This is a genomic window from Pseudomonas sp. SWRI68, from assembly GCF_014269165.1.
Classification (GTDB): Bacteria; Pseudomonadota; Gammaproteobacteria; order Pseudomonadales; family Pseudomonadaceae; genus Aquipseudomonas; species Aquipseudomonas capeferrum.
The window spans coordinates 55,196-112,132 of the sequence record NZ_JABWRU010000017.1 but is presented as its reverse complement, the minus strand read 5'-3'; the positions used below and the strand labels follow the sequence as shown (position 1 = coordinate 112,132).

Here is a 56,937-nt window from a genome sequence, read left to right as displayed (position 1 = left end):
TTGATGCCGCTACGCACCACCTACTCGCGGCGTACCGAAAATGGCGACCTGCGCGCCCAGCAAGATGTGTTCGTCATGGCCCCGCCGCCGCCTGCGACCGTCACCCTGACCAGCCAGACCCCAAACCTGAGCCTGACCGAAGCCAACGGCACCGGTGCCTGGTATGCCCAGTCGGTTCTCAACCCAGCGCTGCCAACAACGCTGGTGCTGACCGCCGACAACAGTGTGGCCATCCCGACCAGCAGCCTGACCACGGCCAACCTGCCACTGACCGACCTGGTGACCATCACCCAGGCCGAATACCGCCTGTCCACCGGCCAGCTGACGCTGGTCGCCAGCACCAGCGATGAAACCAGCCCGCCTGTGCTGACCGCCCACACCGCCAACGGCACGTTGATCGGCAACCTCAGTGGCAACGGCGCCGTGAAAACATTGAGCACAACCCTCTCGCCCATCCCCCCGGCCAAGGTGCAAGTCACCAGCGCCAATGGTGGTAGCGACAGCGAAGACGTGGTGCTGGTGCCATGAACAGACAAAGGCTCAGCCTTCAAGGAGGCAGCATGAACACTTGGCCACGCCGTGCGCTGTTCGCCGCCGGTTTTTCCCTCACCGTCACCAGCGCCGCCTTTGCCGCGTTGTCCGATGTCGACCCAGGCCCGTACACCTTTGCCACTGGTGGTTATCCCATGTGGTACAAGGACGCCAACGACCTGTCGCTGGAGTTGTGCCAGTCGCGGGCCACCAGCACCCGAGCACCTGGTGGCCCCGGCGCCCCTGCCTACATGTGCACCCTGCTGCCCGAACCTGGCATCTATGACGATACCCTGCCGCTGGTATTCCCCGACAACTGGCCGCCAGAGATGTTCTGGTTCCTGGCCGAGACCGAGATACCACAGGTAGGCAACAGTGGCTACGAGCTGGAAGTATACGTCGCCGGCCTGGAAGCGGCGTTTGCCGCCGAGAACCCGGTGGACGGCGACCAGCAGAGCTTTGCCCGCATCCGAATCCGCGCCTCGGTGCCGCGCACAGGCGTCTACACCATCACCCACCCTTATGGGGTAGAGACGGTCAACGTCACCACGGCCGGCCGGCGGGCGATCAACATCACCCGCGACATCGGTATCGGCGCGCCAGGCAACTTCCGCGGGCCACTCAACGGTAACCTCGGGCCTTGGCTACGCGGCGTCGGCGGCCCCTATACCGCGGTCAACCCGGACACCGGCTCGACCGAAACCTTTATCGGCGACCCGAACATCACCGAAGCGGTGGTCGGCAGCCCCTTCAACACCAACTTCGTGCGCATCGAAGGCCCACCTGGCGCCATCCAGACCAACGCCTTCACGGTGTCCGGCAAAGTGCTCGATCAACGCGCGCAAACGCCCGTCACCCTGGAACGTGCCACCTACTCGCGTAACGGCGCCGGGACCCGTGTCGAGGTCTTTGCCAAAGCGCCCAACAATGCCAGCGTGTGCATGCGCAATGGCTTGGCATTGATTGGCTCACCGCCTTCGCCTTGCCAGTTCAGCCTACTGCCGGACAACAACGGGCTGTTCTTCAGCCAGCAACTGAGCCAGGCCGCGCCGCCACCGGTGGTGGTGGTTACCGGCAGCAGCGCCACCGGCACCACACAGCCAACGGCGTTGTCGAGCAAGCTCAGCGATGTGGTCAAGGTAAGCACCGCACGCTACGACTGGGCCAACAAACGCCTGTTCATCGAAGCCCGCTCCAGCGACGAAGTGGCGATCCCTGACCTGGTGGCCCAAGGCTACGGACGGCTGTCCAAGTCCGGCACGCTGCAAAGCCTGACGGTCAACGATATTGCCCAGCCGCCTGCGACCGTCACGGTCAAATCTGGCCATGGCGGCAGCGATGTCGAGCCTGTAGTGGTGGTCGGCAATGCACCTGTCGAAGCCGCCAACCAGCCACCGCTGGCCCAGGCCGATATTGGCAGCACCAGTGTCGGGGTGCCGCTGAGCCTGAACCTGCTGATGAACGACAGCGACCCGGATGGCAACGTACCGCTGACCATCAGCGACCTGACCCAACCGGGTACCGGCCTGGGCGGCGTGGTACTCAACGGCAGCACGTCGGTGACCTACACCCCACCAGTCGGGGCCACGCAACCGCTGGTGGCCACCTTCAGCTATCGGGCCGTGGATGCCAAAGGCCTGAAGTCGGAACCGGCAACGGTTACGGTCAATGTCGCACCCAACCAGGCGCCGACCGCAGCCGCTCAAACCGTCGCCACGCTCGGTGTAGCGCTCACCATCAACGCGCTGGCCGGCGCTACCGATCCAGAAGGCAATCTGCCCCTGGTGGTTGCCAGTGTGACCCAGCCGGCGGCAGGCAGAGGGACCGTCAGCACTGACGGCACCACTGTCACCTACACACCACCGGCGACCGTCACGACGGCCTTCACCACCACCTTCACCTACCAGGTGCGTGACGCGCTGGGGGCGCTGTCCAACAGCGCCACCGTCACCGTCAACGTGTCGCCACGCCCCGCCGCCGAGACCTTCGCGGTCACCACAGCCACGGTCACGGCACGCTCCAACAACCGTTACAACTGGGACATCAGCGGCACCTCATCGGTGACCACCGGCAACGTCGTTACCGTGCGGGTCACCACCACCACTGGCGTGCAGACATTGGGCACCACCACGGTACCGGTCACCGGCCGCTGGCGCCTGGCCGTCAGCAACAGCACCACGGTGATCCCGACCGCCGCGCCGACGGCGACCATCACCACCAGCCCAGGCACCACCCGCACCGTCAACGTAGTCGTGCAGTGAAAGGCCGGAGAACGCCATGAAATGCCTGTATCCACTGCTGCTCTGCCTGGCCCTGACGGGCCAGGCCAGGGGGGCCGAAGACCTGATGGACAACGCCGACCTTGCGCCCGGCAGTGACCTCGGCGACCCCGTGATCATCCGCCTGTTACCGGTCGGCGCCGGCCAGGCCGCGGTGATCGAACAGCAAGGCAACGGCAACCGCGCCGCCCTCGACCAGAACGGCCAGGCCCTGCTGGGCCGCATCGTCCAGGCCGGGGGCGCACAGGAGGCGTACATCCTGCAAGAAGGCAGTGACCTGATGGCCAGCATCAGCCAGCAGGGTAATGGCAACAGCGCGTCGATCCGCCAGAGCGGCAGCAGCAACAGCGCTGCCATCGACCAGATCGGCAACGACAACAGCGCCAGCATCGTGCAGTCCGGCACGGGCCTCAACAGCTCCGTGACCCAAGCCGGCAATGGCCAGCATGTTCAGATCACCCAATACCGATAGACCTGGAGGCACCACCATGTTCAAGCTCGCTCCCCTAAGTGCCGCTATCGTCCTGGCCCTTGCAGGTCAGGTCATGGCTGCCGACAGCACTTCGACGCAGACTCAGGACGGCAAGGAAAACATTGCCGAAGTGACCCAGACCCTCGCACCGTTCGCCTCGGCCACCCAGACCCAGACCGGCAAGGGCCACAACCACCTGGCAGTGCAGGCCGACAGCACCAGTGATATCCAGCAGAGCGCTACCGGCTCGTACAACGCAGGGTACGCCGAGCAACTGTTCGAAAACGGCAGCCAGATCACCCAGCAGTCCGGGGGCAGCTACAACGATGCCTTCGCCAGCCAGTCACTGGGCGAAAACAACCAGGTCCTGCAGACCCAGCAAGGCAGCGAGAACCACTCGACCGTGTGGCAGGACACCCAGCTAGGCAGCCAAGTCACCACCCTGCAATCGGGCCAGCGCAACGAAGCCTTCGCCGAGCAGATGTTCGGCGGCAGCAACAACCAGAGCCTGATCATGCAGGCCGGCGCCGACAACTATGCCGCTGCCGAGCACCTGACCCACAACGACGGCAACATCCAGATCTACCAGGACGGCAAGGAGAACTGGGCCTACGGTGACCAGCGCGACGGCCAAGGCGGCACCATCGGCCTCAACCAGACCGGCACTGGCAACTCGGTAGAGGTATGGCAGGACACCCAGGTGGGCAGCCAGGCCAACGTCACTCAGACCGGCCAGCTCAACGAAGGCTACATCGACCAAAGTTTCGGCGAAGCCAACAAGGCCAGCCTGACGCAAAATGGCAAGGCCAACGCCAGCTGGTCGGATCAGTTCGAGAGCAACAACTCGACCACTACCATTTCGCAGAAGGGTAGCAACAACCTGCACTACACCTACCAGAACGGTGAAAACCTCAACCTGACCGTGACCACCCAAGGCAACGGCAACAAAATCACCGCCAGCAACTGGAAAGGCGACAAGATGGGCGGCCAGTTTGGTATCAACCAGACCGCCGTTATCAACCAGTACGGCAACGGCAACGGCGTCAACCTGACGCAGAATGGTGACAACCAGCTGGCCACGCTGAACCAGACCGGCAACAACAACGCGATGCAGACCAAGCAGGCCGACAGCAACAACGAGCTGTTCTTCGAGCAGAACGGCAGCGACAACATCCTCATCGCCGACCAGCGTGGCACTGACAACTATGCCTTCGGCAGCAGCGAAGGTACCGGCAACTCCATCACCTTGGACCAGTCCGGCTACAGCAACCAGAGCCACACCAATCAGCTCTACGGTAGCGGCAACGAGGTCACCATCAAACAGACCGACAGCGTCAACGCCGCCTACGTGACCCAGGGCGGCCAGGGCAACAAGGCATTCGTCGACCAGAGCGGTATCGCGCAAACCGCCACCATCAGCCAGCTGGGCAGCGCGAACACGGCCACTGTGACTCAAAAGTAAGCCCTTCCCCCTTGGACCGCGGTGCTCACTCTCCCGAGTGCCGCGGTTCCTTTTTGTTGCAGCGGGCTTGGCGCGAATAGGCCATGCACGCCAACAGCATTACAATGGTCAGCACCCCATTCGGTGCGCCCGTCATGATCCAGTCCGACCTCGACCTGTTCGGCCCCCAGCCGCAACGCCTGGCCAGCCACACCGTGCTGCTGCCCGGTTTCGCCCTGGCCGAGCTCGAGGCCCTGCTCGACGCCCTGCGCCCAGTGCTGCGCGCCGCGCCGTTCCGGCACATGCAGACGCCAGGCGGCCTGCACATGGCCGTAGCGCTGACCAATTGCGGTGCGCTGGGTTGGGTCAGTGATGCGCACGGCTACCGCTACACCTCCACCGACCCGCACAGCGGCATGCCCTGGCCTGCGCTACCGCCCGTTCTGCTCAGCCTGGCAGGTCGCGCAGCCGCCATCGCAGGCTTTGACGATTTTGTCGCCGACGCCTGCCTAGTCAACCACTACCTGCCTGGTACCCGCCTGAGCTTGCACCAAGACCGCAACGAACAGGACTACGACCAGCCGATCGTGTCGATTTCACTGGGTTTGCCTGCGGTGTTCCTGTTGGGCGGGTTACAACGCGCGGACAAGACCCAGCGTGTACCGCTGAACCATGGCGATGTGCTGGTCTGGGGCGGTGAGGACCGCTTGCGCTTTCATGGGGTGTTGCCAATCAAACCCGGCGTGCATCCGCGCATGGGTGAACGGCGCATCAACCTGACCCTGCGCAAGGCGGGGTAATGGCGTAAAAACTTGAACATCTTCGCCGGTAAGGCTTCTAAAGATGAGCAGCGTCAGTCTTTTCGAGGAGCCCGACATGACCTACACGCCCTGCCATGGAGCTGCGCACCGATGAAAATGCCCGGCCGCTCTCCCAACGCCTCGCTGCAGCTCGATTACGTACGCGATACGTTATTCGGCCCTGTAGCGCAGAGCGTTGAATGCCAATGCCAGCTCGCCGCCATCAACCTGCAGGGCCGCCCTGCGCTGCGTTTGCACATCTGCCCGCCACTGCCCGACAAAGTCGACCGTGCTCACAGCGTGGCGTTCGTCTGGGACGGCCGCAGTTACCGCGGCGTGGTGCGCGACCAAGGCAAGTGCGGCGACGGGGGGCTCAACCTGTTGCTGGAGTTGCAATAAGCCGATCAACGGCGGCCAAGTGGGCTGAACCTGCCGGCAACACCACGTCTCCATAGCACAAGAGCCCATGCCTTCTGGAGATCGCCATGAACAGTCCGTTGCTCAAGCTCTTCACCCACCCATCCGATGCCTGGATAGAGATCCGCCGGGCGGAAGAAGACCACCCGCAGCAATACCTGCCGCGCCTGCTGGCGTTGGCGTTGATCCCTGCCGTGTGCCTATTCGTCGGCACTACCACCTTTGGCTGGAGCCTTGCCGGCGAAGAACGCGTGCGCCTGAGCCTCGCCAGCGCGGCGCAGCTGGCGTGTCTGCTGTATGCCGTCACGGTGGTCGGGGTGATGATCATGGGGGTGATGATCCGCTGGATGTCACGCGGCTTTGATGCACAACCCAGCCTGCAGCAATGCATCGGCTTTGCCGCCTACTGCGCGACGCCGTGGTTTTTTGCCGGAGTGGTCGGGTTGCTGCCGATTCGCTGGCTGGCCCTGGTGGCGCTGTTGGCCGCCTCGGCGTATGCCAGCGTGCTGCTGTTCGGCGGTTTGCAGACGTTTTTACGCTTGCGCAAAGAACAGGCCATGCTGTTCGCCGCCTGTGTCTGGGGGGTGGGCCTATTGGTGCTGGTGACCATCCTGGTGTCGATGATCCTGTTCTGGTTCAACGGCCTGATGCCGGAGTATGTGCGCCCGGCCAGCCTGGGCTGACCGGGCTCTACGGGCAGGCTCAGGCAATCGCCCTGAGCGGCGTGGTGGGTTTATCACGCAGCGCGTGCAATTGCGTAAGCAGGTTCACCACGTCGCGGCAACTGTTGAGGCCCTGCAGGTCTACCCCGCTCAGGGTCACCCCCTCTTCCAGGCTTTTCCCCTGGCCCAGGCGAATGGTCAGGTGAGCCCCATCCGCGCAACTGACTTCGCAGCGATCAGGCAGGCAGGCTTGCTCAATCATCTGCCGCATTTCCAGCATTGAAACGCCTATCAACGACATTGTACGACCCTCTCTGTACCGGATGGCCTATTGGTTAGGTACGCCTTTGCCAGGCAAGGTGCCAATTGATATTGCGCATCCTCCGGCGGCCGTCCATGCGCCGGAGCAATGATCGTGCGGGGAATCATCTAGCACCTTAGTGGAAGATCGCTGGTGGGCCTGTACTGTTCGATCGGCTGCTGGCAGTTAACGACGAGCGGTCTCGGCCGGCATCTGCCCGAACCGTCCGGCATGGAAATCATCGAACGATTCTGCGATTTCTGCCTCGCTGTTCATCACGAACGGCCCGTAGCCAACGATCGGCTCATCGATCGGTTCACCGCTGAGCAACAGCACGCTGGCGTCTTCCAGCGCCTCGATGGCAATGCCCTCACCGCTACGCTCGAACAGCACCAGGCTGGCCGGCCCGGCTTCGCGTTCACCGTTGACCCGCACGCTGCCGCGCAACACCACCAGGGCTGCATTACGCCCCGTCGCGACGGGCAGTTGCACGCTCGACTGGGCGTTCAAACGCATGTCCCAGACATCCATGGCGGTAAAGGTTCGCGCAGGGCCTGGCTGCCCTTGGTACTCACCCGCGATCACCCGCAGGCTGCCACCGTTGCCGTCCAGCGCCACCACAGGGATGTCCGTGGCCAGCAGCGTCTGGTACCCCGCCGCAGCGCGCTTGTCACGCGCAGGCAGGTTGACCCACAGCTGCACCATCTCCAGCGTACCGCCACTGCGGGCAAACGCCGGGGCGTGGAACTCTTCATGGAGGATGCCATTGGCAGCTGTCATCCATTGCACGTCGCCTGGGCCGATCAGGCCACCCGCCCCCGTCGAGTCACGGTGCTCCAGTTCGCCCTGGTAGACGATGGTCACGGTCTCGAAACCACGGTGCGGATGTTGCCCGACGCCGCGCCGGGCGCTGGTCGGGGTAAAGGTGTGCGGGCCGGCATAGTCCAGCAACAGGAACGGGCTGATCTGGCTGGCCAGGTTGTCATAGGTGAACAGGCTGCGCACCGGGAAGCCATCGCCTACCCAGTGGGGGTGAGGGCTGCGGTGAATACCCAGAATCTTTTTCATGAGAAGTCTCCTCTCTTGGCTGGGATCACCTTACCAATGATACCAATCAGGCGGTAGACAGCTGAAATGGCATGCATCGTTCCATCAATAGGACAAACTTCAGTTTAGAAAGCTGAGCACGGACGCTGCTGTCATCGCTGGGTCCTCCTGCATGAAACAGTGCCCACCCGCGACCTGCTGGGCAGTCACGTTCGGGTTCAGCGCCACCAGGCGCTTCACCGAATGTGGCACGAAGGGGTAGGTCTGTTCGCCATACAGCACCCGCGTCGGTGTCTGGATCGCTGCCAGGTTCGCCCACATGCGTTTGGGGAACGAACTGAAAATCTCCACCTCGCGGCTGGGCCGACACTTGAGTACCACCGCCTCGCCGCAATCGCCAATGGCATGCTCGACATAGGCTTGCAGCGCCGCATCGCTCCAGCCTTTGAAGATACCGCGGCCCTGCAGCGAGGCCAGCGCCGTTTCACGATCGGGCCAATGGCTGCGGCGGCTGGCAGCCTTGCGCGCCAAAGCGTGGCGCTGGTGCAGGCCAACCAGCGCGGCGGCGCCCATCACGCCGATCATGCTGCGGCTGAACAACACCGGGTCGAGCAGCACGGCGCGCTCGAACAACTGCGGCTCGCTGGCCAGGATCAGCCCCGAGAGCACGCCACCAAAACTGTGCCCGAGGGCAACACGCGGCACCTCGCCATATTCGCCACGCCCGCGCTCGAACGCCTCTACTGCCAGTTCAGCTGTGCGGTTCCAGCCGCGAAACGCACCGCCATGGTCGCTGTCGCCGTGGCCTTGCACATCGCATAGCCACAGGTCGAAGTGCTCGCCCAGGCGCATCAGCAACGGCTGGTAGGCCAGGCAGCAGAAGCCGTTGCCATGCAGAAAATGCAGCAAAGGCTTGCCACTGGCCGGCGTACGCCAGCCGCGCAGGGTAAAGCCTTCGGAGCAATGGTGGGACCACGGGATCAACTGCATGGGCTTGCTGTACTCATCGGTCTATGAAAACGCCGATTCTACAAACAGCAGCGGGTATAGCGAAATCACCAGTAGCACGGCCATCAGGACATTGAACAGCATCAGCCAACGCGGATTCTGCAACAGGTTGCGCAAGGCGCTGCCGAACATGACCCAGACCCCGACGCTGGGCAGGTTGACCAGGGCGAACAGCGCGGCGATGACGACCACGTTCATCACGTATCCCTGGGCCGGTGTGTAGGTGGTGATTGCCCCCACTGCCATTACCCAGGCCTTGGGGTTGACCCACTGAAATGCTGCAGCGCCCCAGAAGCCCAACGGTTTGCGGGCGCTGCCCGAGGCTGTACCGATCGGCCCCGAGGTGGCGATCTTCCAGGCCAGGTACAGCAGGTAGGCGGCGCCTGTGTAGCGCAGGATGGTGTACAGCGCCGGCCATGCCTTGAACACCTCGCCCAGCCCTAAACCGACTGCCAGCACCATGACCATGAAGCCGACACTGATGCCGATGGCATGCGGGATCGAACGGCGCACGCCGAAGTTCACGCCGGAGGCCAGCAGCATGGTGTTGTTCGGCCCCGGGGTGATGGAGGATACGAAGGCAAACAGCACAAAGGCTGTCAGCAGGTCGGCAGAGGCAAGCATGGCAGGCATTCCACAATCATTATTGGTGCTGTCACACTAACGGAGTCGCCCTGCCTTGCGACCGGTACAATTTCGCTAAATTAAATAGATACAAATACTGTACCTATCTCGTTCAGTTCAAGGAAGCCTGCCCCATGAGCCTCACCATTCGCCCCGCCGTGCGTACCGATGCCGCGCAGATTCTGGCATTCATCACCGAGCTTGCCGACTACGAACGTGCCCGGCACGAGGTCGTTGCGTCTGTCGACGACATCCAGCGCAGCCTGTTTGACGAAGGCAGTACCGTACACAGCCTGATTTGCGAGCGTGATGGCCTGGCGATTGGTTTTGCCGTGTACTTCTACAGCTACTCGACCTGGCTCGGGCGCAATGGCATCTACCTCGAAGACCTGTACGTGACGCCCGAGCAGCGCGGCGATGGCGCTGGGCGCAAACTGCTGCGCCATATTGCCAGCGAGGCCGTGCAGAACAATTGCGGGCGCCTGGAATGGAGCGTGCTGGACTGGAACGCGCCGGCAATCGGGTTTTACCAGTCGTTGGGCGCCGAGGCGCAGAGTGAGTGGCTTCGGTATCGGCTCGATGGCGAGAAGCTGCTGGCGTTTGCGCGGGGTTGACCTTCGAGCCCCGACTCACCCTTTTCAGTTTCCTTATGTCACTTCTAAAGAAATATTCGTATTTCCTTGTTTTATATTATCTTTTTAGTGCAATTTCTTACCCATTGAGCCACCACCACAGAGGGTGACACGACTCGGCCACCGCCAATGACGGTGCCCCGTCGGGCACCTTGCGCCTGGGCGTGCCGCAGCCCCTGGGCGGATTTATGGCTGTTCCATCTGCGTTAGCTGGGCAACCTGCAAGAGCCGGTGGAACTGTTCGGCGAGCTGGCTACTACTTCGGCCGGGTCACCTACAACTTCTGAAATACTTTTCGCGCGCGAACCGCTGTGCAATTGACGCAAAACTTGCCTCGTGGTCTCCTAATGCCTCGCGTTCAGGTGCCCCCTCAGGGGTGAAACGGGAAACCGGTGCGTCACAGGCCCTCGACCAAGGCCGGACAAACCCGGTGCTGCCCCCGCAACGGTAAGCGAGCGAAGCGTCTAGACCACTGTGCCGCATCATCTGGCATGGGAAGGGGCGCTTTTCAGGAGCGCTGCTCCTCCTCGTTAGCCCGGAGACCGGCCTGGCGTTCATGAACAACACCCCGCGGTGGGCGGGCGCTGTCGCATTCCCCTGGGCGGATCACGTTCGGGGCTGCCGCGCTTGCCCGTTGCCCACAAAAGCAGAGGAACGCGTCATGCCCGTCACCAGCGCCAAACACAGCATTGCCACCCCCGTTACCCTCAGTCAGCGTGTCGTCATCGCCGTCGGCGCCAGCCTGCTCGGCCTGTGCCTGGTCTACTTTGCCGGTTTCTCGCACATCGAGGCCGTCCACAACGCGGCCCACGACACCCGTCACAGCGCTGCCTTCCCCTGCCACTGAGTACGCCCCATGATCACGCGCATCGCCCGTACCGCGGGCTTCAGCGGGCTGCTTGCTGCCTTGCTGCTGACCCTGCTGCAAAGCTTCTGGGTTGCTCCTTTGATTCTTGAGGCGGAAACCTACGAGTCTGCAGCCCCTGCTGCCGAGCATCACGCACACGGCGCCGAAGGGGCTGCGGCGCATGAACACAGCGACGAAGCCTGGTCGCCCGAAGATGGCTGGCAGCGCATCCTGTCCACCACCGGCGGCAACCTGGTGGTCGCGGTCGGCTTCGCCTTGATACTCGCCGCCTTGTACAGCCTGCGTGAGCCCAAGCGCGCGGCAACAGGGGCGCTGTGGGGCCTGGCAGGCTTCGCCGTGTTCTGCCTGGCCCCTACCCTGGGCCTGCCACCGGAGCTGCCGGGCACCGCCGCCGCTGACCTGGGGCAACGTCAGGCCTGGTGGATCGGCACCGCAAGTGCCACCGCGTTGGGCCTGGCCCTGCTGGTGTTCGCCCGCCACTGGCTGGTGAAGGCGCTGGGCGCCGTGTTGCTGGTGCTGCCGCATGTCATCGGCGCACCGCAACCTGAAGTTCATCAGAGCCTCGCACCCGAGGCCCTGGAAGCGCAGTTCAAGATCGCCTCCTGGCTGACCAACGCGGCCTTCTGGGTGGCCCTGGGGCTGCTCAGCGCGTGGCTGTTCCGCCGCTCCAGCCAGGCCTGATGGCGGTCGACACCTCGGTGCCGACACTGTACGCCGGCTTCGGCTGCCGCCGGGGCTGCCCGGCGGACACCCTCGAAACCCTGCTGCGCCAGGCCCTGGACCACCACGGTCTGGCACTGCCAGCGCTGCGCGGTATCGCCAGCATCGCCTTGAAGGCCGACGAACCCGCCTTGCAGCAACTCGCCACGCGCCTCGGCGTGCCGTTGCTGCTGTACGATGCCAGGCAACTTGCCCCCTACGAACCGCTGCTCAGCCATCGCTCGGTCATTGCCCACGCACACAGCGGTTGCTGGGGTGTGGCAGAGAGCGCGGCGCTGGCCATGGCCAGCCAGCACCTCGGCGCTGCCAGGCTGCTGGTTACCCGCCAGGTGTACGGGCCGGCTACCCTCGCCCTGGCCTGCGGGCGATAATTGCGCCAACCATTCATTGCAAGGATTTTCCATGACGGTCTACTTCATCGGCGCCGGCCCCGGCGACCCGGAACTGATCACGGTCAAGGGCCAGCGCCTGATCCGCCAGTGCCCGGTGATCATCTATGCCGGCTCGCTGGTGCCCGCTGCCGTACTCGATGGCCACCAGGCCGAGACCGTGATCAACAGCGCCGAGCTGCACCTGGAGCAGATCATCAGCGCCATGCGCACGGCACACGCACAAGGCCAGGACGTGGCCCGGGTGCACAGCGGCGACCCGAGCCTGTATGGCGCGATCGGCGAGCAGATCCGCCACTTGCGTGAGCTGGGCATCGACTACCAGATCATTCCGGGTGTCACCGCCACCGCCGCCAGCGCGGCGTTGCTGGGCTGCGAGCTGACCTTGCCGCAGGTGTCGCAAACGGTGATTCTGACCCGCTTCGGCGACAGCTCGCCGATGCCGCCAGGCGAGCAACTGGCCGATCTGGCGCGCCACGGCAGCACCCTGGCGATCCACCTGGGCGTGAAACACCTGCCGCGTATCGTCAGCGAGCTGTTACCCCACTATGGCCAACAGTGCCCGGTTGCCGTGGTCCATCGCGCCACCTGGCCGGACCAGGACTGGGTGCGTGGCACCCTGGAAGACATCGTCGAACGCGTTGCACTCAAGGATTTTCGCCGTACCGCGCTGATCCTCGTCGGCCATGTGCTGGGCGATACGCCGTTCGCCGAATCGGCCCTGTACCGGGCCGGGCACGCACACCTCTATCGCCCCGGCGACTGAGCATTGCCAGCCTTGGCACTGGCGTAGCAGACTCAAGGCTCCCGCCTGCAAACAGGAGCCATGCCAATGCTGGAACTTCGACCCAACTGCGAGTGTTGCAACGCCGACCTGCCGGGGGATAGCCCGGACGCGTTGATCTGCTCGTTCGAATGCACGTTCTGCCGTACCTGTGCCGACACTCGCCTGCACGGCCGCTGCCCCAACTGCGCCGGCCAGTTGCTGGCACGCCCGACACGGGTCGGCCAAGCGCTGGCCAACAACCCTGCCTCGCCCCTGCGCGTAGTCAAACCCCACCCCGCTTGCGCCTGACAGCCCTGCGCAAATAGGCATCGTCACGCCACGCTGGCGGTGCTTATCCCCGTTTTTTTGTAGGACTTTTCAACAATTCCTACTGGGTTAATCAACAGTCCTATACTCGGCATTACCAAACTTCGGGAATGGTCGTATCTTGCAGCGCTTCTGATAACCCCACTTGCAGACGTATTCCTGAGTGTTCCAGGAAGCGGACCACATCCCTACAGGAGTTTTCTTGATGACAACCGTCCTGATCGTCGACGACCACCCTATCGTCCGGCTGTCCCTGCGCCTATTGCTCGAACGGGAGCGCTTTAACGTCGTCGGCGAAGTCGCCAATGGCAGCGAAGTCGCCCAGGTGGCGCGTGAACTGCGGCCGGACGTGGTGCTTCTGGACATCGGCCTGCCCGGCCTGGACGGCATGGAGGTGATCAAGCGGCTTCAGTGCCTCGAGCCGGTGCCCAAGATCATGGTGCTGACCGGCCAGGCCACCGACCTTTATGTACGGCGCTGCCTGGATGCCGGCATCGGCGCCTTCGTCACCAAGGACGAAGACCACGAAGCCTTGCTGTTTGCACTCAAGGCCCTGGTCAAAGGCTATTCGACCTTCCCGCAGATGTCGGTCAACAGCAATTCGCTGGAGAGCGAGTCGATACGCCTGGGCAGCCTGTCCAACCGCGAAATGGAAGTGTTGCGGCGCCTTGCGCGCGGCGAAAACAACAAGAATATCGGCACCTGCATGAACCTCAGTGCCAAGACCATCAGCACCTATCGCGGCCGCATCATGGACAAGCTCAAGACCGAATCGCTGGTGGAAATGGTCGACCTGGCCAAGCGCAACAGCGTTAACTGAGCCCAGCTGCCATGAAGCGCCTGCTGGCGAGCGTTCTACTGGTCATCGGCCTGGCCGGCTCCACCGGCCTGTTTGCCGACAGCGAACCGAGGCAATTGTTGGCGCGCTCGATCAGCGCCGCAGCGCCCTTGCAACTGGGCGACCAAGACCGCCAATGGCTGCAGCAGCGCGGCCGCCTGGTGCTGGGCAGTTCGCGGCCTGATTACCCGCCGTTCGAAATCAACATCAGCCAGCATGATTACGAGGGCCTGAGCGCCGATTATGCAGGCATCATCGCCGAGCAACTGGGCGTCCCGATCGAAGTCCGGCGTTTCGACAACCGCCACCAAGCGATTGCCGCGCTGCGCGACGGCCGCATCGACCTGCTGGGTAGCTCCAACGCATTCGAGGCGGCGGATGCCCAGCTCGGCCTTAGCGAGCCTTACGCCGACGACCTGCCGGTGATCGTTACGCGCGAAGGCCGCACCTTGAAAAACACCCCAGACCTCAATGGCCTGCGCCTTGCGATGGTCGACCACTACCTACCCGCCAATACCGTGCGCGCGCTCTACCCCAAAGCGCAATTGAGCCTGTACCGCTCAACCCTGGCGGGCCTTGCCGCAGTGGAATTGGGCGAGGCCGATGCCTACCTGGGTGATGCCATCAGCACGGATTTTCTCATCGGCAAGAGTTACCAGGGCACGGTAAAGATCGACCACTTCTGCAAGGTGCCGCCCGGCACCTTCGCGTTTGCCCTGGCCAACGACAACCAACGCCTGCGCAGCCTGATCGACAAGGCCTTGGGCAGAATCACCGAAAGCGAGCGCCTGACCATCCTGCGCCGCTGGACCAGCGGCAACACCAGCCTGCTGCTGGAGCGCCACCTGGCGGCCCTGACCGCTGAAGAAACCGACTGGATCGCCCGCAACCCCACCGTCAAGGTGCTGGTCAACACGTCGCTCGCGCCGCTGACCTTCAACGACGCACAGCACCGCGCCAGCGGCATCACCCTGGAACTGCTCAAGCAGATATCCCTGCGCACCGGGCTGCAGTTCAAGCCGCTGGAAAGCCAGTCGGCGCAGGCGATGCTCGAGCGCCTGGGGCGCGGCGAGGCGCACATGATCGGCGCCCTGGGTTACGGCACGGAGCGCGCCAGGCAATTGCGTTTTACCCGCCCCTACCTGGTCAGTCCACGGGTATTGGTCACCCGCAACGACGCGTCATCGCCTGCCCAGGCCAAGGCCCTCGATGGCCAGCGCATAGCCTTGGTACGCGGTTCGCCGCAACGGGCAGAACTCAAGCGTCGCTACCCACGCGCCAAGGTGGTCGAAGTGGACAACCCCCTCGGGCTGATGGAAGCAGTGGCCAACGGCGCCGCCGACGTGGCCTTGAGCAACCACATCAACGCCACCTACTACATCAACCACGTGTTCAAGAACCAGCTGCGCATCGCCAGTGTGCTGGACGACAGCCCGGCCATCGCGGCATTTGCGGTGGCCTCGGACCAACCGCAACTGCAGGCCATTCTCGACAAGGCACTGCTGAGCATCCCGCCAGAAGAGCTGGACCAACTGATCAACCGCTGGCGCACCAGCACACTGGTCAGTGACAGCCCATGGCGCGATTACCGCACGCTGGCGCTGCAAGTGCTGGTGCTGTCGGCGCTATTGCTGGCCGGGGTGGTGTTCTGGAACAGCTACCTGCGCAAACTGATCCACCAGCGCACCGACGCCCAGCATGCCCTGCAGGCCCAGCTGGCATTGAGCCGCGGCCTGCTCGAACAGCTGCGCCAGGCCAAGGACGACGCCGAACAGGCCAGCCAGACCAAGAGCACCTTCCTGGCCACCATGAGCCATGAAATCCGCACACCCATGAACGCGGTGATCGGCCTGCTCGAACTGGCGCTGGAAGACAGTCGCGCCGGCCGCTGCGATACCCAGACCTTGCAGACTGCCCACGATTCGGCCATCGGTCTGCTGGAGCTGATCGGCGACATCCTCGACATTTCGCGTATCGAGTCTGGGCACATGACCTTGCAACCGGTCCCCTGCAACCTGGTCGAACTGGTACGCAACACGCTGCGGGTATTCGAAGGCAATGCGCGAATCAAAGGCCTGCACCTGCACAGTGCGCTGCCACCTTCAGCGGGTTGGGTCATGGCAGACCCGCTGCGGCTCAAGCAGGTGCTCTCCAACCTGATCAGCAACGCCATCAAGTTCACCGAGCGCGGTGAAGTGCATGCCAGCCTGACCCTGTCGACCCAAGCCAGCAGCGGCGAGATGCAAGTTGAGCTGTGCGTGCGTGACACCGGCATTGGTATCAGCCCTGAAGACCAGGCACGTCTGTTCAATGCCTTCGCCCAGGCCGACGGCCCACGGGCACGCCAGGGCGCCGGCCTGGGGCTGGTCATCAGCCGCACCCTGGCCGAACTGATGGGCGGTACGCTCAGCCTGCACAGCGTCGAAGGCGTGGGCACCAAGGTGCAGGTCAGCCTGCAACTGCCGGCCAGCCAGGCGCCCGCGCCTGCCGAAGCGCTTGCCCCTGTCCTTGAAAGCAGCAGCGGCCCGCTGAACATTCTGGTGGTCGACGACTACCCTGCCAATTTGCTGTTGCTGGAGCGGCAACTGAACACGCTGGGGCATCGCGTGACCCTGGCTGAGAACGGCGAAGCGGCGCTGACGCGCTGGCAGGCGGCCCGGTTCGATCTGGTGATCACCGACTGCAGCATGCCGATCATGGACGGCCACGAACTGACTCGGCGCATCCGCAGCCTCGAAAGCGAAGGCGCGCTGGCGCCTTGCCGGATTCTCGGCGTCACCGCCAACGCACAGGCTGAAGAGCGTGCACGCTGCCTGGCCAGTGGCATGGATGAATGCCTGTTCAAGCCCATTGGCCTGCAAACCCTCAAAACCCACCTGCCGCACGCCAGCGCGCATGCGCAGCCTGTGCCAGCCCAAGGCAGTGGTTTCAACCTGAACGAATTGCGCCACCTGACTCAGGACGATGAACAACTGACGCGGCACCTGCTGGAACAATTGTCGCAGAGCGCCAGCGAAGACCTGGCCGCGCTGCGCGCGCTCGGCCCCGACGCAAGTGGCGATGCGGTGCGTGCCTTGGCCCATCGCATCAAGGGCGGGGCAAAAATGCTCAAGGTACGCACACTGGTCAAGGACTGCGAAGCCATCGAGCATGCGCAAGCCCAAGGGCTGCCTACGGCTGAACTAAGGCAACAACTGCAGACCAGCATGCAGAGCTTGCTGCACGAACTGGCCGACGCCCTCAGTGCAATTGCAGCGTCGAACTGATCTGGCTGATCGCATCGACCACGTGGCGTGAGCCCTGCTGGATTTCCATGATCACCGTGCCGGCTTCGTTGGCCAGGGCGACGCCATGGCCGGTGCGGGTCAGGCTCGACTGCATGCTGGCCACCGCCAACAGCGACAGGTCGTGGTTCTGGCGCACCACATCGACGATCTCCAAGGTTGCCTTGCTGGTACGCGCCGCCAGGTTGCGCACTTCATCAGCGACCACGGCAAACCCGCGCCCATGCTCGCCGGCGCGTGCCGCTTCGATGGCGGCGTTCAGTGCCAGCAAATTGGTCTGGTCGGCAATACCGCGAATGGTCAGGACAATCTGGCCGATCACATCCGACTGTTTGCTCACCGCATCGATGCTGCGCGCCGCGTCATTGAGCTCTTGGGAAATCTGTTCGATCACCTGCACCGCCTGTTGCACCACCTCGGTACCCTTGCGCGCGCAGGCATCGGTCTGCATGGAGCTGGCGTGGGCGGCATCGGCGGCGCTTTGCTGGGTGCAGACCTGGCTGGTGATATCGCTGGCGAACTTGACCACCTTGTACAGCCGGCCCTTGCTGTCGAAGATCGGGTTGTAAGAGGCTTCAAGAAAGACCGTCTGGCCTTGCTTGTTGATCCGCTCGAAGCGGTGCGAGTGGTATTCCCCGCGGTTGAGCGATGCCCAGAACTCCCGGTACGCCGACGACTCCCGCTCCTGCGGCAGGCAGAACAGCCCGTGGTGGCGCCCCACCACCTCTTCCAGGCGATAGCCCATGGTGGTGAGGAAATTCGGGTTGGCCTTGATGACCCGGCCGTCCGGGGTGAACTCGATCACTGCCATGGAGCGGCCGATGGCCTTGAGCAGGCTTTCACTCTCGTGCTCCTGCATGACCCGCTGGCTGATGTCCGACGCCACCTTGATCACGCTGGTGACTTGCCGCTGCTCATCCAGCACCGGCATATAGCTGGCTTCAAGCCAGACCTCACGCCCTGCCTTGTCGACCCGCTCGAAGGTGCCGCTGATAGCCTTGCCCTGCCCCAGTTCGCGCCAGAGCTGCTGGTATTCGGCTGTCTTGACGTAGGCCGAGTCGCAGAACAGCCGATGATGCTTGCCGCGTAATTCTTCGACGCTGTAACCCATGGCTTGGCAGAAGCGCTCGTTGGCGTCGAGAATGGTCCCATCGGGCGCGAACTCGATCATCGCCATCGAACGGCTGATTGCCGCGAGCTTTGCTTGCGCACTGGCCAGTGCCTGGTGACTACGCTGGATCTCGACGAGGTCGGACTTGCGATGGAAATCGAACATGACGCCGGGCTCCTTTATGCGCGGGGTTTCCTGAGCATAGATGGGCAACAGCGCCGTGCAAGCACATTGATATCACTTTGTAATTAGTCCCCGAGGCCTTCAAGCACAAGGCGCTGAGCCTGAAGAACTCTAAGTCTCAAGAACTCTCGCGCACCATCAGTTCGAACCCAAGGTCCTGCTGCTCGTTAGCCACCCGCTTGCCGTCAAGCAACGTCAGCAGCGCCAGTGCGGCCCCCCGCCCTACGGCTGCCCTAGGTGTGCGAATCGAGGTCAACCGCGGCACCATGTGCGCCGAGGCGGGCAAATCGTTGAACCCCACCATCGCCACCTGCCGCGGTACCTCAACCCCTTGGCGCAGCGCCTGCAGCACAGCGCCCTGGGCCAGGTCGTCGTTGCAGAAAAAGATGCCGTCGACATCCGGCGCCTGCTGCATCAGCTGGCTGAACAACGCACTGCCCAACGCGATGGAGGAAGGCTCGGGCGCCAGGATTTCCAGCTCAGTCGCTTGCAGCCCCGCTTCGGTCAGGGCCTGGCGGAACCCCTCGGCGCGCTGCATTACCCGCGGGTCGAGCTGCGCGGCAATGAACGCCAAGCGCCGCCGTCCGCGTTCGATCAGGTGCTTGGCAGCCGCACGCCCGGCCTGTTGCTGCGAAAAGCCCACCGACAATGCACCCGCCTCGCCACCCAACTCCATCATGTGCACGCAGGGCACGCCACTGGCCGCCAGCATCTGTCGCGATACGTCACTGCGCTCGAAACCGGTCAGCAGCATGCCGCAAGGCTGGTAGGCCAGGTAGTTGCGGATCAGGTTCTCTTCTTCGGCAATATCGTAGTGATAGTTGCCGATCAAAACCTCAAGCCCGCGCGGGCGCATCACCTCGTGAATGGCTTCGAGGGTGTCGATGAACAACTGGTTAGACAATGACGGGATCAGCACCACCACCGACTGGCTGCGGGCCGAGGCGAGTGCGCGGGCGGCCGGGTTGGCGACATAGCCCAGGCTCGCCGCAGCAGCGGCAACCTTTTCGGCCAGCGCCGGGGCAACCGTGCTGACACCGCGCAAGGCGCGGGATGCGGTGATCGGGGAAACCCCGGAAAGTCTGGCGACTTCTGCCAGGGTGGGACGACCGGTGGTGCGGGAGCCTGTTCGGGACATGAATGTTGTAATTTTACTACTTGCCAAGGGAGGGGAACGGCCACTAAGGTAGCGCTGTCTCAGGACGCAGGCAATGTAATCTTTGGTAGCCGTTCCGCGTGCTCGCTGCCAAGCGTCCATACTGCGTAAGGACAAGACCAATAACACCGGGGAGGTGGCGGTTCGTCAGCGACGAGACAGCGCTACCTCACCCCGCAGGAGGTACTGATGAATTCTCCCCTGTCCGCCATTGTGGTGATGGGCGTGGCTGGCTGCGGCAAAAGCTGCGTCGGTGCCGCCATTGCCGCCAGAAGCGGCGGCCGCCTGATCGAAGGCGACGCTTTTCACCCTGCCGAAAACATCCGCAAGATGAGTGCTGGCATCCCGCTGGACGACAACGACCGTGCCGGCTGGCTGGTGCACCTGGGCCAGGAGCTGCAAGCCACGGTCAACGCGGGCGAGCGCCCGATCCTCACCTGTTCTGCCCTCAAGCGCCGCTACCGCGATACCTTGCGCGCCTCCATGCCGGGCTTGGTGTTCGTGTTCCTCGAACTCACCCCTGCCGAGGCAGAAAAACGCGTACTGGCCCGCCCTGGGCATTTCATGCCGGCAAGCCTCATCGACAGCCAGTTTGCAGCCCTCGAAGCCCCGCATGGCGAGCCGCTGACCCTGCCATTGGACGCCACCCAGCCCATCAATGTGCTTGCCGAGACGGTAGACAGCTGGCTAAAGCCCTGCGGTGAGCGGGACCTGGCGCAAACTGCCTGAACCAGGCGGTTTTTCCGGCTCACCAAAGACAGCGCTGTCTCAACCAATGAAAGCGCCTGAAGTTCAATAAAGCAACGCCCAAAACAACGATAAGACCGAGGCATAAAAACCATGTTCGGACTGGCTACTGATACCTTCCTGCTGCTCGACGCCCTGGTAACCATCATCGGGCTGATCCTGCTGATCACCCATTTCAAAGTTCACCCCTTCGTCGCCCTCACCCTCGCGGCCGGCTTCCTCGGCCTTACCTCCGGCATGCCGGTGGCCAAAGTGATGAAATCGTTCCAGGACGGTTTTGGCGGCGTGCTGGGCTTCGTCGGCATCGTGCTCGCCTTGGGCACCATGCTTGGCAAGCTGATGGCCGATTCCGGCGGCGCCGACCAGATCGCGCAGACGCTGATCCGCGCCTTCGGCAAGAAGAACGTGCACTGGGCCATGATGTTCGCCGCCTTCCTGGTCGGCATCCCGCTGTTCTTCGAGATCGGCTTCGTACTGCTGATCCCGCTGGTATTCATCGTCGCCCGGCGTTCCGGGGTCTCGTTGGTGAAAATCGGCATCCCGCTGCTGGCCGGCCTGTCCGTGGTTCACGGCCTGGTGCCGCCACACCCGGGGCCGCTGTTGGCGATCGGCATCTTCAATGCCGACATCGGCAAGACCATCTTCTATGGCCTGATCGTGGCGCTGCCTACCGCGATCATCGCTGGCCCGCTGTTCGGCAACTTCATCTCGCGTTACATCCCCGGTAACCCGTCCCAGGAGCTGATGGACCAGATCGCCAAGGAGTCCGACCAGGGCAACCTGCCGAGCTTCGCCGTCACCCTGCTCACGGTGCTGCTGCCGGTGGCGCTCATGCTGCTCAAGACCTTCGCCGACGTGGTGCTGCCCGCCGAGCATATCGTGCGGCAGTGGATGGACCTGATCGGCCACCCCATCACCGCCCTGCTCGCCGCCTTGCTGCTGGCCTTCTATACCTTCGGCGCGGCGCGGGGTTTCAACCGCCAGCAGATCATGAAGATGCTCGACCAGAGCCTGGCACCGACCGCTGCCATCGTGCTGATCGTAGGGGCTGGCGGCGGCTTCAAGCAGATGCTGGTGGATACCGGGGTCGGCAACGTGATCGGGCAGATGGCGGTGCAGGCGGAAATCTCGCCGATCATGCTGGCCTGGCTGGTGGCGGCGGTGATCCGCATCGCCACCGGCTCGGCGACGGTCGCCACCATCACCGGCGCAGGGATCGTCGCACCCGTGATCGACATGGTACCGGGGGTCAACCGTGAGCTGCTGGTACTGGCCACTGGCGCGGGCTCGCTGATCCTGTCGCACGTCAACGATGCCGGGTTCTGGCTGGTGAAACAGTACTTCAACATGACCGTGGCCGAGACCTTCAAGACCTGGAGCATGATGGAGACCATCCTTTCGGTGGTGGGCATCATCTTCATCATGTTGTTGTCGATGGTGGTGTGACCGTTGATCGGGATGGGGGCACCCGGCGTCAGCTCGGGGGCCCAATCGAGGTAGAAGCCCTCATCCCGATGCAAAGGAGCTTGCACCATGATTCGCACCTTCCTGCTCGCAGCCGTGTTTGTTTCGCCGCTGGCCCTCGCGGTCGGCACCGGGCCGACCTACCCAGACGACCCGCACAACCCAGCGCCCCAGCCGGGTGTCGACAGCACCCTCAACCCGATTGAAAAACCGATGCCACGGGATACCGACCCGCGCTTGCAGGGCAATGACCCCGACAGCCCGCCTGCCACGCAGAATGATGAACATGATTTGCCCGGCATGGAGGGTAGCGGTTCGCAAGACAGCAACAAGGCAGGCGCCAGCAAGCCCTGACGTCGCTGCGCGCTGAGGGGTTACCACTGCCGCTTGTCTGGCCTGGTTAACCCCAGCTTCTCGATCCGGTAACGCAGCATATCCCGCGACAACCCCAGCATCCGCGCCGACTTGGTCACGTTCCAGTCGGTCCGGTCCAGGGTCTTGCACACCAGGTCCCGCTCCATGTCCGGCAGGCTGGTGCCGGGTTCGGGCTCATGCCGTGGCATCTCGAACACCATAGGCGCCTGTTGCTGAATCAACGGTTCGTCGATCAAGCTCATGCACAAGTTCAGCTGATGGGTCTGGATCACCTCGTTGGGCGCCAGCAGCACTGTCTGCTCCAACATGTTGCGCAGCTCCCGCACGTTGCCTGGCCAGCTGTAGCCCAGCATCAAGGCCTCGGCCTCGGCGGAAAAACGCAGGTTAGGCTTGCCATAACGGCGGCCATGGTGCGCCAGGAAATGCCGAGCCAATAGCAGAATGTCCTGCCCACGCGCATACAACCGCGGCACCTTGAGCGCGATGATGCGCAGCCGGAAGAACAGGTCGCGGCGGAACTTGCCCTGCTGCACCATCTGTTCGAGGTTGCAGTTGGTGGCACTGATTACCCGCAAGTCGACCTTGCGCTCCTTCACCGCACCAATGCGGCGGATGCTGCGGTCTTCGAGCAGCTTCAGCAGCTTGGCTTGCAGCACCAGGTCCATCTCGCCGATTTCATCGAGGAACAGCGTGCCCCCATCAGCGGCCTCGACCAGGCCCACCCTGCGCTCCTTGGCATCGGTGAAAGCACCTTTCTCATGACCGAACAACTCCGCTTCGAGCAAATTGGCCGGGATCGACGCGCAATTGAACTCGATGAACGGCCCCTTGCTGCGCAACCCATCGAAATGCAGGGCCCGGGCCACCAGCTCCTTGCCTGTGCCGGTCTCGCCTTCGACCAGTACCGGGGGCAGGTCGTCGCTGGCCATGCGTCGCTCGGCATCCAGCACCTGGTGTAACGTGTGCTTGAGGCTGAGCATCACCGGCGAGTCGCCGATCAGTGCCTGCAACCCGGACTTCTGCGCCTCGCGCTCCTGGTAGAACGACAGGGTGCGCTCCATCCGCTCTGCCGCCAGGGCCTTGTCCAGGGTCAGCTTGAGCTCGGCCAGCACCACCGGCTTGGTCAGGTAATGGAACGCGCCCTCCTTCATCGCCTGCACGGCGTCTTCGACGTTGCCGTAGCCGGTCATCATGATGACTTTCAGCGCCGGCACCTGTGCCACCAGGGCGCGCAACAGGTCGTGCCCGCTCATGCCGGGCAACGAGTTGTCGGTCAGCACGGCGTCGGGCTGGGCCTGCTTGACCTGCTCCAGTGCAAGCTCGGCACTGTGGCAGACCGTCACCTCATAGCCCTTGAGGCTCAGGTAGGTGCGAATGTTGTCAGCAAGGATTTCATCATCCTCGACTACCAGGATGCTCTGTTCCATGGTCCACTCCCGCTGCGATATTGAAAGTAAGGCTGACGCGGGTTCCTTCCTCTTCGCGGCTGCTCAGGCTGACCGAGCCGCCAAAACGCTCCATGATGCGTTGAACCAGGGCCAGGCCTACGCCGAGGCCGCCCTGTTTGGTGGTAAAGAATGGTTTGAACACCATCCTTTCCTGCTGTTGGCTCATGCCCTTGCCGGTGTCGCTGAGCAGCATGACCGCACGCTGGCCGTCCGCCACGCTGACCTGGGCGCGCAACACACCGCCTGCGGGCATGGCCTCGATGGCATTGGAAAACAGACTGTTGAGAATCTGCGTGAGCTGCAGCGGCTGGCTGGCCACGTACTGCAGCTCGGGGCCTTCGTAGCAGAACTTCACACCGTTGCGCGCGATCTGTTGGGCGAAGGCCAGGTGGGTATCCTCGATGGCCGCGACCAGGTCTACCGCCTCGGGCTCGTCACTGGCCGGGCGCAGCGACACTAAGAGGTCGCGCACCCAGCGTGACATGCGGTCCACCTGGCCGATGATGTCGTTGATATTCTTCTGCGCGGTGGGGTTGGCGATTTCCTGGGCCAGCTCGGCGCTGGAGCGGATGTTGGCCAACGGATTGCGCAGGCTGTGGGCCACCGCCGAGGACATTTCGCCCAGTGCCCCGTAGGTTTCGCTGGCCACCAGCCGGTCTTGCTGCTGGTCGAGCATGAGCGCCGCCCGCCGCACGATCCAGAACAGGCCGAAATAGATCAGCGCCCCGCCCACCAGGGTCGAGGCCCAGATCAGCACATAGCCCCGCTGGATACGCCGGATCAGGTCCTGCGGCTCTTTGTAGATCTCGACCATCGACAGCACCTGTTCAGCCTGGCTGTCGAACAGCGGGATGTAGTTCTCGATGAACAGGTACTCGGGTTCACGCAGGAATTTCTGTTCTTCACGGTCTTCCTCAGCCTTGTGGTAGCTGGCAGATACCGCCTTGCGCGAACGGAAGGCGTGCTCCAGGTCGCCATCCTCCTCGATGCGCTTGCCAATCAACTGAGGGTTGGTGGACCAGACGATGGTCCGGTCACGGGCATAGACGTTGGCCAGCAGGGTGTCGGGCAGGTGTTCGACGTGGTCGAGGAATTCGACGCGGGTCGACTCGGCCAGCGCCGGGGTGACTTGCAGGTGCTGTAGGTCCAGGCGGGGGTCGAGCAGTTCACCCATGGTGGTGCCCGGCGGCAACTGCGAATGGCGGACTTCGGCCTGGGCCATGGCCTGGATGAACTGCGCGGTGAGCATGGCGTCGCGCTCGACGCTGTCACGTACCACGAAGCGCGTCGATACGTAACCCAGGCCACCGGCTACCGAGGCGATGATCAACAGGCTGATCAGGGAAAACCAACGCAGCAGGTTGAACTCGCGCAGCGGTGCCGCGAAACCACTGGAGGCCGCAGAGGCTTTGTCGGGCATTTCGTTGTCCAGCATCTGCATAGAGTGGTTCCCGCGCAGGGAGTCCGTTCTGAAGCGCAGCCTTGCTACGGTTGGTAGCAATTCAATAGCACTCCACCTGGGCCGCCGAAGCTGCCATCTGTTGCTATCGGTCTTTGCAAAAACTCAGCCAGCAAATCTTGAAATTAATAAAACTATATTTTTCAATTACTTGATTTAGCTTTTTAATCTTTTTTCAAGATCTAACCCCCATAATTGGGTGAAAATCACCCAAAAACAAATAAATAAATATAAATCATATAGTTATTCAATATTTTTAAAGCCAATTATGCAGAACTGACCAACCTGAAGTTCAGCGAAACCCGAGTGCCGTGCCCTTCGCTGCTGCTCAACCTCACCGCCCCCCCAAAGCGCTCCATGATGCGTTTGACCAGCACCAGGCCAACACCCAGCCCGCCCTGCTTGGTGGTGAAAAACGGCCTGAATGCCATGCGCACCTGCTGCTCGGTCATCCCCTTGCCGGTATCGGACAGGCGCAGGGTGAGACTGCGCCGGTCCTTGCGCACCACTTCGACACGCAAGGTGCCGCCCTGCTCCATCGACTCCATCGACTCCAGCGCGTTGGCGATCAGGCTGCTGAAGATCTGCCTGAGCAATGCCGGGTGCCCCAGGACCTGAACCGCCGGTAACGGCTGTAGGTCAAGCCTCACTGCACAGCGCGTCAGCGGTACCGCAAAGGTCTGCAGGCTTTCCTGCAGTGCCTGCGCCAGGTCCACCGCCACCGCTTCGTCATTGAGCGGGCGCAGTGACTGCAACAGTTGGCGAATCCACTGCGACATGCGATCGACCTGGTTGATGATGTCGTTGATATTCCGATGTGCCGGGCCGTCATCGAACGCTTGTGCAAGCTCGGCACTCGAGCGGATGCTCGCCAGCGGGTTGCGCAAGCTGTGCGCCACCGCCGAAGACACCTCGCCCAGCGCCACGTAGGTTTCGTTGTTGATCAGCCGCTTCTGCTGCACCGCCAGCAGCTTGGCGGCGCGGCGCATGATGCCGTACAGGCCGATATAGACCAGTGCCGCGCCAACGGTGATCGCCGCCCAGATAAGGATCAGGCCGTGCTCGATGCGCACAATCAGGTCATGGGGTTCCTTGTAGATTTCCACCATGGCCGTGACATGCTCGCCATCGGCGTCGAACAGCGGGATGTAGTTCTCGATGAACAGCTGTACGGGCGGAGTCACGAACTTCTGCTCTTCGCGTGCCTGTTCAAAATCATGGTAGCTGGCGGAGACCTGCATCTTGTATTCGAAGGCGCGATCAAGGTCGTCATCGCCCTCGATCAGCTTGCCGATCAATGCGGGGTTGCTGGACCAGATCACGGTGCGGTCCGGCGCGTAGATATTGGCCAACAGCATGTCAGGCAGGTGCGCGATATGGTCGAGGAACTCGCCACGGGCCTTGCGCCGGGCTTCGGGGTCGACATCCGGCAGCGCCGTGCGATCGGTGCGCGGGTCAAGCAGCTCGCCCATGGTGCGCAAATTGGGGATCGACACGTGGCGCACTTCGGCGTCGGCAATCGAGGTAATGAACTGGGCAGAAAGCAGCGCATCGCGCTCGACGCTTTCGTCGATGATAAAGCGGCTGGAAATCAGCCCCAGGCCGACAGCCACCGAAAAGATGATGGCCAGGCTGACCCAGGCGTACCAGCGCAACAGGTTGAACGGCTTGCGTGGGGTTGCCGCCTCACTGCCGGCAGGCACTTCGAGGGCGTCGGAACGAGGGGCGATGTCCATGGCGGACTCCACGGCTGGGCACCTTTGAAGGTTATAGCCCAGAGTTGGGGGAACCATGGTTGTAAATTGATGGCATCCGCCGAAGGGTGGCTGCGCCTATAACGGCGAATCGTCCGCCAACCCTTGCAGCTTGCGGTACTCGCGCAGCACGTTGGGCACGTAGCGGCGGGTTTCGGCGAACGGCGGCACCGCACCCCGGCGCAGCACTGCATCGGGGCCAGCGTTGTAGGCGGCCACGGCCAGGGTGATGTCGTTGTCGAACAGGGTCAGCATGCGTTTGAGGTAGCGTGCGCCGCCCTGCACGTTGTCTTCAGGGTCCAAGACGTTCTCCACGCCCATTTCACGGGCGGTATCGGGCATCAGTTGCATCAGCCCCACCGCGCCCGCTGGCGAGCGGGCCTTGGGGTTATAGCCGGACTCGGCCTTGATCAGCGCATGCAGCAACGCCTGCGGTACGTTGTGGGCGAGCGCCGCGGCCGCCACCAGCTCGGCATAGGGGCGCCCGGTGATCAACTGCGCACCGGCCGGGCCCGCCTGGGCCAGCGGTTCACTGATCACCCGCTGGTAATGACGCCCGGGTCGATGGACGTTGGTCAGTACGTAGCCGCCCTTGGCATCGATGGAGATGTACACATCGGCCTGGGCGGCACCCGCCGCCAGCCAGATCAAACCCAGGATGAGTCCACGCATGTCGGCTGCCTCTTCGTCGTGGCCCCCGATGTGGGGGAAATGCCCCGGAAAACCCGAGGTCGATGTCGACGACGCAAGCACTGTGCCGCTTCCTGTACCGCATGGTGCAAGGCCCCGAGGCAGACGTGCACGGCTGTTGCATGGTGCCTGACACAGCCTGTTTCCATGCAGCGGAGGCCTTCACCATGCAGCGCAGATCCAACCCCCAACGTGGTTTCACCCTGCTCGAACTCCTCGTGGTGCTGGTGGTGCTCGGCCTGCTGGCCGGCATCGTCGCGCCCAAGTACTTCAGCCAGCTAGGCCGCTCGGAGGTCAAGGTGGCACGGGCACAGATCGAGGGCTTGAGCAAGGCCCTTGACCTCTATCGCCTGGAAGTCGGCCATTACCCCAACAGTGAACAGGGCCTGCAGGCGCTGGTCACCGCTCCCAGTGGCGAAGCCCGCTGGACGGGCCCCTACCTGCAGAAGGCGGTACCGCAAGACCCGTGGGGGCATGCCTACATCTACCGGCAACCCGGCGAGAACGGCGGCGAATACGACCTGCTGTCGATGGGCAAGGACGGCCAGCCCGGTGGTGACGGGGAAAACGCCGAAATCACCAGCTGGCAATGAGGAGATCGGCCATGCGCTACAGCCTCAAGGCCCTGGGCAGACAGGGCGTGGTGCAGTTGCAGATCGACGCCGAAGATGCCGACCAGGCGCGTCGCCAGGTCGAGGCGCAAGGTTTGCGGGTGGTCAGCGTGAAGGGCCAGGGCGGCGCATTGCGTGGCATGGCCTGGCGCCGCGAAGCACACTTTGACCTGGTGCTGTTCAGCCAGGAGCTGTCGACCCTGCTGAATGCCGGGCTGCCGTTGATCGACGCCTTGGAAAGCCTGGCGGAAAAAGCCCCGACCCCGGCCACGCGCAAAACGCTGGGTGACCTGGTGCGCCAACTGTACGAAGGGCATTCGCTGTCCCAGGCGCTGGCCCGTCAGCCGCGCATATTCCCAGCGCTGTACGTGGCCTTGGTGCAGTCCAGCGAACGCACCGGCGCCCTGGGCGACGCCCTGGGCCGCTATATCGCCTACCGCCAACGCCTGGACCTGGTCCGGCAGAAGCTGGTGGGGGCGTCGGTCTACCCGCTGCTGCTGTTGCTGGTGGGCGGTGGCGTGGTGCTGTTTCTGCTCGGCTACGTGGTGCCGCGCTTCAGCCAAGTGTTCGAGGGCATGGGTACCGAGCTGCCCTGGCTGTCACGCATGCTGATGCAGATCGGCTTGTTCCTGCATGCCCAGCAACTGCCGTTGGCACTGGGCAGTGTGGCGGGGATAACCGCCCTGGTGCTGCTGCGCCGTCATCCGCGCGTGCGGCGCTGGGCATCCCGCCAGCTAAGGCGCATGCCCGCACTGCACCAGCGGTTGATGATGTACGAGCTGGCGCGCTTCTACCGCTCGCTGGGCATCCTTTTACAAGGTGGCATTTCCATCCTCACGGCAATGGGCATGGCCCGCGGGCTGCTGGGCAGTGCCGCAGCCCAAGGCCTTGAACAAGCCAGCCAACGCGTGGCCGAAGGGCTGCCGTTGTCCGATGCGCTGGAGGCCGGGCAACTGGTGACGCCGGTGTCTTTGCGGCTGCTGCGGGCGGGTGAACAGTCGGGCAACCTCGGCGAGATGCTGGAGCGTTGCGCCGACTTTCACGACCAGGAGATCGGCCGCTGGGTGGAATGGTTCGTCAAGCTGTTCGAGCCGCTGCTGATGACCTTCATCGGCTTGCTGATCGGCTTCATCGTGATCTTGATGTACATGCCGATCTTCGAACTGGCCTCAAGCATCCACTGAAACGGCTAGGCCCAGGCCATTAATGACGCACAAGGTAGGCGCCGGCAGGAATGTGTTTTTTTAGCTTTTTGCACTTGCCGGGCGGGGGTTGATGCCCGGGTGAGCGATCGGGGAACCAGATTCGGCATTTGCCCGGTGGCGGCCTGTGGCCTGGCGGCACCTCAAAAGCAGCATCGGCCATGCGGTGTTCAGCAAGACCGATTCGCTGCTGACCGGCAATGCCCTGCATCTGTTCGGCAGCAGCAAGCGTGACTGATCGTGCGTGCGCCGAGCTCGTCTGTGCTTGTGTTGCTTGAACAGCCGACGCGTTTACAGCACCAGGAGCAGTACCTGAAGTCCGGGCTTTGTTCGCTGCCTGAATCAATTGCAGATTACGATTGCGCAATGCCACGTTGTGCCCGACGCGCAGGTTGGAGCGCGCCGCCAACACTCCCGCCTGATCGTATTGCCCCTGCTGCAAGCGCAGCACACCCAGATAGTGCAGTGTAGCGGGATTGTTCGGCTGAATTTGCAGCGCCCGCTCCAGTGTGGCCGCGGCCTGATCAAGTTTGCCGTCTGCATATTGCCTAGAAGCGGTGTCGATCAACAGGGTCGAGGCCGTATTACTGTGTGCAGTCGCCGTGCGCTCGCCGGCGACGGTGAAATGGCTCGCAGCGACGCTGAACAACAGGGTAAGGGTCGACAGCATACGCTTGCTTGGCATGAGGAAAGCACTCGACTGGTCCAGGTGGGCCTGGCTCGAAAGAAGAGCCTATCGACCTGAGCATGGCATTGAAGTTCCCGATTGATCGCTCAGATGCTCATCTGCCCGCGATGCCGCTTATCGATGAAAGATCCCGACATATCATTCAGCGTGATAATAACCTTCGCCCCGTTCGATTCGTGCGCCGCGCGCAAGGCACTCACACTCCGCCCACTACTAATACTCTGGCGGAGTTCTCCATGGACCACTCACTCAAACCCTTGCGCTTTCCACTCGCTGCCCTGGCAGTCGTAGTGCTCAGCGCTTGCGGTCGAACCCCCGACGCCGTGCAGGCGCCCGCCGCGCCCAAAGTCACCGTTGCCAAGGTGATCGAACAGCCGATCAATGAATGGGACGAGTTCACCGGCCGTCTCGAAGCCCCGGAAACCGTCGAAGTGCGGCCACGGGTCTCGGGCCAGATCGACCTCGTCGGTTTCACCGAAGGCGCCCAAGTCAAGAAAGGCGACCTGCTGTTCCAGATCGACCCGCGCCCGTTCCAGGCTGAAGTCCGCCGCCTCGAAGCGCAATTGCAACAGGCCAAGGCCACCGCTATCCGCAGCGCCAACGAAGCCCGCCGTGGCGAGCGCCTGCGTGACAGCAACGCCATCTCCGCCGAGCTTGCCGAATCGCGCAGCAGTGCCGCCGCCGAAGCCCGCGCCGGGGTCGATGCAATCCAGGCCCAGCTCGACCTGGCCCGCCTGAACTTGAGCTTCACCCGTGTCAGCGCGCCCATCAGCGGCCGTGTCAGCCGTGCCCAGTTCACGGCCGGCAACATCGTCACCGCCGATGTCACCCCGCTGACCAGCGTGGTGTCCACCGACAAGGTCTACGCCTACTTCGACGCCGACGAGCGCGTGTACCTCAAGTACACCCAGCTGGCACGTGAAGGCCAGCGCGGCCAGACCACCCCGGTGTACCTGGGCCTGACCAACGAAACCGGCAACCCGCACCTGGGCCAGATGAACTTCGTCGACAACCAGGTCAACCCGCGCACCGGCACCATCCGTGGCCGCGCCGTGTTCGACAACCGTGACGGCCAGTTCACCCCTGGCCTGTATGCACGCCTGAAGCTGGTCGGCAGCGCCCAGTACGACGCCATGCTGATCAACGACGAAGCCGTGGGCACCGACCTTGGCAAGAAGTTCGTGCTGGTCATGGACAAGGACAACAAAGCTACCTACCGCGCTGTAGAGCTGGGGCCCAAGCTCGAAGGCCTGCGCATCGTGCGCAGCGGCCTGGCCAAGGATGACCGCATCGTAGTCAGAGGCCTGCAGCGGGTACGCCCAGGTTCGGCGGTTACCCCAGAAGAAACGGCAATGGCCAGCGAACAGACCCTCGCCGCCCTCGCCCAGCAGCGCCAGGCCCTCGAGGCCAGCAACACCACGCCGAAGGTAGCGGGCACCACTGAGAAAGTCGCCAGCGTCCAGGCGCCACGCGGTTAAGGGATCACACCGATGAACTTTTCAAAATTCTTCATTACCCGGCCGATCTTCGCCGCGGTGCTGTCGCTGGTGCTGCTGATTGCGGGTTCGATCTCGCTGTTCCAGCTGCCGATCAGCGAATACCCGGAAGTGGTGCCGCCCACCGTGGTGGTGCGCGCCAACTTCCCCGGTGCCAACCCCAAAGTGATCGGCGAAACCGTCGCCGCGCCGCTGGAGCAGGCCATCACAGGTGTCGAGAACATGCTGTACATGTCCTCGCAATCCACCGCCGATGGCAAGCTGACCCTGACCATCACCTTCGCCCTGGGCACCGACCTGGACAACGCGCAGGTGCAGGTACAGAACCGCGTCACCCGCACCCAGCCCAAGCTGCCGGAAGAAGTGACGCGCATCGGTATCACCGTCGACAAGGCCTCGCCCGACCTGACCATGGTCGTGCACCTGACCTCGCCGGACAACCGCTACGACATGCTCTACCTGTCCAACTACGCCATCCTCAACATCAAGGATGAGCTGGCACGCCTGGGCGGCGTGGGTGACGTGCAACTGTTCGGCATGGGCGACTACTCGCTGCGCGTGTGGCTCGACCCGAACAAGACCGCCTCGCGCAACCTGACGGCCAGTGACGTTGTCGCGGCCATCCGCGAGCAGAACCGCCAGGTCGCTGCCGGCCAGCTGGGCGCCCCGCCCGCCCCTGGTTCCACCAGTTTCCAGCTGTCGATCAACACCCAAGGCCGCCTGGTCAATGAGGAAGAGTTCGAGAACATCATCATCCGTGCCGGTGCCGATGGCGAAATCACTCGCCTGAAAGACATCGCCCGGGTCGAACTCGGCTCCAGCCAATATGCCCTGCGCTCGCTGCTGAACAACCAGCCGGCAGTGGCCATCCCGATCTTCCAGCGCCCAGGCTCCAACGCCATCGAGATCTCCGATGAAGTACGGGCCAAGATGGCCGAGCTGAAGAAAGACTTCCCCGAGGGCATGGACTACAGCATCGTCTACGACCCGACCATCTTCGTACGCGGCTCCATCGAGGCAGTGGTACACACCCTGTTCGAAGCGCTGATACTGGTGGTGCTGGTAGTGATCCTGTTCCTGCAGACCTGGCGCGCCTCGATCATCCCGTTGCTGGCGGTGCCGGTGTCGCTGATCGGTACCTTCGCGGTGATGCACCTGTTCGGCTTCTCGCTCAATGCCTTGTCGCTGTTCGGGCTGGTGTTGGCCATCGGCATCGTGGTGGACGACGCCATCGTTGTGGTGGAGAACGTCGAACGTAATATCGGGCTGGGCCTGAAACCGCTTGAAGCCACGCAAAAGGCCATGAGCGAAGTGACCGGGCCGATCATTGCCACTGCCCTGGTGCTGTGCGCCGTGTTCGTGCCTGCCGCGTTCATTTCCGGCCTTACCGGGCAGTTCTACAAGCAGTTCGCCCTGACCATCGCCATCTCCACGGTCATCTCGGCGTTCAACTCGCTTACCCTGTCGCCGGCCCTGGCCGCCGTGCTGCTCAAGGACCACCACGCACCCAAGGACCGCTTCTCGCGCTTCCTTGACAAACTGCTGGGCAGCTGGCTGTTCTCGCCGTTCAACCGCTTTTTCGACCGTGCCAGCCACAATTACGTCGGCGGCGTGCGCCGGGTCATCCGCTCCAGCGGCATCGCCCTGTTCGTGTATGCCGGCCTGATGGGCCTGACCTACCTCGGTTTCTCGTCCACCCCGACCGGTTTCGTGCCGGCCCAGGACAAGCAATACCTGGTGGCTTTTGCCCAATTGCCAGATGCTGCCAGCCTCGACCGCACCGAGGCGGTGATCAAGCGCATGAGCGAGATCGCCCTGAAGCAACCTGGGGTTGCCGATTCGGTAGCCTTCCCGGGCCTGTCGATCAACGGTTTCACCAACAGCCCGAACAGCGGCATCGTGTTCACCCCGCTCAAGCCGTTCGACGAGCGCAAAGACCCGAGCCAGTCGGCAGCGGCCATCGCCGCCGCCCTGAACGCCCAGTTCGCCGACATCCAGGACGCCTACATCGCGATCTTCCCACCGCCGCCGGTACAGGGCCTGGGCACCATTGGCGGCTTCCGCCTGCAGATCGAGGACCGCGGTAACCTGGGTTACGAAGCGCTGTACAAGGAAACCCAGAACATCATCGCCAAAAGCCACAACGTGCCGGAACTGGCGGGCCTGTTCACCAGCTACCAGGTCAACGTGCCGCAGGTCGATGCCGCCATCGACCGGGAAAAGGCCAAGACCCATGGCGTGGCGATCAACGACATCTTCGACACCCTGCAGGTTTACCTGGGCTCGCTGTACACCAACGACTTCAACCGCTTTGGCCGTACCTACCAGGTCAACGTCCAGGCCGAACAGCAGTTCCGCCTCGATGCCGAGCAGATCGGCCAGTTGAAGGTGCGCAACAACTTGGGCGAGATGATCCCGCTGGCGACCTTCCTCAAGGTCAGCGACACCTCCGGGCCTGATCGCGTGATGCACTACAACGGCTTCATCACCGCAGAAATCAACGGTGCTGCTGCCCCGGGCTACAGCTCTGGCCAAGCCGAGGCTGCCATCGAGAAACTGCTCAAAGAGGAACTGCCCAACGGCATGACCTTCGAGTGGACCGACCTGACCTATCAGCAGATTCTCTCTGGCAATACCGCGCTGCTGGTGTTCCCGCTCTGCGTACTGCTGGCGTTCCTGGTGCTGGCGGCCCAATACGAAAGCTGGAGCCTGCCGCTGGCGGTGATCCTGATCGTGCCGATGACCCTGCTGTCGGCCATTACCGGGGTGATTGTCTCGGGCGGTGACAACAACATATTCACCCAGATCGGCTTGATCGTACTGGTGGGCCTTGCGTGCAAGAACGCGATCCTGATCGTCGAATTCGCCAAGGATGAACAGGCCAAGGGCCTCGACCCGCTGGCCGCAGTGCTGGAAGCCTGCCGCTTGCGTCTGCGGCCGATCCTGATGACCTCGATCGCCTTCATCATGGGCGTGGTACCGCTGGTGTTCTCCTCCGGTGCCGGTTCGGAAATGCGCCACGCCATGGGTGTCGCGGTGTTCTCGGGGATGATCGGCGTGACGGTGTTCGGGCTGTTCCTGACCCCAGTGTTCTTCTTCCTGATCCGCCGTTTCGTCGAACGCCGCCAAGCCCGCAAGGCCGAACGCGTGCAATCGCTGGAGAACCCCGCATGAACCTGCTCAAACCCCTGACCCCGAGCCTGCTGGCGTTGGCCCTGGCGGCCTGCGCGGTGGGCCCGGAATACAAGACGCCGAACACCGAGCCTGCCCGTTTTGACGCGCAGATGCAGGCCAAGGCCTACGACCGTAGCCGCTTCGAAAGCATCTGGTGGAAGCAGTTCGACGACCCGGTGCTGAACCAGCTGGTGCAGGCCTCGCTCGACGGTAACCGTGACCTGCGGGTAGCCTTTGCCCGCTTGAAGTCGGCCCGTGCTATCCGTGAGGACGCCGCCAACGACCAACTGCCGGTAGTCACCAGCCGTGCCAGCAGCGAAATCGGCAAGGGCCAGGTCCCCGGCCAGACCGAGCAGCGGGTCAACAGCGAACGCTATGACCTGGGCCTGGACATGGCCTGGGAACTCGACCTGTTCGGCCGTATCCAGCGCCAGATCGAAGCCAGCGAAGCCCAGGAGGCCGCCGCCGCGGCCGACCTGCAGCAGTTGCAAGTCAGCTTGATCGCCGAACTGGTCGACGCCTATGGCCAACTGCGCGGTGCCCAGTTGCGCGAGAACATCGCCCTGGCCAACCTCAAGACCCAGCAGGAATCGCGCACCATCACCGAAACCCTGCGCGATGCTGGCGTGGGCAACGACCTTGATGTGGTGCGTGCCGATGCGCGCCTGGCAGGTGTCGAAGCCACTGTGCCGCAACTGCAGGCCGAACAGGCGCGAGCCCGTCACCGCATCGCCACCCTGCTTGGCCAGCGCCCGGACGCGCTAAGCGTAGACCTGTCGCCCAAGGCCCTGCCAGCCATCGCCAAAGCACTGCCGGTGGGCGACCCCGGCGAGCTGCTGCGTCGTCGCCCGGATATTCGCAGTGCCGAACGCCAACTGGCCGCCGCCACGGCCAACGTCGGTGTGGCCACTGCCGACCTGTTCCCACGGGTCAGCCTCAGCGGCTTCCTCGGCTTTACGGCTGCGCGCGGCTCGCAGATCGGCTCCTCGGCAGCCAACGCCTGGGGCCTGGGCCCGAGCATCACCTGGGCGGCCTTCGACCTGGGCAGCGTGCGCGCCCGTCTGCGCGGTGCCAAGGCAGACGCCGAAGGCGCCCTGGCCAACTATGAGCAGCAAGTGTTGCTGGCCCTTGAAGAGTCGGCCAACGCCTTCAGCGATTACGACAAGACCCAGCAGCGCCTGTTGTCGCTGATGCGTCAGAGCGACGCTAGCCGCAAGGCGGCAGCGCTGGCCTCGATCCGCTATCGCGAAGGCACGGTGGACTACCTGGTGCTGCTCGACGCCGAGCGTGAGCGCCTCAGCGCAGAAGATGCCCAGGCCCAGGGAGAGGTCGAGCTGTACCGTGGCATCGTCTCGATCTACAAGGCCCTGGGTGGCGGCTGGCAACCGGATACGGTGGCCAGCGCGCGCTGATTCAACCCCTTTCAACGACTCCTTTGGTTGGTTACTCCCCCAACCGTTTGCCCCGCGGGCCTTGGCCTGCGGGGCTTTTTTTGCGCCTTGCGGGGCCTATGACGGCCTTGGCGCGGCCATGCCTTCAGCGGTTGCATTTGACCCGTTGCTGGCCCAAGCTCTGCCCTTCCTGCCGCCACGGACCGTCCGATGCCCAGACGCAACCGCTACCTGATCGCCTTGCTGCTGATTCTGCTGGTCACCATGATCGGCTACCTGCAGCGAGACGACCAGCCGGCACCGCCCACGCTGCCCGCGCACAGTTACGCCAAGGCCCTGCGCCAGGCCCATGAAGGCTTGCCAGGCGCTGCGCGGGTGCTGTACCAGCAATTGCAACGTAACGACCTGGCCCCCATTCGCCGCGCGGCTCTGTACGCCGAGCTGCCCAACTACCCCTCCCCCCAGGCCCTGAAACTCGCACGCATGGACCTGGAACACGCGGACCCGCTGGTACGCCAAGCAGCCATTGCCGGCATTCGCCGCTTGCTGCCGGCCGCACAACGCAGCCTGGTACTCGGCCCCTTGCTCGATGACGACGAGCAAAGTGTACGCTTCGCGGCCGTAGACGCTCTGCTGGGCCTGGACCCGGACGCTATCGGCCTGTACTTCGGCCCCTTGCAGGCAGCCCTGGAGCAGTACCAGCAGGCACTGGAGGAACAACCCGACGACGCCGATGCTCAGGTGCATCTGGCGCGCCTGTACCTGCACGAAAACGACTACACCCAGGCCGCTGCTGCCTTGCAACAGGCCCTGACGGTGGCCCCAGGCAACGTCGACGCGTTGGCAACCCAGGTTCGCCTGCTGGAGCGCCAAGGCCATCACGACGCTTCTCGCCAGGTGCTGGCCAAAGCCTTGCTCCTGAGCCCCGACTCTGCCTTTTTGCAGTATGAGCTTGGGCTCTGGCTCAATCGGCACGAACAGCGCGAATATGCCCTGCTTGCCCTGTCCCGTGCGGTGGAGCTGGAGCCGGACAACGCCGAGTACCGCACTACCCTGGCGGTGACCCTGCATGAACTCGAGCAGGTCGATGCTGCCCAGAAGCAGTTGGAAACCGTGCTCAGTCGCGAGCCAGCCAATCGCCGGGCGCGGCTGTTGCTTATCCAGTACTGGAAAGAGACCGGCCAACTGCAGAACGTTCAGGTGCTGCTCGCCGAACTCGAACGGCAAAATCCCGACGATCCGGTGCTGCAACAGGGGCTTTAGCCCCTCCACAAGATTCGTTGAACCCCACGCGACAGCCTGAGGTCCAGTGAGTATCGGACTACTGGCGGCATGGCCAAGCCTCGGCCCTGCCTATTACTACAGGAGCGTCACTTTGGCCAGTTCGTTGGCGTTGGACGAACGTGCCTTGATCCTGGCACCCCCAGAGCTTGCTGCGGAAACCGCTCGCCTACTTGCAACCGCCGGCATCGAGAGCCTGTGTACCCATGACATCGCCAACCTGCACGACTGCCTGATCGAAGGCGCAGCCCTGGCGATTATCACGGAGCAGACGTTCAGCAACGGGCCCAGCCCGCCGTTGCAAGGTTTTATCGACCAGCAGCCCAGCTGGTCAGACCTGCCCATTCTGCTGATCATGGATTTCAGCTCATCCACCACTGCCTCCAGCCACCCGCCTACAGGCAACTTGATGCAGTTGCTCTTCCCACTCGAGGAGGGGCAAGTGTTGCAACTGATCCGCATCGCGCAGCGTAACCGCCGCCATCAGTACCACGCACGTGATCAGCTCTCAGCTCAGCAACAGCGGCTGGACGCACGCTTCCAGGAACAGCACAGCACAGAGCTCGCCCGCACGCAGATCCGCAAAATGGAAGCCATCGGCCAACTGGCCGGTGGCATCGCTCATGATTTCAACAACCTGTTGACCAGTATCGGTGGCAGTCTCGAACTGATCGAGCGTCGTTTCAAGCAGGGCCGCAGCGACAGCCTGGAGGGCATCTTGCGCATGGGCCAGGAGGCCGTGTCGCGCGCAGGTCAGTTGACCCACCGTCTGCTGGCGTTTTCCTGCAGACAATCCCTGCACACTCAGCGCGTCGAGCTGCACACGCTGCTTGAACCTAAGCGCCTGAATGCTGGGCTCAGCCATTCAGTGACCCTGCAACTGCATGTGCCCGCCGACCTCTGGCCAGTTGAGGCCGACGACGGGCAACTGCAAGAGGCCGTGGACAATCTGCTGCTCAATGCGTGTGAAGCCATGCCCACCGGCGGGCTGCTACGCATTGAGGCGAGCAACCAGCGGGTCGAGCACGAGCAGTTCGCGGGGGGCGCCCTGAACAGTGGTGAATACCTGCGCCTGAGCATCATCGATGACGGCCAGGGTATGTCGCAGAGCACACTGGAACACGCCTTCGAACCGTTTTTCAGCACCAAACCCGTTGGCCAGGGCATCGGCCTGGGCCTGTCCATGGTCTACGGCTTCAGCAAGCAGTCCCATGGGCATGTGACTCTGCAGAGCAAGATCGGCCATGGCACCCAAGTCGACCTGTACTTGCCGCGGCACGTTGGCGAGGCAAAGCCCGAGCGCCCGTCCCCAAGGCCTGTGCCCGGCAGCAAGGGCCATGACGTGCTGGTGGTCGAAGACGACCCTCATGTGCGTCAGTTGCTCTGTCATGCACTTTGCGAAGACGGCTTCCCTTGTCAAACCGCCGCCAACGCCAATGAAGCGCTGCACATACTGCGTTCATCGCAAAGGATCGACCTGCTGGTCAGCGATGTCGGCCTGCCCGGCATGAATGGGCGGCAACTGGCGGAAATCGCCCGCACCCTGCGCCCAGACCTGCCGGTGCTGTTCATCACCGGTTACGCAGAAACGGCCATGGCCAGGGAGGGGTTTCTTGGCGCGGGCATGCACCTGATCTGCAAGCCATTCGGACTCGAACAGCTGCAGGCGCAGGTGACGCAGATACTCGGTGAGCCCTGAACCGGCTCAATCGGCAAGCATGTGCTGGGCCTGGTTGGCCAATTGCTCCAGCGGGAACGGCTTGAGCATCAGCGCGGTGCCAGGCTGCTCGAGCAGTTGGGCTTCGATCGGCTGATCTGTATACCCGGTGATGAAGAGGATTTTCTGCGTCGGTTTGAGCATGCGCATGGCCTTGGCCACTTGCCGGCCGCTGAAACCACCCGGCAAGCCGATGTCAGTGATGACCAGGTCGAAAGCCCCGTCATGACGAAAGCGGTCCAGTGCAGAATTGGCGTCGGAAACTTCAATGACGGCAAAACCACGCTCGCAGAGAAACTCACGCATCAGTGCGCGCAGGTTGACCTCGTCATCGATCAGCAGCAGCCGCCCGCCCTGGGCCCGCTCGATGACCGGCAGGCATGCCGGTGCCTCTGCCGGAATCGACGCACGGCTGCGCGGAAACAATAAGGAGACTCTCGTCCCCTCGTTCAGGTTCGACTCGATCCAGACATAACCACCCGACTGGCCGACAAAGCCGTAGACCATCGGCAGGCCGAGCCCCGACCCACGCCCCATGGGCTTGGTGGTGAAAAAGGGCTCGAAAGCTTTGGCGACATCGGCCGCCGACATGCCGTGGCCGTTGTCTTCGACATGCAATGCCACGTAGTCGCCTGGCGGCAGCCCCTGCTCATCCGGGAAATGCGCAGTCAACCGTTCATTGACAGTACGGATAGTGACGCTGCCGCGCTCAAGGCAGGCTTCACGGGCATTCACACAGAGGTTGATCAAGGCATTTTCAAACTGGGTAACGTCAACGCAGACCGTCCACGGGGTCACATCCAGTTGCCAATGCAGGCTCATTTCCGCACCCAGGGCCTGTAGCAGCAGCGGCTCGATCAAGGACAGTCGCCGATTGAGATTCAGTGGCCTCGGATCAAGCGGCTGATGGCTGGAAAACGCCAGCAGCCGGTGGGTCAGGTTCATGGCGCGCTGCACCGAGTCGCGCGCCAGCTCCACATAGGACTCCATGCGCTCCAGGCGCCCCTGCAGCATGCGCCGTTGCAACAGTTCCAGGCTGCCCCCGATACCCGACAGCAGGTTGTTCATTTCATGTGCCATCCCGCCCGCCAATTGGCCAATGACTTCCAGGCGTTCACTGTTGCGCAACAAGGCCTCGGACTGGCGGGCGGCCTCTTCGCGGTCGGCAGTGATGTCACGGCCCACGGCGGTCAGCAAGTTGCCATCGAATTTGGCGGCCCAGCGAAACCAGCGATAGTGGCCATCCTGGTGACGCAGGCGGATATCAATCTGCTCGAGCGCCTTGTCCTGCACGAAGCCGGATACCGCCACCTGCACTTCTGCGCGATCCGCCGGGTGGATCAGCTCCAGTATCGGCATGCCCTGCGCCGCGTCCTTACCCCAACCCAGGATACGGTGCCAGGCTGGGTTGGTAGCGTGTAGCGTCAGTTCACGGGTGACGATCATCATGGCATCACGCGACAGTTGCCAGATCTGTTCACGATCGGCCATGTAGCTCCCGAGCTGTTTTTCAAAGGCCTCGGCCTGCTCACGCCAATGGTGATACGCCTCGACATTTGCCGTGGTTTCGATGAGTGTGTGAAGAAAACCCGCAACGCTGCCCTGCTCGTCACGAATCGGTGAGTAGCCGAAGGCACACCACACGGGGTCGCCGTTCTGGCCGCAGGCGATACGCATGGGCGGGTCCTCGACAAAACTCGAGCGCCCTTCGAGTGCCTTGAACACCCAAGGCCCCATGGTCTGCCAGGCATCGCTCCAGACCGCGTCGAACGCTTTGCCCAGTACATCCTGGCCGCCGAGGCGCAGCGCTCGATAGGCGTCGTTATGGATCACGCTGAGGTCAGGCCCCCACACCACCGCGCAGGCAAATGGCGACAACAGCATCATGTCGACGGCAATACGCAGCGAGGCCTGCCAGCGTGGCAATGGCCCAAGCGCGGTGCGCCCCCAATCGAATTGGGCGATGCGCTCGCCCATGGGATCGACCGTTGCCGTGTTGGGCGCCAGCAGGATGGCCTGTGACGCAGCTTCGCGGGGCGTGCCGTTAGCGACCAAATGTGTGACTCCATGGTGTTCTGGGTGGCGAATGCTGTTCAAGGTAGCACAGCGCGCGCTGCTTTAATGGCGTACCGGCATGTGGCAGCTATGCTCATTAGGTTTTCCACTGAGCCATGGAATAACGGTCCCTTACAGGCTGCCGACGGGAGTGTGGTCATGAGCAAGAAAGTGCTGGTAGTGCTGACCAATACGGCCAAGTACCCGAACCTCAAGCGGGCAACCGGGCTGTGGTTGGGCGAGGCCGTGCATTTTGTCGAGAAAGTCGAGAAGGCCGGTTACGAAGTTGACTATGTCAGCCCTCAGGGTGGCTACGTACCGGTCGACCCGCACAGCCTGCAGATGGCCCCCGACCTGGACTGGCAGTGGTATGACGACAAGCGGTTCATGAGCCGCCTGGGCGCCACCCTGAGCCCAGGTCTGGTCAAGGCTGACGACTACAGCGCCATCTATTACACCGGCGGGCATGGCGTGATGTACGACTTTGTCGAGTGCAAACCGGTTCAAGACCTCGCACGCAAGATCTATGAGAACAAAGGCATCATCGCGGCTGTTTGCCACGGCGTCGTCGGCCTGTTGAACATCAAGCTCAGTGACAACAGCCTGCTGGTGAAAGACCGACAGGTCACGGGCTTTTCCAACATCGAAGAGCAACTGGTTGAACTGGACAAGGTAGTGCCTTTTCTCACCGAAAACGAACTGGTTGCCCGTGGCGGTATTTACAGCAAGCACGATGACCCATGGAAACCCTTCGTGGTCGGCGATGATCGCCTTATTACCGGGCAAAACCCCGCATCCACGGCTGACCTGGCTGAAAAGGTGCTCGCGAGACTCAAGGCAAAGTGACAACTTACGCCTGATTACCCGATTTCCCGGCGTTCATGCCGCACCCGGACTACATCCGACATACCGTTGAATACATAGGCTTTCAGCTCATCTGTCCAACACGGGCAGCATCAGACTGGAGAGCAATGGCCTATGTCGAAAATCATGCATGCCGGGCGCAGTTTGCTGGAGTTGCTGCTAATCATGGCGATCGGCCTGGTACCGGTGGTTTCCGGGTTGCTGGTGATGGTGTTTCAACTGGAAAAGAAGCTTGAGGAAAACGCACAGATCTCGGTTCAGGAAGCGGTGTTTACCATCGACAAGGTGCTGGAGCGCATGCATAGCACCGCGTTGCTTGCCCAGCCTCTGGCTGGCAAGGCATGCGCTGATGTCATCAGTACATTGCAGGACCAGGTGGCCCGCGATCCCTTGCTACGCTCATTGACGCTGACGCAAGACCAGCAAGCATACTGCAGCACCCACACCGAGTCGCTGGAGCATCTGTCAGCTTTCGCCCAATCCGGGCAGGGGGTTGAGCTGGCGATCGACTCACCCGTGTTGCCCACCACGCTGGTGACTCACTTTCAAGTGCCGGGGCAAAACCCCAGTGTGATCGTCACAGGCAATGCCTCGGAACTGCGCAACGAATTGCGTGCATTCCAGGATGGCCTGACGCTGCTTCTGGAGTTCGGCGACCAGTACATCTGGAGCCATGGAGACAGCCGCGACCCGAATCGGCCTTCACAGTCCGAGTACACGGTACGGGCAGTTTCTGCCAAGTATGGATATGCCGTCACGGGGGGGTACGCCCAAGGGTACAGCGCCCAGGAACTCCGCCAGTCGATGCTGCAGATTCTTCCTTCTTTGGTGCTGGTAGGCATAGTGACCGGCTCGATCATCTATTGGGGCCTGTTCCGGGCGCGGGGCAACAGGCGTGGTACCGCCGCCGTAAAACCCTGACGGCGGCACCCGGTTGGATCAGTCGGTGCTCAATACGCCCCGACGAACCTGGTCCCGTTCGATGGATTCGAACAGCGCCTTGAAGTTACCTTCGCCAAAGCCATCATCGCCCTTGCGCTGGATGAACTCGAAGAACACCGGCCCAAGCAACGTTTCCGAGAAGATCTGCAGCAGCAGGCGCTTGTCACCCGACTCTGCGGCGCCATCAAGGAGGATGCCGCGCGCTTGCAGTTGATCCACCGGTTCACCGTGGCCTGGCAGGCGCTCTTCGAGCATTTCGTAGTAGGTTTGCGGCGGTGGGGTCATGAAGCGCATGCCAATGCCCTTCAGCGCATCCCAGGTCTTGAGCAGGTCATCGGTGAGGAAGGCCACGTGCTGGATGCCTTCACCGTTGAACTGCATCAGGAACTCTTCGATCTGCCCGGCGCCCTTGGACGACTCTTCGTTGAGCGGGATGCGGATCATACCGTCGGGTGCGGTCATGGCACGCGAGGTCAGGCCGGTGTACTCGCCCTTGATATCGAAGTAGCGGATCTCGCGGAAGTTGAACAGCTTCTCGTAGAAACCGGCCCAATAGGCCATGCGCCCACGGTAGACGTTATGGGTCAGGTGATCGATGATCTTCAGGCCCGCACCCACAGGGTTGCGATCCACACCTTCGATGAAGTTGAAATCGATGTCGTAGATCGAGCTGCCTTCTTCAAAGCGGTCGATCAGGTACAGCGGCGCACCACCAATACCCTTGATCGCCGGCAGGCGCAGCTCCATCGGGCCGGTTTCGATCTCGACCGGCTGGGCGCCCAGCTCCAAAGCGCGGGCATAGGCTTCATGGGCATTGCGCACGCGGAACGCCATGCCACAGACCGATGGACCATGTTCGGCGGCAAAGTACGAGGCGATGCTTTTAGGTTCGTTGTTCAGGATCAGGTTGATACCGCCCTGACGGTACAGGTGCACCTCTTTGGAACGGTGCGTAGCAACCTTGGTGAAGCCGAGTATCTGCAGAACCGGCTCGAGCACGCCAGGTGTCGGCGATGCCAGCTCGATGAACTCGAAGCCCATCAGGCCCATTGGATTTTCGAAAATATCTGCCATGTTCTTGTCCTCATCTACAGCGAAAAATTAGTGATTTCCGGGGATGTAGAACAGAACAGGCGGTGAGCACGGGATGCCGCGCACGCTGCGAGCGAGGAAGTCACCAATGATCAGTTTGAACCCATGGTTTGTCATATGGACCCATTCTCGGCGGGCTTGATTCTCCGGAGGTGGAGAACCTTATTGTTGTATTCGTAACCGGATTCTACAGTGCGTAAATTGCTTTGTCGCGCTTTAGTTAGCCACGCTCCCTGACAAGCGGCTATCCTCTGCACGTTACCTTCCATCACATTAGGCCAGCATGCCCCTTACCACTAGACGCCGCGCCGGCTGGAGCTGGCGCACCCTGCTGCCCTGGGCGATCGGCGTAGTCCCGGTGGCGTGTGGCCTGGCAGTGATGAACTGGCAGATCGATCGCGACCTGCGCGCCAGCAGCCATGCCACCGCCGCCCAAGTGGTCGAGCATGTCGAGCGCATTCTCGACAGCTTGTCCAACACCGCCTACGCGCTGCTGCCCTTGGCAGGTAGCCCCTGCACACAGGTCAAACTGGCCCTGCGTGGCCAGGTCACCCGTAATGCCTTCGTCCGCTCGACCAACCTTTTTCAGCACAACACGCTGTATTGCTCATCGCTGTTCGGGGAGTTCGATGAGGTCGTCGACGCGGGCGAGTACACCAACGGCACGCTCTGGCTGATGGATGGCAACTCGGTGACGCCGGGCCACCCGCTGCTGGTGTACCGGGCCAGCGAGGGCGACCACGGGGCGATCAGCACCGTGGATGGCGACCACCTGCTCACGGCCCTGCGCCTGATCGGCCCGGACGATACGTTGCAGATTCGCGTCGGCAACGACTGGATGGGCAAGGACGGTATCGTCCACAAAGGCGTGCCCCCCACGGCTGCGACTGCCGCCGTGACGCTGAGCTCGACCCGCTACCCGTTCAGCGTGTACGGCGGCTATGGCGCCGAAAAGCAAGGCCAGTTGCTGCGCAGCCACTACCCCGCCCTGCTCAGCTTGCTGATGGTGCTCGGCGTGCTGGCCGGGGCCGCGTGCCACTGGCAAATCCGCCGTGCCACCTCGCCACGTGCCGAGTTGCAGCGCGCCCTTGAGGCTGACGAATTTCTGCCGTACTTCCAACCCGTGGTGCGCAAGGGTGATTACCGCTGGGCGGGCGCCGAAGTGCTGATGCGCTGGAACCACCCACGGGAAGGCCTGGTGCGCCCCGACCTGTTCATCCCCTACGCCGAACACGGCGGCCAGATCGTCGCCATGACCCGCGCGCTGATGCTGCACACCGCGCAGAGCCTGGCACCGTATGCCGCGCTGCTGGAAGATGGCTTTCACATCGGCATCAACATCACCGCCGACCATTGCCGCGACCTGAGCCTGCTCGACGACTGCCGGACTTTCCTTCAGCACTTTCCACCCGGCCGGGTGGCACTGACCCTGGAGCTGACCGAACGCAAGCTGATCGAAGCCACCCCAGTGGCCTTGGAGTTGTTCGAGAAACTGCATGATATGGGCGTGATGATTGCCCTTGATGACTTCGGCACGGGCCAGTCGAGCCTCAACTACCTGCGCCAGTTCAAGGTCGACTACCTGAAGATCGACCAGAGCTTCGTCGCCATGATCGGTGTCGACGCGCTGTCCCTGCACATCCTCGACACTGTCATCGAGCTGTCGGGCAAATTGGGCCTGGGCATCGTCGCCGAAGGCGTGGAAACCGAGGCCCAGCGCGACTACCTGGCCCAGCACGCGGTGGACTTCCAGCAAGGCTACTTGTTCGCCCGGCCCATGCCTGCAGAGGCGTTCCTCGAAGCGCTGGCCGCACGCTCCGGTGTCTCGCGGTTGCCGCAGGACGCGCCCCCTGAGATCATGCGCGGCTGATCCACACGCTCAACTCCCCTATTCGAGGCATTCGTGTCAAAAGGCATCCTTTCATCGGTCATGGCGTCTTGCTTGTTCGCTGTGATGTACTTCTATACCTCCCTGCTCACGCCGCTCGATGGCGAAGAGATCTTTGGCTGGCGCACGCTGTTGACGCTGCCCTGCCTCACCCTGTTCATGCTGGCCTCGAAGGACTGGAAACGGGTCGGCGAGCTGCTGGCGCGGGTGCGGCGCACACCGGTGCTGCTGCTGGGGATGGTCGGTACGTCCTGGCTTATGGGGGTGCAACTGTGGCTGTTCCTGTGGGCACCGCTGCATGGGCGCAGCCTGGAAGTGTCGATGGGCTACTTCCTGCTGCCGCTGACCATGGTCCTGACCGGCCGCCTGGTCTACGGCGAACGCCTGTCGCACCTGCAGAAGGTGGCGGTGTGCTGCGCTGCGCTGGGTGTCGGGCACGAGTTGTACCAGCATGGCAGCTTCGCCTGGGAAACCCTGGTGGTGATGATCGGCTACCCGATCTACTTCGTGCTGCGCCGACGCTGCCGCACCGACCACCTGGGCGGCCTGTGGTGCGACATGTGCCTGCTGTTGCCATGGGCGCTGTACTTCGTGATCCAGGGGCCGTTGTCAGCGGCGGACCTGCTTGCCCACCCTGGCCTTTACGCCTTGATCCCGGTATTGGGAGCGATCAGCGCCTCGGCCCTGATCGCCTATGTGCTGGCCAGCCGTCTGTTGCCGTTCAGCCTGTTTGGCCTGCTCAGCTACGTCGAGCCGGTATTGCTGGTGGGCGTGGCCCTGCTGCTGGGTGAAAGCATCGGCCCGGATCAGTGGCTGACTTACCTGCCGATCTGGGCCGCAGTGCTGGTACTGGTTGTGGAAGGTTTCAAGCACCTGCTGCGTCAGCGTCGCCGTTCGGTATAAGCCGTACCTGGCGCACGCGCCGCTCTTCAACAGCCTCCACAGTCATGATCCAGCCATTCCAGGCCAAGCGATCACCCACCACCGGCAGGCGGTCCAGCAAGCTCATCACCAGGCCCGCGAGGGTCTGGTAATCCTCGGTGGCACGGGCACTGAAGCCGGTACGTGCCTGGACCTGGCTGAGGTTCAGGGCGCCGCTGACGACAAAGCCTTCACCCTCCTCAACGATACCCGGGCCTTCCACTTCGCTGGCATCTGGCAACTCACCGGCAATCGACTCAAGGATATCGGTCATGGTCAGCAGGCCGGTGAAATCACCGAATTCGTTGACCACGAAGGCGATATGGGTAGATTGGCCACGCATCTGTTCAAGGGCGTTGAGGATGCTGAAGCTTTCCAGCAGGTTCAAAGGGGCCCGCGCCATGCGCTCCAGGTCTGGCTGGCTTCCCGACAGCAGCTCCTTGAACAACTCCTTCTTGTGCACGAAGCCCAGCGGCTCATCGATGCGACCATCGCGGATCAACGGGAGGCGTGAGTACGGCGAATTCGCCAGGGCTTCGGCTATGGCCGCGGCCGGCTGCGCAAGGTCGATCACATCGACTTCGGTGCGTGCGGTCATCACCGTGCGGATCGGCCGCTCGGCAAGGTTCAGTACACCACTGATCATTACCCGCTCCCGGCGGTCGAACAGCACCTCTTCGCCGCCGCCCCCGACCAGGTCGGCGATTTCTTCGCCCACCTCGTCGGCCTCGACCCGACGGCCACCCAGCAGGCGCAGTACCGCATGGGCAGTACGCTCACGCAGCGGCCGATGCTGCTGCAGGCTGCGTTTGCGGCGTGCGCGGGCCAACTGATTGAACACTTCGATCAGGATCGAGAAGCCAATGGCCGCGTACAGGTAGCCTTTCGGTATATGGAAGCCCAGGCCTTCGGCGGTCAGGCTGAAGCCGATCATCATCAAGAAGCCCAGGCACAGCATGATCACTGTCGGGTGGGCGTTGACGAAGCGGGTCAGCGGTTTGCTGGCGACAATCATGATGCCGATCGAGAAGATCACCGCAATCATCATGATCGACAGCTGCTCGACCATGCCCACGGCGGTGATCACGGCGTCCAGCGAGAACACCGCATCGAGCACGACGATTTGCGCAACAATCGGCCAGAACGCCGCGTGGCGTACCACGCCACTGGCCTGAGTGACGTGCCCTTCAAGCCGTTCGTGCAGCTCCATGGTGGCCTTGAACAGCAGGAATACACCACCGAACAGCATGATCAGGTCACGGCCCGAGAAACTCTTGCCAAATACCTCGATCAGCGGCGCGGTCAGCGTCACCATCCACGAGATACTTGCCAACAAGCCCAGGCGCATGATCAGCGCCAGGCTCAAACCGATGATCCGCGCACGGTCGCGCTGATGGGGCGGCAACTTGTCGGCCAGGATGGCGATGAACACCAGGTTGTCGATACCCAGCACCAGCTCGAGGACGATAAGCGTCAACAGGCCTAGCCAGGCCGTGGGGTCGGCTAGCCATTCCATTACCGGGTACTCACAAGGGAAGCGTCACAGGGACGGTTGAAGGATGGCCGAGAAGGCCGAAGACTGGGGGGCTCCGCGAAGGTGCTCATAGTTACCTGGGTAGAAATTGGGTAAGCGATCGTACAATCACAGCAGGTTTTTCTGACAGTGAGAAACTATTACAAAACCTGTAACAGCTCATTGGGGACTTTTGTTCAATACGCCAGAGCACCGCAGCCCGAAGATGCTCGGCAACTCCCCTCACAGGATTGCCCTCATGAGTCTGTCTTTGTCCATGGCCGCTTTCGCGCTGGCGGCCTCGATCTCCCCTGGCCCGGTCAACATCGTCGCCCTGGGCAGCGGTGCCCGTCATGGCCTGCGCGCTAGCCTGGCCCATGTGGCCGGTGCGACGCTGGGGTTCTGCCTGCTGCTGGTACTGGTCGGGCTGGGCCTGCATGAACTGCTGCTGCACTGGCCGCTGCTGGGCGTGCTACTGCACTGGGGTGGGGTGGCTTTTTTGCTGTACATGGCCTGGAAACTGGCCAGCGATGATGGCCAGCTAGGTGGCGAGCACCGGCAGAGCGCGCCCTCGGCCTGGCATGGCGCAGCGATGCAGTGGCTCAACCCCAAGGCATGGCTGGCGGCGGTGGCGGGTGTCGGCGCCTACACCGGCGGCGAACAGCAACTGCTGTGGCTATTCACTTGGATCTATGGGCCGATCTGTTTTGTCTCGGTGGCCAGCTGGGCATGGGCCGGAAGCGTGATTCGCCAGTGCCTGGGCAACGCCCGGCAGATGCGCTTGCTGAACCGCGGGCTGGCCGTGTTGTTGGTTGCCAGTGCTGCGTATCTGGTCATCTGAGCGACGGGTCACTCTTGCAGTAATGCCCCGGTGTTGCCGCCAGGTGTCGCTTGAACGCACGCTGCAAGTGCGCCTGGTCGGCGAAACCGGCCGCCAGTGCCACTTCGGCAATAGCACGGCCCTTGCGCAGGTACGCCCGGGCGAGCTGCACGCGTTGGTCAACCAGGTAGCCATGGGGCGTCAGGCCGAAACGCTGGCGAAAGGCCCGAATCAGGTAAGACCGGGATAAGCCACTGGCCATGCAGATGTCTTCAAGGCTCAGTGGGTCGGTACGGTGTGCGCGAATGAAGGCAGCAGCTGCGTCCAGCCGAGGGTGTTCCGGCACGTTCAAAGCTGGCGTGGCACCTAGCAGGCTTGGCAGTGTGTCAAAAAATGTCGCTACGCGGCCTTCACGATCAGTCAGGTCGTCGTCGAACAGGTCTGCAAATACCTGTAAAACGCGGCTATAGAGGCGCGGCGAGGTGCTGCAGGTCTGTAAAGGCAGTTGAAAACCCAGCGCCTGCAGCCATGGCAGATCCACGAACAGCATCAGGTAAGACCAGGCCTGGCCCTCAATGGGGTTGCAGGTATGCACAACCCCAGGGTTCATCAGCACCGTAGCACCGGCGCTCACTTCGATCTGGCTATCGCCGGTCAGGTAAGTACTGCGCCCACCGGTGATGACGCCGATGGAAAAACTCTCATGGGAGTGGGCGGCGTAGCACACCTGGCGACCGTCCCCTACGCGCCGGGCTTCGACGAAGGGCAATGCCGGATCCCGCCAGAACCGCGACACCTCGATCATCACCCTGCCCTCATTCGCCGTCGTCGTGTACCACAACCAGCAACTGCGCCGGCTGCGGCCCCACAGAGCGCAGCCGGTGCGGCGTCTGGGCATTGAAATGCAAGGCATCACCCTGCTCCAGCAGCACCCGTTCGTTCATGAAATCCACCTCTACCTGGCCTGCATGAACGAACAGAAACTCCTCGCCCTGGTGCTCCTTGAACGTCGGGTCACTGAACTCGGTCGGCGGCTGGATCAGGAACGGCAACAGGCTGCGCTGACCCACCTGGCTGGTGAGTGCCGCGTACCCCGGCCCTGTGCCGTCGCCCACCAGGGCCTGGCGCTCAGCATGACGCACCAGGCTGTAACGGTGCTGCGCGGTTTGTTCTTCAGCGAACAATTCTTCGACATTGACGTTCAACGCTCGCGCCAGCTTCAGCGCCGCAGCGATCGACGGCGTGTTCAGGCCACGCTCGACCTTGGACAGGTAACTCTTGGTCATGCCGGTTTTCTCGGCCAGCAATTCCAGGGTCAGGCCCAGTTTCTTTCTCAGCAATTTCAATCGGATAGACATGTGACGCAGTTTTCCCAGGCGAAGGCAGATGCAAGGCTCGCGCGCACCGATGATACGTGGACTGCGCGCGAAATGCTGGCCCTGATCTCAAGGCATCACGGGCGGCACATACTGCAATGTCGTACCCAACGCCCACAGCAGCACCAGTACCAAGGGTGCATGCACCAGCAATTGCACGAACGAGAAGCCGATCAGGTCGCGCGCCTTGAGGCCCAGCACGCCCAGCAGCGGCAGCATGTAGAACGGGTTGATCAGGTTTGGCAGGGCTTCGGCAGCGTTGTAGATCTGCACGGCCCACCCCAGGTGATATTGCAGGTCATTGGCCACCAGCATCACATAGGGCGCCTCGATGATCCATTTGCCCCCGCCCGAGGGGATGAAGAAGCCCAGCACTGCCGAGTACACGCCCATCAGCACGGCGTAGGTATCGTGGGAGGCGATCTGTACGAAGAAGGTGGAAATGTGGTGGGCCAGGGTCTGTTCGTCCACTCCCTTGACCTGGGTGAGGATCGCCGCGATCGAGCCATACAACGGGAACTGGATTAGCACCCCGGTGGTGGTGGGCACGGCACGGGTCACCGCATCGAGGAAGCTGCGCGGGCGCCAGTGCAGCAAGGCACCCAGCATGATGAACAGGAAGTTGTAGGTGTTAAGCCCGGAGATGGCGGTGATTGCAGGCTTGGTGGCGAACTCCTGGTACAGCCAACCACCGGCCAGGGCCACCAGCAGCAAGGTCAGGATCGGGCTGTACTCCAGCCACTCGCCGGGCCGGCTGCGCTGGGCCGGTGGCGGCGCGGTGAAGCTTGGGTCGACGCCGCATTGTTCCGCCGTACGCGCGCTGGTCGCGCCTGGGGCGGTGGCATAGGCCACCACCAGCGATACGATCACCAGCGCCGCCAGCAGGACCCCCGACTGCCAGAGGAAGATGGTTTCGGTGAACGGAATCACCCCGGTGATCGACAGAATCGACGGCGGCAAGCTGGCCGGGTTGGCCTGCAGTTGCGCCGCCGACGACGAAAGGCCCAGCGCCCATACCGCGCCAAGCCCCAGGTAGGCAGCGGCGCCAGCGGCGCGGTAATCCATTTTCAGGTCAGTGCGGCGCGCCAGGGCGCGCACCAGCAGGCCTCCGAAGACCAGCGACAGGCCCCAATTGAGCAACGAGGCCAGCATCGAGACCAGCGCAACCCAGCACACCGCCGAACGGCCGTTGCTGGGGATACGCGCCAAGCGGTCGATCAGCCGAGCGGCAGGCGGCGAGCTGGCCACCACATAGCCGCCAATGACCACGAACGCCATCTGCATGGTGAACGGGATCAAGCTCCAGAAACCATCGCCGAAGGCCTTGGCGGTGTCGGTCGGTTTGGCGCCCATCACCAGGGCACCCAGGCACACCAGCACTACCGCAAGGGCGGCGAATACCCAGGAATCAGGGAACCAGCGTTCAGCCCAGTTGGAACAGCGCAAGGCAAAGCGGGCGGAACGGCTGTCTTGGATTTCAGCGGCCACAGTCATGTCCTTTTATTGGTTTTGTCGAACTGATCTTGAATCAACAGCAAAAACCCTGTGCAAGCTCGCTCGCACAGGGTTGATGATCACAGCAGAGGTTAGAACGTCATCTCTTTCACATCATCCGGCACGATCAGCTTGCCGGCGGTCTTCTCGATGATTTCTTCGACGCTCACCCCCGGCGCCGTCTCGCGCAGGATAAAGGCGCCATTGTCGATTTCCAGGTAGGCAAGGTCGGTCAGTACCTTGCGAATGCAACCGGCACCGGTCAACGGCAGGCTGCAACGCTCCAGCAACTTGGACTCACCGTCCTTGGAGGCGTGGGTCATGGTGACGATGATGTTGTCGGCACCGGCCACCAGGTCCATGGCGCCGCCCATGCCCTTGACCAGCTTGCCGGGGATCATCCACGAGGCGATGTTGCCTTGCACATCCACTTCGAAGGCGCCCAGCACGGTGAGGTCGACGTGGCCGCCACGGATCATGACGAACGATTGCGCCGAATCGAAGATCGAGGCGCCACGGCGGGCGGTAACGGTCTGCTTGCCGGCGTTGATCATGTCGGCATCGATCGTGCTTTCGGTAGGGAACTCGCCCATGCCGAGCAAGCCGTTTTCCGACTGCAGCATGACATCCATATCGTCGGGTACGTAGTTGGCCACCAGGGTCGGAATGCCAATGCCAAGGTTGACGTAGTAGCCGTCCTTCAGTTCACGGGCGACGCGTTGCGCCATCTGTTCGCGGGTCAGTGCCATGGTCAGGATCTCTTTGTTGTTCTGAAGGATGGCGCTCAGGCCTTGACGGTGCGCTTTTCGATACGCTTTTCGAAGGTGCCGACAATCACGCGGTCCACGAAAATACCGGGGGTGTGGATCTCGCTGGGCAGCAGCACGCCCGGTTCGACGATCTCTTCCACTTCAACCACGGTGATCTTGCCGGCGGTGGCCGCCAGCGGGTTGAAGTTCTGCGCGGTGTTGCGGTACACCACGTTGCCGTAATGGTCGGCCTTCCAGCCCTTGACGATGGCGAAGTCACCGGTGATGGATTCTTCGAGAATGTAATGGCGGCCTTTGAATTCACGCACTTCCTTGCCATCGGCGACCGGGGTGCCATAGCCGGTGGCAGTGAAGAAGGCCGGGATGCCAGCGCCGCCGGCGCGCATTTTTTCGGCCAGGGTACCTTGTGGGGTGAGTTCGACTTCCAGTTCACCACTGAGCAGTTGGCGTTCGAATTCGGCGTTCTCGCCCACGTAGGAAGCGATCATCTTGCGAATCTGGCGCTCTTCCAGCAGTACCCCCAGGCCGAAACCATCGACACCGCAGTTGTTGGAGACCACGGTCAGGCCCTTGACACCACGGCGCTTGATCTCGTTGATGAGGTTTTCCGGGATGCCGCACAGGCCAAAGCCACCGGCCAGTACCGTCATGTTGTCGGTCAGGCCGTCAAGGGCCTCTTCATAGGTTGCTACGCGCTTGTCCAGTCCGGCCATGTTGATCCGCCTTTTGTAGTTGTTGAACCGACGAGGCTGTCGGTGAGCGTGTGCTGACATCTTCACCGCAGACGACTGATTTGTTAATTTTGTTTTCATCATTGATTGATAACGTTTTCAAAACAAACAGTAGGCCCGTCATGAACGTCAAGCAACTCCGCGCCTTCGTCGCCGTGGCCAAGTACCAAAGCTTCGCCCAGGCCGGCGAGCATCTGCATGTTTCGCAACCGGCATTGAGCCTGACCATCAAGGCCCTTGAGGAAAACCTCGGCGGCGCCTTGCTCAGCCGCACCACCCGCAGTGTCAGCCTGACGGCCGAAGGTGAAGTACTGCTGCCACTGGCGCGGCGCCTGCTGGCCGACTGGGACGACACCGAAGAACTGCTGCGCCAGCGCTTCACCCTGCAACTGGGGCGGGTTTCAGTGGCGGCTATGCCGGCTTTTGCAGGCAACTTGCTGCCCCGCTCGCTCAAGGTGTTTCGCCAGCGCTACCCGAAGGTCAACGTCACCGTGCACGATGTGATCAACGAACAGGTACTGGAACTGGTGCGCCATCGTCGCGTCGAACTGGGCATCGGCTTCGAACCGGACAACACCGATGGCCTGGCCTTCTACCCGTTGTACATGGACCGCTTCGTCGCCGTGGTACCCGCCGACTCACCGTTGGCATTGTTGCCCAGGGTCAGTTGGGCGCAACTGCTGGCCGAAGATTTCATTGCCTTGCAGCGCCCTTCGGCGGTGCGTCTGCTGATGGAACAGAACGTTGCGGCCAGGCACGGCAAACTGGCAGTGGCGTTCGAAAGCCATCAGCTGTCGACCATTGGGCGCATGGTTGCCAGTGGCCTGGGCGTCAGCGCAGTACCGGCGCTGTGCATCAACCAGATGCAGGAGCTCGGCGCCCGCTGCCTGCCCTTGGTCGAGCCCTCGGTTGAACGGCGCATCGGTGTCATTGCCCTGAGCGAGCACAAATTGTCCACCGCAGCGCAAGCGCTGCTCGAGGTACTGCTTTCCCATACCCTGATCCCGGAGGTGACATGCGACACGTGAAACTGGCAGGTTCGAGCGTTCCGGCCATTGGCCAGGGCACCTGGTACATGGGTGAAGACCCCGGCCGCCGTGCAGCAGAGGTGTCTGCCCTGCAACAGGGTATCGAGCTTGGCCTGAGCCTGATCGATACCGCTGAAATGTATGCCGAGGGCGGCGCGGAGGAAGTGGTCGGCCAGGCCATCGCCGGGCGTCGCGACCAGGTGTTTCTGGTCAGCAAGGTCTACCCGCACAATGCCAGTACGCGGGGCGTGCCGGCTGCCTGCGAGCGCAGCCTCAAACGCCTGGGTACCGACTGCATCGACCTGTACCTGCTGCATTGGCGTGGCCAGCATCCACTTGAACAGACCGTCGAGGCGTTCGAGCGCCTGCGCGAACAGGGCAAGATCAAGCGCTGGGGGGTGTCCAACTTCGACGTCGATGACCTGCGCGAGTTGAACAACCCCGATTGCGCCACCAACCAGGTGCTGTACAACCCGACGCAGCGCGGCATCGAGTTCGACCTGCTGCCGTGGAGCCAGAAGCGTGCATTGCCAACCATGGCGTACTGCCCACTGGCTCAGGCCGGGCAGTTGCTGCAGCATCCTGTGCTGCTGGAGATCGCCGAGCGCCATGGCGCGTCAACGGCCCAGGTCAGTCTGGCCTGGGTGACACGTGAAGATGGGGTGATCGCCATTCCCAAGGCGGTAGCGCCAGAACATGTGCGGCTGAATGCGGCGGCGGGTGTGCTGACCTTGAGCAGCGAAGACCTACGGGCAATCGACCGGGCGTTTCCACCGCCGGCCCGCAAACAACGGTTGGCGATGGTCTGACCGACACCGCCCTTGGGAGCGGCTCAGTGAAAATCGCGGCTACGAACATCCAGCCCCTGCAGCAAGGGGCTGACATCCTCCAGCCGCCGGGCGATCAGGTGGCGAACGCCATTCTCCTGCTCCAGCCGCCCGCTCACCTTGAGCAATTGCGAGCCCACCAATGCTCGCCGCTGCCGCTCGGCCAAGTCACGCCACACCACCACATTGACCATGCCGTACTCATCCTCCAACGTCACGAACGTCACCCCGCTGGCGGTTTGCGGGCGTTGCCTGCCCACCACCAGCCCGGCCACGGCAATGCTGTCGCCATGCTCGACAGCAGCCAGCTCGCACGAACTGCGACAGCCCAAGGCGCGCAAGCGTGGGCGCAGCAGTGTCAACGGGTGTGGCCCAAGCGTGGTACCCAAGGTCTGATAATCGCTGACAAGGTCTTCACCTACGGTCGGCGCCGGTAGCGCCACCGCGCCCTCTGGCGCTGCGTCCACTTCAGCGAACAAGGGCAGTTGCGGTTGCACCGCCGCCACCTGCCAGCGCGCCTGGTGGCGGTCACGCGCCAGGGCCCTCAGTGCCCCGGCGTCCGCCAGGCGGGCGCGGGCACGCTGGTCGAGCCCTGCACGCAGGCACAGATCTTCGACATCGCGCCAGGGCCGTTGCGCCCTCGCCTGCTCCAGGCGCCGAGCATCGGCCTCGGCAAAGCCCCGAATCTGCCGCAACCCCAGGCGAATGGCTAGGGCATTGTCAGCCACGCGCTCGAGCGTGCAATCCCACTCGCTGTGAAACACATCCACCGGCCGCACCTCGATACCTTGGCGCCTGGCCTCCTGCAGCAGTTGGTCGGGGCTGTAGAAACCCATGGGCCAACTGTTGACCAACGCACAGCTGAAAATGGCCGGCTCATGGCACTTGAGCCAACTGCTCGCATAACACAGCAAGGCAAAGCTGGCCGCGTGAGACTCAGGAAAGCCATAGCTGCCGAAGCCCTTGATCTGCTCGAAGATGCGCTCGGCAAACGACAAGTCGTAACCATTGCGCAACATGCCTTGTATCAGCCGCTCACGGTGCGGCTCCAGCCCACCGTGGCGCTTCCAGGCGGCCATGCTGCGCCGCAACTGGTCGGCCTCGCCCGGGCTGTAGTCGGCAGCCACCATGGCCAGTTCCATGACCTGTTCCTGAAACAGCGGCACCCCCAGGGTACGCTCGAACACTTCCTGCAACTTCGGCGAGGGGTAGGTGACCGGTTCCTGCTTCAGGCGCCTGCGCAAGTAAGGGTGGACCATGTCG

The 56,937-nt window shown here is 62.8% G+C and carries 52 protein-coding genes and 1 riboswitch (2 of these 53 only partly in view); of the genes, 32 read left to right on the top strand and 20 right to left on the bottom strand.

Translation table 11 applies throughout. From position 1 onward, the window contains the following. From HU770_RS21035 to HU770_RS21005, 7 genes are all read left to right on the top strand, one after another. Positions 1-528, top strand: the 3' portion of a protein-coding gene (locus HU770_RS21035) for a hypothetical protein (RefSeq protein WP_047583213.1). 801 nt of this gene lie to the left of the window's left edge; the window shows 528 of its 1,329 coding nt (coding positions 802-1,329); its start codon lies beyond the left edge, outside the window; the stop codon is at positions 526-528. A gap of 32 nt (positions 529-560) precedes the next feature. Next, positions 561-2,792: an Ig-like domain-containing protein gene (locus HU770_RS21030; RefSeq protein WP_186653524.1), complete on the top strand. Its 2,232-nt coding sequence runs from the start codon at positions 561-563 to the stop codon at positions 2,790-2,792. Between the two features lie 16 nt (positions 2,793-2,808). Continuing rightward, positions 2,809-3,282: a curlin gene (locus HU770_RS21025; protein ID WP_186653528.1), complete on the top strand. Its 474-nt coding sequence runs from the start codon at positions 2,809-2,811 to the stop codon at positions 3,280-3,282. 16 nt (positions 3,283-3,298) lie between these two features. After that, complete coding sequence (locus HU770_RS21020) at positions 3,299-4,744, top strand: curlin (RefSeq protein WP_186665295.1); 1,446 nt, start codon at positions 3,299-3,301, stop codon at positions 4,742-4,744. Between the two features lie 134 nt (positions 4,745-4,878). Then, positions 4,879-5,523: a DNA oxidative demethylase AlkB gene (gene alkB / locus HU770_RS21015; RefSeq protein WP_186665293.1), complete on the top strand. Its 645-nt coding sequence runs from the start codon at positions 4,879-4,881 to the stop codon at positions 5,521-5,523. A 111-nt stretch (positions 5,524-5,634) separates the two neighbouring features. Then, positions 5,635-5,922, top strand: coding sequence for a hypothetical protein (locus HU770_RS21010; RefSeq protein ID WP_033697988.1), 288 nt, complete (start codon positions 5,635-5,637; stop codon positions 5,920-5,922). An 86-nt stretch (positions 5,923-6,008) separates the two neighbouring features. After that, on the top strand, positions 6,009-6,623 hold the full coding sequence (locus HU770_RS21005) for a Yip1 family protein (RefSeq protein ID WP_186653531.1): 615 nt from the start codon (positions 6,009-6,011) through the stop codon (positions 6,621-6,623). Between the two features lie 19 nt (positions 6,624-6,642). Here HU770_RS21005 and HU770_RS21000 read toward each other — a convergent pair whose 3' ends face one another. The 4 genes from HU770_RS21000 to HU770_RS20985 all read right to left on the bottom strand — a co-directional run bounded on the left by HU770_RS21000 (position 6,643) and on the right by HU770_RS20985 (position 9,591). Next, entirely contained in the window at positions 6,643-6,903 is a 261-nt protein-coding gene (locus tag HU770_RS21000) for a DUF1652 domain-containing protein (protein WP_033697990.1), read from the bottom strand. A 186-nt stretch (positions 6,904-7,089) separates the two neighbouring features. Further along, the gene (locus HU770_RS20995) at positions 7,090-7,971 is read right to left on the bottom strand and encodes a pirin family protein (protein ID WP_033697991.1); all 882 of its coding nucleotides are present in this window, start codon (positions 7,969-7,971) and stop codon (positions 7,090-7,092) included. A 99-nt stretch (positions 7,972-8,070) separates the two neighbouring features. Further along, entirely contained in the window at positions 8,071-8,940 is an 870-nt protein-coding gene (locus HU770_RS20990) for an alpha/beta hydrolase (RefSeq protein WP_186665291.1), read from the bottom strand. Positions 8,941-8,961: 21 nt separating this feature from the next. Further along, positions 8,962-9,591, bottom strand: coding sequence for a LysE family translocator (locus HU770_RS20985; RefSeq protein ID WP_077068416.1), 630 nt, complete (start codon positions 9,589-9,591; stop codon positions 8,962-8,964). A 125-nt stretch (positions 9,592-9,716) separates the two neighbouring features. Between HU770_RS20985 and HU770_RS20980 the strand changes: the two genes are divergently transcribed. From HU770_RS20980 to HU770_RS20945, 8 genes are all read left to right on the top strand, one after another. Further along, positions 9,717-10,196, top strand: coding sequence for a GNAT family N-acetyltransferase (locus HU770_RS20980; protein ID WP_033697993.1), 480 nt, complete (start codon positions 9,717-9,719; stop codon positions 10,194-10,196). Between the two features lie 361 nt (positions 10,197-10,557). Beyond that, positions 10,558-10,780, top strand: a riboswitch (cobalamin riboswitch). A gap of 95 nt (positions 10,781-10,875) precedes the next feature. Further along, on the top strand, positions 10,876-11,061 hold the full coding sequence (locus HU770_RS20975; RefSeq protein WP_027593390.1) for a CbtB-domain containing protein: 186 nt from the start codon (positions 10,876-10,878) through the stop codon (positions 11,059-11,061). Positions 11,062-11,070: 9 nt separating this feature from the next. Further along, on the top strand, positions 11,071-11,763 hold the full coding sequence (locus HU770_RS20970) for a CbtA family protein (RefSeq protein WP_033697999.1): 693 nt from the start codon (positions 11,071-11,073) through the stop codon (positions 11,761-11,763). 17 nt (positions 11,764-11,780) lie between these two features. Further along, entirely contained in the window at positions 11,781-12,173 is a 393-nt protein-coding gene (locus HU770_RS20965; RefSeq protein WP_186665303.1) for a cobalamin biosynthesis protein, read from the top strand. Between the two features lie 31 nt (positions 12,174-12,204). Then, complete coding sequence (gene cobM / locus HU770_RS20960) at positions 12,205-12,957, top strand: precorrin-4 C(11)-methyltransferase (RefSeq protein WP_186653545.1); 753 nt, start codon at positions 12,205-12,207, stop codon at positions 12,955-12,957. Between the two features lie 66 nt (positions 12,958-13,023). Next, a complete protein-coding gene (locus HU770_RS20955) occupies positions 13,024-13,266 on the top strand; it encodes a DUF1272 domain-containing protein (RefSeq protein ID WP_186653548.1) in 243 nt (80 codons plus the stop codon). Between the two features lie 223 nt (positions 13,267-13,489). Beyond that, the gene (locus HU770_RS20950; RefSeq protein WP_033698002.1) at positions 13,490-14,104 is read left to right on the top strand and encodes a response regulator transcription factor; all 615 of its coding nucleotides are present in this window, start codon (positions 13,490-13,492) and stop codon (positions 14,102-14,104) included. A gap of 11 nt (positions 14,105-14,115) precedes the next feature. Further along, positions 14,116-17,388, top strand: coding sequence for a transporter substrate-binding domain-containing protein (locus HU770_RS20945; RefSeq protein WP_186665289.1), 3,273 nt, complete (start codon positions 14,116-14,118; stop codon positions 17,386-17,388). Here the strand turns inward: HU770_RS20945 and HU770_RS20940 are convergent. Both HU770_RS20940 and HU770_RS20935 read right to left on the bottom strand, forming a co-directional pair. Next, positions 17,363-18,682 carry a PAS domain-containing methyl-accepting chemotaxis protein gene (locus HU770_RS20940; protein WP_186665287.1) on the bottom strand — a complete coding sequence of 440 codons (1,320 nt, stop codon included), beginning with the start codon at positions 18,680-18,682 and terminating at the stop codon, positions 17,363-17,365. The two genes, HU770_RS20945 and HU770_RS20940, sit on opposite strands and share 26 nt — an antisense overlap. 136 nt (positions 18,683-18,818) lie before the next feature. Next, a complete protein-coding gene (locus tag HU770_RS20935) occupies positions 18,819-19,838 on the bottom strand; it encodes a LacI family DNA-binding transcriptional regulator (protein ID WP_186665285.1) in 1,020 nt (339 codons plus the stop codon). A gap of 207 nt (positions 19,839-20,045) precedes the next feature. On the opposite strand from HU770_RS20935, the gene HU770_RS20930 reads away from it, so the two are divergent. The 3 genes from HU770_RS20930 to HU770_RS20920 all read left to right on the top strand — a co-directional run bounded on the left by HU770_RS20930 (position 20,046) and on the right by HU770_RS20920 (position 22,421). After that, positions 20,046-20,585 (top strand): gluconokinase, encoded by a 540-nt coding sequence (locus tag HU770_RS20930; protein WP_033698006.1) that lies wholly within the window; start codon positions 20,046-20,048, stop codon positions 20,583-20,585. A 111-nt stretch (positions 20,586-20,696) separates the two neighbouring features. Next, positions 20,697-22,049, top strand: coding sequence for a GntP family permease (locus HU770_RS20925; protein WP_033698007.1), 1,353 nt, complete (start codon positions 20,697-20,699; stop codon positions 22,047-22,049). 87 nt (positions 22,050-22,136) lie between these two features. Then, on the top strand, positions 22,137-22,421 hold the full coding sequence (locus HU770_RS20920) for a hypothetical protein (RefSeq protein ID WP_186653565.1): 285 nt from the start codon (positions 22,137-22,139) through the stop codon (positions 22,419-22,421). 20 nt (positions 22,422-22,441) lie between these two features. Here HU770_RS20920 and HU770_RS20915 read toward each other — a convergent pair whose 3' ends face one another. The 4 genes from HU770_RS20915 to HU770_RS20900 form a co-directional block, all read right to left on the bottom strand. After that, positions 22,442-23,869 carry a sigma-54 dependent transcriptional regulator gene (locus tag HU770_RS20915; protein ID WP_033698009.1) on the bottom strand — a complete coding sequence of 476 codons (1,428 nt, stop codon included), beginning with the start codon at positions 23,867-23,869 and terminating at the stop codon, positions 22,442-22,444. Beyond that, positions 23,838-25,331: a HAMP domain-containing sensor histidine kinase gene (locus HU770_RS20910; protein WP_186653568.1), complete on the bottom strand. Its 1,494-nt coding sequence runs from the start codon at positions 25,329-25,331 to the stop codon at positions 23,838-23,840. Before HU770_RS20910 ends, HU770_RS20915 begins: the two co-directional genes overlap by 32 nt. A gap of 284 nt (positions 25,332-25,615) precedes the next feature. Next, positions 25,616-27,085 carry a HAMP domain-containing sensor histidine kinase gene (locus HU770_RS20905; RefSeq protein WP_186665284.1) on the bottom strand — a complete coding sequence of 490 codons (1,470 nt, stop codon included), beginning with the start codon at positions 27,083-27,085 and terminating at the stop codon, positions 25,616-25,618. A gap of 96 nt (positions 27,086-27,181) precedes the next feature. After that, entirely contained in the window at positions 27,182-27,775 is a 594-nt protein-coding gene (locus HU770_RS20900; RefSeq protein ID WP_186653573.1) for a transglycosylase SLT domain-containing protein, read from the bottom strand. Between the two features lie 185 nt (positions 27,776-27,960). Between HU770_RS20900 and gspG the strand changes: the two genes are divergently transcribed. Both gspG and HU770_RS20890 read left to right on the top strand, forming a co-directional pair. After that, the gene (gene gspG / locus HU770_RS20895; protein WP_033700061.1) at positions 27,961-28,386 is read left to right on the top strand and encodes a type II secretion system major pseudopilin GspG; all 426 of its coding nucleotides are present in this window, start codon (positions 27,961-27,963) and stop codon (positions 28,384-28,386) included. 11 nt (positions 28,387-28,397) lie between these two features. Further along, positions 28,398-29,588 (top strand): type II secretion system F family protein, encoded by a 1,191-nt coding sequence (locus HU770_RS20890; RefSeq protein WP_186653575.1) that lies wholly within the window; start codon positions 28,398-28,400, stop codon positions 29,586-29,588. Positions 29,589-29,607: 19 nt separating this feature from the next. Here the strand turns inward: HU770_RS20890 and HU770_RS20885 are convergent, their stop codons facing one another. Continuing rightward, the gene (locus tag HU770_RS20885) at positions 29,608-30,291 is read right to left on the bottom strand and encodes a tetratricopeptide repeat protein (protein ID WP_186653577.1); all 684 of its coding nucleotides are present in this window, start codon (positions 30,289-30,291) and stop codon (positions 29,608-29,610) included. A 239-nt stretch (positions 30,292-30,530) separates the two neighbouring features. Here HU770_RS20885 and mexE point away from each other — a divergent pair, with 239 nt between their 5' ends. The 5 genes from mexE (at position 30,531) to HU770_RS20860 (ending at position 39,335) form a co-directional block, all read left to right on the top strand. Further along, positions 30,531-31,772 (top strand): multidrug efflux RND transporter periplasmic adaptor subunit MexE, encoded by a 1,242-nt coding sequence (gene mexE, locus HU770_RS20880; protein ID WP_186665283.1) that lies wholly within the window; start codon positions 30,531-30,533, stop codon positions 31,770-31,772. 12 nt (positions 31,773-31,784) lie between these two features. Then, positions 31,785-34,964 (top strand): efflux RND transporter permease subunit, encoded by a 3,180-nt coding sequence (locus HU770_RS20875; protein WP_186653579.1) that lies wholly within the window; start codon positions 31,785-31,787, stop codon positions 34,962-34,964. Continuing rightward, positions 34,961-36,376, top strand: coding sequence for a TolC family protein (locus HU770_RS20870; RefSeq protein ID WP_186665282.1), 1,416 nt, complete (start codon positions 34,961-34,963; stop codon positions 36,374-36,376). The genes HU770_RS20875 and HU770_RS20870 overlap by 4 nt, the downstream gene beginning before the upstream one ends. A 189-nt stretch (positions 36,377-36,565) precedes the next feature. Beyond that, complete coding sequence (locus HU770_RS20865) at positions 36,566-37,618, top strand: HEAT repeat domain-containing protein (protein ID WP_186665281.1); 1,053 nt, start codon at positions 36,566-36,568, stop codon at positions 37,616-37,618. Positions 37,619-37,730: 112 nt separating this feature from the next. Beyond that, positions 37,731-39,335, top strand: coding sequence for a response regulator (locus HU770_RS20860; RefSeq protein ID WP_186665279.1), 1,605 nt, complete (start codon positions 37,731-37,733; stop codon positions 39,333-39,335). A 6-nt stretch (positions 39,336-39,341) separates the two neighbouring features. On the opposite strand, the gene HU770_RS20855 is transcribed toward HU770_RS20860, so the two are convergent. Then, a complete protein-coding gene (locus tag HU770_RS20855; protein ID WP_238347489.1) occupies positions 39,342-41,408 on the bottom strand; it encodes an ATP-binding protein in 2,067 nt (688 codons plus the stop codon). 159 nt (positions 41,409-41,567) lie between these two features. On the opposite strand from HU770_RS20855, the gene HU770_RS20850 reads away from it, so the two are divergent. Both HU770_RS20850 and HU770_RS20845 read left to right on the top strand, forming a co-directional pair. After that, positions 41,568-42,254, top strand: a complete 687-nt coding sequence (locus HU770_RS20850) for a type 1 glutamine amidotransferase domain-containing protein (RefSeq protein ID WP_186665277.1) — start codon at positions 41,568-41,570, stop codon at positions 42,252-42,254. 132 nt (positions 42,255-42,386) lie between these two features. Then, positions 42,387-43,193 carry a CSS-motif domain-containing protein gene (locus tag HU770_RS20845; protein WP_186665275.1) on the top strand — a complete coding sequence of 269 codons (807 nt, stop codon included), beginning with the start codon at positions 42,387-42,389 and terminating at the stop codon, positions 43,191-43,193. A gap of 18 nt (positions 43,194-43,211) precedes the next feature. On the opposite strand, the gene hppD is transcribed toward HU770_RS20845, so the two are convergent. Continuing rightward, entirely contained in the window at positions 43,212-44,288 is a 1,077-nt protein-coding gene (hppD, locus tag HU770_RS20840; protein WP_033698024.1) for a 4-hydroxyphenylpyruvate dioxygenase, read from the bottom strand. Between the two features lie 301 nt (positions 44,289-44,589). Between hppD and HU770_RS20835 the strand changes: the two genes are divergently transcribed. Next, on the top strand, positions 44,590-46,176 hold the full coding sequence (locus tag HU770_RS20835; RefSeq protein ID WP_186665273.1) for a cyclic diguanylate phosphodiesterase: 1,587 nt from the start codon (positions 44,590-44,592) through the stop codon (positions 46,174-46,176). Between the two features lie 33 nt (positions 46,177-46,209). Further along, positions 46,210-47,097 carry an EamA family transporter RarD gene (rarD, locus tag HU770_RS20830; protein ID WP_033698026.1) on the top strand — a complete coding sequence of 296 codons (888 nt, stop codon included), beginning with the start codon at positions 46,210-46,212 and terminating at the stop codon, positions 47,095-47,097. Here the strand turns inward: rarD and HU770_RS20825 are convergent. Next, on the bottom strand, positions 47,060-48,631 hold the full coding sequence (locus HU770_RS20825; protein ID WP_186653598.1) for a TerC family protein: 1,572 nt from the start codon (positions 48,629-48,631) through the stop codon (positions 47,060-47,062). The two genes, rarD and HU770_RS20825, sit on opposite strands and share 38 nt — an antisense overlap. A gap of 256 nt (positions 48,632-48,887) precedes the next feature. Here HU770_RS20825 and HU770_RS20820 point away from each other — a divergent pair, with 256 nt between their 5' ends. Continuing rightward, positions 48,888-49,469, top strand: a complete 582-nt coding sequence (locus HU770_RS20820; RefSeq protein WP_186665271.1) for a LysE family translocator — start codon at positions 48,888-48,890, stop codon at positions 49,467-49,469. Here HU770_RS20820 and HU770_RS20815 read toward each other — a convergent pair. From HU770_RS20815 to HU770_RS20795, 5 genes are all read right to left on the bottom strand, one after another. Then, positions 49,462-50,253, bottom strand: coding sequence for an AraC family transcriptional regulator (locus HU770_RS20815; protein WP_186665269.1), 792 nt, complete (start codon positions 50,251-50,253; stop codon positions 49,462-49,464). The two genes, HU770_RS20820 and HU770_RS20815, sit on opposite strands and share 8 nt — an antisense overlap. 10 nt (positions 50,254-50,263) lie before the next feature. Further along, on the bottom strand, positions 50,264-50,806 hold the full coding sequence (locus tag HU770_RS20810; protein WP_186653613.1) for a helix-turn-helix domain-containing protein: 543 nt from the start codon (positions 50,804-50,806) through the stop codon (positions 50,264-50,266). Positions 50,807-50,893: 87 nt separating this feature from the next. Continuing rightward, positions 50,894-52,318 (bottom strand): TIGR00366 family protein, encoded by a 1,425-nt coding sequence (locus HU770_RS20805; RefSeq protein ID WP_186653616.1) that lies wholly within the window; start codon positions 52,316-52,318, stop codon positions 50,894-50,896. A gap of 92 nt (positions 52,319-52,410) precedes the next feature. Further along, the gene (locus tag HU770_RS20800) at positions 52,411-53,067 is read right to left on the bottom strand and encodes a CoA transferase subunit B (protein ID WP_186665267.1); all 657 of its coding nucleotides are present in this window, start codon (positions 53,065-53,067) and stop codon (positions 52,411-52,413) included. A 35-nt stretch (positions 53,068-53,102) separates the two neighbouring features. Beyond that, a complete protein-coding gene (locus HU770_RS20795; protein ID WP_033698034.1) occupies positions 53,103-53,801 on the bottom strand; it encodes a CoA transferase subunit A in 699 nt (232 codons plus the stop codon). 140 nt (positions 53,802-53,941) lie between these two features. On the opposite strand from HU770_RS20795, the gene HU770_RS20790 reads away from it, so the two are divergent. Beyond that, entirely contained in the window at positions 53,942-54,847 is a 906-nt protein-coding gene (locus HU770_RS20790; protein WP_186653621.1) for a LysR family transcriptional regulator, read from the top strand. Continuing rightward, positions 54,835-55,656, top strand: a complete 822-nt coding sequence (locus HU770_RS20785) for an aldo/keto reductase (RefSeq protein ID WP_047583225.1) — start codon at positions 54,835-54,837, stop codon at positions 55,654-55,656. Before HU770_RS20790 ends, HU770_RS20785 begins: the two co-directional genes overlap by 13 nt. A gap of 23 nt (positions 55,657-55,679) precedes the next feature. Here the strand turns inward: HU770_RS20785 and HU770_RS20780 are convergent, their stop codons facing one another. Then, positions 55,680-56,937, bottom strand: the 3' portion of a protein-coding gene (locus tag HU770_RS20780) for an error-prone DNA polymerase (protein WP_186665265.1). 1,823 nt of this gene lie beyond the right edge of the window; 1,258 of the gene's 3,081 nt are visible here — the last part of the coding sequence; its start codon lies beyond the right edge, outside the window; its stop codon occupies positions 55,680-55,682.

What these genes read in the sequence shown, in the direction of transcription:
- HU770_RS21030 (WP_186653524.1), top strand. Translation starts at nt 561, where the DNA reads ATGAACACTTGGCCACGCCGTGCGCTGTTCGCCGCCGGTTTTTCCCTC.
- HU770_RS21025 (WP_186653528.1), top strand. Translation starts at nt 2,809, where the DNA reads ATGAAATGCCTGTATCCACTGCTGCTCTGCCTGGCCCTGACGGGCCAG.
- HU770_RS21020 (WP_186665295.1), top strand. Translation starts at nt 3,299, where the DNA reads ATGTTCAAGCTCGCTCCCCTAAGTGCCGCTATCGTCCTGGCCCTTGCA.
- alkB (WP_186665293.1), top strand. Translation starts at nt 4,879, where the DNA reads ATGATCCAGTCCGACCTCGACCTGTTCGGCCCCCAGCCGCAACGCCTG.
- HU770_RS21010 (WP_033697988.1), top strand. Translation starts at nt 5,635, where the DNA reads ATGAAAATGCCCGGCCGCTCTCCCAACGCCTCGCTGCAGCTCGATTAC.
- HU770_RS21005 (WP_186653531.1), top strand. Translation starts at nt 6,009, where the DNA reads ATGAACAGTCCGTTGCTCAAGCTCTTCACCCACCCATCCGATGCCTGG.
- HU770_RS21000 (WP_033697990.1), bottom strand. Translation starts at nt 6,903, where the DNA reads ATGTCGTTGATAGGCGTTTCAATGCTGGAAATGCGGCAGATGATTGAG.
- HU770_RS20995 (WP_033697991.1), bottom strand. Translation starts at nt 7,971, where the DNA reads ATGAAAAAGATTCTGGGTATTCACCGCAGCCCTCACCCCCACTGGGTA.
- HU770_RS20990 (WP_186665291.1), bottom strand. Translation starts at nt 8,940, where the DNA reads ATGCAGTTGATCCCGTGGTCCCACCATTGCTCCGAAGGCTTTACCCTG.
- HU770_RS20985 (WP_077068416.1), bottom strand. Translation starts at nt 9,591, where the DNA reads ATGCCTGCCATGCTTGCCTCTGCCGACCTGCTGACAGCCTTTGTGCTG.
- HU770_RS20980 (WP_033697993.1), top strand. Translation starts at nt 9,717, where the DNA reads ATGAGCCTCACCATTCGCCCCGCCGTGCGTACCGATGCCGCGCAGATT.
- HU770_RS20975 (WP_027593390.1), top strand. Translation starts at nt 10,876, where the DNA reads ATGCCCGTCACCAGCGCCAAACACAGCATTGCCACCCCCGTTACCCTC.
- HU770_RS20970 (WP_033697999.1), top strand. Translation starts at nt 11,071, where the DNA reads ATGATCACGCGCATCGCCCGTACCGCGGGCTTCAGCGGGCTGCTTGCT.
- cobM (WP_186653545.1), top strand. Translation starts at nt 12,205, where the DNA reads ATGACGGTCTACTTCATCGGCGCCGGCCCCGGCGACCCGGAACTGATC.
- HU770_RS20955 (WP_186653548.1), top strand. Translation starts at nt 13,024, where the DNA reads ATGCTGGAACTTCGACCCAACTGCGAGTGTTGCAACGCCGACCTGCCG.
- HU770_RS20950 (WP_033698002.1), top strand. Translation starts at nt 13,490, where the DNA reads ATGACAACCGTCCTGATCGTCGACGACCACCCTATCGTCCGGCTGTCC.
- HU770_RS20945 (WP_186665289.1), top strand. Translation starts at nt 14,116, where the DNA reads ATGAAGCGCCTGCTGGCGAGCGTTCTACTGGTCATCGGCCTGGCCGGC.
- HU770_RS20940 (WP_186665287.1), bottom strand. Translation starts at nt 18,682, where the DNA reads ATGTTCGATTTCCATCGCAAGTCCGACCTCGTCGAGATCCAGCGTAGT.
- HU770_RS20935 (WP_186665285.1), bottom strand. Translation starts at nt 19,838, where the DNA reads ATGTCCCGAACAGGCTCCCGCACCACCGGTCGTCCCACCCTGGCAGAA.
- HU770_RS20930 (WP_033698006.1), top strand. Translation starts at nt 20,046, where the DNA reads ATGAATTCTCCCCTGTCCGCCATTGTGGTGATGGGCGTGGCTGGCTGC.
- HU770_RS20925 (WP_033698007.1), top strand. Translation starts at nt 20,697, where the DNA reads ATGTTCGGACTGGCTACTGATACCTTCCTGCTGCTCGACGCCCTGGTA.
- HU770_RS20920 (WP_186653565.1), top strand. Translation starts at nt 22,137, where the DNA reads ATGATTCGCACCTTCCTGCTCGCAGCCGTGTTTGTTTCGCCGCTGGCC.
- HU770_RS20915 (WP_033698009.1), bottom strand. Translation starts at nt 23,869, where the DNA reads ATGGAACAGAGCATCCTGGTAGTCGAGGATGATGAAATCCTTGCTGAC.
- HU770_RS20910 (WP_186653568.1), bottom strand. Translation starts at nt 25,331, where the DNA reads ATGCAGATGCTGGACAACGAAATGCCCGACAAAGCCTCTGCGGCCTCC.
- HU770_RS20905 (WP_186665284.1), bottom strand. Translation starts at nt 27,085, where the DNA reads ATGGACATCGCCCCTCGTTCCGACGCCCTCGAAGTGCCTGCCGGCAGT.
- HU770_RS20900 (WP_186653573.1), bottom strand. Translation starts at nt 27,775, where the DNA reads ATGCGTGGACTCATCCTGGGTTTGATCTGGCTGGCGGCGGGTGCCGCC.
- gspG (WP_033700061.1), top strand. Translation starts at nt 27,961, where the DNA reads ATGCAGCGCAGATCCAACCCCCAACGTGGTTTCACCCTGCTCGAACTC.
- HU770_RS20890 (WP_186653575.1), top strand. Translation starts at nt 28,398, where the DNA reads ATGCGCTACAGCCTCAAGGCCCTGGGCAGACAGGGCGTGGTGCAGTTG.
- HU770_RS20885 (WP_186653577.1), bottom strand. Translation starts at nt 30,291, where the DNA reads ATGCCAAGCAAGCGTATGCTGTCGACCCTTACCCTGTTGTTCAGCGTC.
- mexE (WP_186665283.1), top strand. Translation starts at nt 30,531, where the DNA reads ATGGACCACTCACTCAAACCCTTGCGCTTTCCACTCGCTGCCCTGGCA.
- HU770_RS20875 (WP_186653579.1), top strand. Translation starts at nt 31,785, where the DNA reads ATGAACTTTTCAAAATTCTTCATTACCCGGCCGATCTTCGCCGCGGTG.
- HU770_RS20870 (WP_186665282.1), top strand. Translation starts at nt 34,961, where the DNA reads ATGAACCTGCTCAAACCCCTGACCCCGAGCCTGCTGGCGTTGGCCCTG.
- HU770_RS20865 (WP_186665281.1), top strand. Translation starts at nt 36,566, where the DNA reads ATGCCCAGACGCAACCGCTACCTGATCGCCTTGCTGCTGATTCTGCTG.
- HU770_RS20850 (WP_186665277.1), top strand. Translation starts at nt 41,568, where the DNA reads ATGAGCAAGAAAGTGCTGGTAGTGCTGACCAATACGGCCAAGTACCCG.
- HU770_RS20845 (WP_186665275.1), top strand. Translation starts at nt 42,387, where the DNA reads ATGTCGAAAATCATGCATGCCGGGCGCAGTTTGCTGGAGTTGCTGCTA.
- hppD (WP_033698024.1), bottom strand. Translation starts at nt 44,288, where the DNA reads ATGGCAGATATTTTCGAAAATCCAATGGGCCTGATGGGCTTCGAGTTC.
- HU770_RS20835 (WP_186665273.1), top strand. Translation starts at nt 44,590, where the DNA reads ATGCCCCTTACCACTAGACGCCGCGCCGGCTGGAGCTGGCGCACCCTG.
- HU770_RS20825 (WP_186653598.1), bottom strand. Translation starts at nt 48,631, where the DNA reads ATGGAATGGCTAGCCGACCCCACGGCCTGGCTAGGCCTGTTGACGCTT.
- HU770_RS20820 (WP_186665271.1), top strand. Translation starts at nt 48,888, where the DNA reads ATGAGTCTGTCTTTGTCCATGGCCGCTTTCGCGCTGGCGGCCTCGATC.
- HU770_RS20815 (WP_186665269.1), bottom strand. Translation starts at nt 50,253, where the DNA reads ATGATCGAGGTGTCGCGGTTCTGGCGGGATCCGGCATTGCCCTTCGTC.
- HU770_RS20810 (WP_186653613.1), bottom strand. Translation starts at nt 50,806, where the DNA reads ATGTCTATCCGATTGAAATTGCTGAGAAAGAAACTGGGCCTGACCCTG.
- HU770_RS20805 (WP_186653616.1), bottom strand. Translation starts at nt 52,318, where the DNA reads ATGACTGTGGCCGCTGAAATCCAAGACAGCCGTTCCGCCCGCTTTGCC.
- HU770_RS20800 (WP_186665267.1), bottom strand. Translation starts at nt 53,067, where the DNA reads ATGGCACTGACCCGCGAACAGATGGCGCAACGCGTCGCCCGTGAACTG.
- HU770_RS20795 (WP_033698034.1), bottom strand. Translation starts at nt 53,801, where the DNA reads ATGGCCGGACTGGACAAGCGCGTAGCAACCTATGAAGAGGCCCTTGAC.
- HU770_RS20790 (WP_186653621.1), top strand. Translation starts at nt 53,942, where the DNA reads ATGAACGTCAAGCAACTCCGCGCCTTCGTCGCCGTGGCCAAGTACCAA.
- HU770_RS20785 (WP_047583225.1), top strand. Translation starts at nt 54,835, where the DNA reads ATGCGACACGTGAAACTGGCAGGTTCGAGCGTTCCGGCCATTGGCCAG.